The sequence below is a fragment of the Salipiger sp. genome (genome assembly GCF_059781815.1).
In genome coordinates this window covers 1-54,784 of the sequence record NZ_JBYNAH010000003.1, presented here as the reverse complement: position 1 = coordinate 54,784, position 54,784 = coordinate 1, and the positions used below count along the sequence as shown (strand labels likewise).

Annotated in this window: 42 protein-coding genes; 19 read left to right on the top strand and 23 right to left on the bottom strand. The window is 67.2% G+C overall.

Annotated elements, in window-relative coordinates; translation table 11 throughout:
* A partial coding sequence (locus AC6RA4_RS00770) for an Ig-like domain-containing protein (protein WP_500156426.1) occupies positions 1–829 on the bottom strand: 829 nt, incomplete at its 3' end.
* Between the two features lie 594 nt (positions 830–1,423).
* On the bottom strand, positions 1,424–3,925 hold the full coding sequence (locus AC6RA4_RS00765) for an acyltransferase family protein (RefSeq protein ID WP_500156424.1): 2,502 nt from the start codon (positions 3,923–3,925) through the stop codon (positions 1,424–1,426).
* A gap of 348 nt (positions 3,926–4,273) precedes the next feature.
* On the opposite strand from AC6RA4_RS00765, the gene AC6RA4_RS00760 reads away from it, so the two are divergent.
* From AC6RA4_RS00760 to AC6RA4_RS00740, 5 genes are all read left to right on the top strand, one after another.
* Complete coding sequence (locus tag AC6RA4_RS00760; RefSeq protein WP_500156422.1) at positions 4,274–5,569, top strand: extracellular solute-binding protein; 1,296 nt, start codon at positions 4,274–4,276, stop codon at positions 5,567–5,569.
* Between the two features lie 118 nt (positions 5,570–5,687).
* Positions 5,688–6,659, top strand: a complete 972-nt coding sequence (locus AC6RA4_RS00755) for an ABC transporter permease subunit (RefSeq protein ID WP_500156420.1) — start codon at positions 5,688–5,690, stop codon at positions 6,657–6,659.
* A 4-nt stretch (positions 6,660–6,663) separates the two neighbouring features.
* Positions 6,664–7,506, top strand: coding sequence for a sn-glycerol-3-phosphate ABC transporter permease UgpE (ugpE, locus tag AC6RA4_RS00750; RefSeq protein WP_500156418.1), 843 nt, complete (start codon positions 6,664–6,666; stop codon positions 7,504–7,506).
* Complete coding sequence (gene ugpC / locus AC6RA4_RS00745; RefSeq protein ID WP_500156416.1) at positions 7,506–8,576, top strand: sn-glycerol-3-phosphate ABC transporter ATP-binding protein UgpC; 1,071 nt, start codon at positions 7,506–7,508, stop codon at positions 8,574–8,576. The genes ugpE and ugpC overlap by 1 nt, the downstream gene beginning before the upstream one ends.
* Positions 8,576–9,568, top strand: coding sequence for an endonuclease/exonuclease/phosphatase family protein (locus AC6RA4_RS00740; RefSeq protein ID WP_500156414.1), 993 nt, complete (start codon positions 8,576–8,578; stop codon positions 9,566–9,568). The genes ugpC and AC6RA4_RS00740 overlap by 1 nt, the downstream gene beginning before the upstream one ends.
* 163 nt (positions 9,569–9,731) lie before the next feature.
* Here the strand turns inward: AC6RA4_RS00740 and AC6RA4_RS00735 are convergent, their stop codons facing one another.
* The 7 genes from AC6RA4_RS00735 to AC6RA4_RS00705 all read right to left on the bottom strand — a co-directional run bounded on the left by AC6RA4_RS00735 (position 9,732) and on the right by AC6RA4_RS00705 (position 19,947).
* Positions 9,732–13,130 (bottom strand): calcium-binding protein, encoded by a 3,399-nt coding sequence (locus tag AC6RA4_RS00735; protein WP_500156431.1) that lies wholly within the window; start codon positions 13,128–13,130, stop codon positions 9,732–9,734.
* Between the two features lie 331 nt (positions 13,131–13,461).
* On the bottom strand, positions 13,462–14,802 hold the full coding sequence (locus tag AC6RA4_RS00730) for an aspartate aminotransferase family protein (protein ID WP_500156412.1): 1,341 nt from the start codon (positions 14,800–14,802) through the stop codon (positions 13,462–13,464).
* 4 nt (positions 14,803–14,806) lie between these two features.
* Positions 14,807–15,790, bottom strand: coding sequence for a phosphotransferase enzyme family protein (locus AC6RA4_RS00725; RefSeq protein WP_500156410.1), 984 nt, complete (start codon positions 15,788–15,790; stop codon positions 14,807–14,809).
* A gap of 3 nt (positions 15,791–15,793) precedes the next feature.
* The gene (locus AC6RA4_RS00720; protein ID WP_500156408.1) at positions 15,794–16,906 is read right to left on the bottom strand and encodes an ABC transporter ATP-binding protein; all 1,113 of its coding nucleotides are present in this window, start codon (positions 16,904–16,906) and stop codon (positions 15,794–15,796) included.
* Positions 16,907–16,912: 6 nt separating this feature from the next.
* Positions 16,913–17,800, bottom strand: coding sequence for a carbohydrate ABC transporter permease (locus tag AC6RA4_RS00715; RefSeq protein ID WP_500156406.1), 888 nt, complete (start codon positions 17,798–17,800; stop codon positions 16,913–16,915).
* A 9-nt stretch (positions 17,801–17,809) separates the two neighbouring features.
* The gene (locus AC6RA4_RS00710) at positions 17,810–19,087 is read right to left on the bottom strand and encodes an ABC transporter substrate-binding protein (RefSeq protein WP_500156404.1); all 1,278 of its coding nucleotides are present in this window, start codon (positions 19,085–19,087) and stop codon (positions 17,810–17,812) included.
* 44 nt (positions 19,088–19,131) lie between these two features.
* Entirely contained in the window at positions 19,132–19,947 is an 816-nt protein-coding gene (locus tag AC6RA4_RS00705; RefSeq protein ID WP_500156402.1) for a carbohydrate ABC transporter permease, read from the bottom strand.
* Positions 19,948–20,202: 255 nt separating this feature from the next.
* Between AC6RA4_RS00705 and AC6RA4_RS00700 the strand changes: the two genes are divergently transcribed.
* From AC6RA4_RS00700 to AC6RA4_RS00690, 3 genes are all read left to right on the top strand, one after another.
* Positions 20,203–21,000 carry a BtpA/SgcQ family protein gene (locus AC6RA4_RS00700; protein WP_500156400.1) on the top strand — a complete coding sequence of 266 codons (798 nt, stop codon included), beginning with the start codon at positions 20,203–20,205 and terminating at the stop codon, positions 20,998–21,000.
* Between the two features lie 10 nt (positions 21,001–21,010).
* On the top strand, positions 21,011–22,513 hold the full coding sequence (locus AC6RA4_RS00695; protein ID WP_500156398.1) for an FGGY-family carbohydrate kinase: 1,503 nt from the start codon (positions 21,011–21,013) through the stop codon (positions 22,511–22,513).
* Positions 22,514–22,724: 211 nt separating this feature from the next.
* A complete protein-coding gene (locus AC6RA4_RS00690) occupies positions 22,725–23,525 on the top strand; it encodes a DeoR/GlpR family DNA-binding transcription regulator (RefSeq protein WP_500156396.1) in 801 nt (266 codons plus the stop codon).
* 19 nt (positions 23,526–23,544) lie between these two features.
* Here the strand turns inward: AC6RA4_RS00690 and AC6RA4_RS00685 are convergent, their stop codons facing one another.
* The 3 genes from AC6RA4_RS00685 to AC6RA4_RS00675 form a co-directional block, all read right to left on the bottom strand.
* Positions 23,545–24,324 (bottom strand): SDR family NAD(P)-dependent oxidoreductase, encoded by a 780-nt coding sequence (locus tag AC6RA4_RS00685; protein WP_500156394.1) that lies wholly within the window; start codon positions 24,322–24,324, stop codon positions 23,545–23,547.
* A 38-nt stretch (positions 24,325–24,362) separates the two neighbouring features.
* On the bottom strand, positions 24,363–25,016 hold the full coding sequence (locus AC6RA4_RS00680) for an HAD family hydrolase (RefSeq protein ID WP_500156392.1): 654 nt from the start codon (positions 25,014–25,016) through the stop codon (positions 24,363–24,365).
* A gap of 197 nt (positions 25,017–25,213) precedes the next feature.
* Positions 25,214–26,683, bottom strand: coding sequence for a DUF2252 domain-containing protein (locus AC6RA4_RS00675; RefSeq protein WP_500156390.1), 1,470 nt, complete (start codon positions 26,681–26,683; stop codon positions 25,214–25,216).
* A 294-nt stretch (positions 26,684–26,977) separates the two neighbouring features.
* On the opposite strand from AC6RA4_RS00675, the gene AC6RA4_RS00670 reads away from it, so the two are divergent.
* From AC6RA4_RS00670 to AC6RA4_RS00655, 4 genes are all read left to right on the top strand, one after another.
* A complete protein-coding gene (locus AC6RA4_RS00670; protein ID WP_500156388.1) occupies positions 26,978–28,012 on the top strand; it encodes a TRAP transporter substrate-binding protein in 1,035 nt (344 codons plus the stop codon).
* 77 nt (positions 28,013–28,089) lie between these two features.
* Positions 28,090–28,587 (top strand): TRAP transporter small permease, encoded by a 498-nt coding sequence (locus tag AC6RA4_RS00665; protein ID WP_500156386.1) that lies wholly within the window; start codon positions 28,090–28,092, stop codon positions 28,585–28,587.
* Positions 28,580–29,971 carry a TRAP transporter large permease gene (locus AC6RA4_RS00660; protein ID WP_500156384.1) on the top strand — a complete coding sequence of 464 codons (1,392 nt, stop codon included), beginning with the start codon at positions 28,580–28,582 and terminating at the stop codon, positions 29,969–29,971. The genes AC6RA4_RS00665 and AC6RA4_RS00660 overlap by 8 nt, the downstream gene beginning before the upstream one ends.
* Before the next feature lie 182 nt (positions 29,972–30,153).
* Complete coding sequence (locus tag AC6RA4_RS00655) at positions 30,154–30,456, top strand: SH3 domain-containing protein (RefSeq protein WP_500156382.1); 303 nt, start codon at positions 30,154–30,156, stop codon at positions 30,454–30,456.
* Positions 30,457–30,463: 7 nt separating this feature from the next.
* On the opposite strand, the gene AC6RA4_RS00650 is transcribed toward AC6RA4_RS00655, so the two are convergent.
* Entirely contained in the window at positions 30,464–33,613 is a 3,150-nt protein-coding gene (locus AC6RA4_RS00650; RefSeq protein ID WP_500156380.1) for an efflux RND transporter permease subunit, read from the bottom strand.
* Entirely contained in the window at positions 33,610–34,962 is a 1,353-nt protein-coding gene (locus AC6RA4_RS00645) for an efflux RND transporter periplasmic adaptor subunit (protein WP_500156378.1), read from the bottom strand. Before AC6RA4_RS00645 ends, AC6RA4_RS00650 begins: the two co-directional genes overlap by 4 nt.
* A gap of 505 nt (positions 34,963–35,467) precedes the next feature.
* On the opposite strand from AC6RA4_RS00645, the gene AC6RA4_RS00640 reads away from it, so the two are divergent.
* Positions 35,468–36,436: an efflux RND transporter periplasmic adaptor subunit gene (locus tag AC6RA4_RS00640; protein WP_500156376.1), complete on the top strand. Its 969-nt coding sequence runs from the start codon at positions 35,468–35,470 to the stop codon at positions 36,434–36,436.
* On the top strand, positions 36,429–39,662 hold the full coding sequence (locus tag AC6RA4_RS00635) for an efflux RND transporter permease subunit (protein WP_500156375.1): 3,234 nt from the start codon (positions 36,429–36,431) through the stop codon (positions 39,660–39,662). The genes AC6RA4_RS00640 and AC6RA4_RS00635 overlap by 8 nt, the downstream gene beginning before the upstream one ends.
* A gap of 142 nt (positions 39,663–39,804) precedes the next feature.
* Here AC6RA4_RS00635 and AC6RA4_RS00630 read toward each other — a convergent pair whose 3' ends face one another.
* The 6 genes from AC6RA4_RS00630 to AC6RA4_RS00605 all read right to left on the bottom strand — a co-directional run bounded on the left by AC6RA4_RS00630 (position 39,805) and on the right by AC6RA4_RS00605 (position 46,151).
* Complete coding sequence (locus AC6RA4_RS00630) at positions 39,805–40,713, bottom strand: N-carbamoyl-D-amino-acid hydrolase (RefSeq protein WP_500156373.1); 909 nt, start codon at positions 40,711–40,713, stop codon at positions 39,805–39,807.
* Positions 40,710–41,939 carry a Zn-dependent hydrolase gene (locus AC6RA4_RS00625; protein WP_500156371.1) on the bottom strand — a complete coding sequence of 410 codons (1,230 nt, stop codon included), beginning with the start codon at positions 41,937–41,939 and terminating at the stop codon, positions 40,710–40,712. The genes AC6RA4_RS00630 and AC6RA4_RS00625 overlap by 4 nt, the downstream gene beginning before the upstream one ends.
* Positions 41,936–43,177 (bottom strand): diaminopropionate ammonia-lyase, encoded by a 1,242-nt coding sequence (locus AC6RA4_RS00620; RefSeq protein WP_500156369.1) that lies wholly within the window; start codon positions 43,175–43,177, stop codon positions 41,936–41,938. Before AC6RA4_RS00620 ends, AC6RA4_RS00625 begins: the two co-directional genes overlap by 4 nt.
* A gap of 90 nt (positions 43,178–43,267) precedes the next feature.
* Positions 43,268–44,296, bottom strand: a complete 1,029-nt coding sequence (locus AC6RA4_RS00615; RefSeq protein ID WP_500156367.1) for a TRAP transporter substrate-binding protein — start codon at positions 44,294–44,296, stop codon at positions 43,268–43,270.
* Between the two features lie 33 nt (positions 44,297–44,329).
* Positions 44,330–45,613, bottom strand: a complete 1,284-nt coding sequence (locus AC6RA4_RS00610) for a TRAP transporter large permease (protein ID WP_261395638.1) — start codon at positions 45,611–45,613, stop codon at positions 44,330–44,332.
* Position 45,614: 1 nt separating this feature from the next.
* On the bottom strand, positions 45,615–46,151 hold the full coding sequence (locus tag AC6RA4_RS00605; protein WP_500156364.1) for a TRAP transporter small permease: 537 nt from the start codon (positions 46,149–46,151) through the stop codon (positions 45,615–45,617).
* A 106-nt stretch (positions 46,152–46,257) separates the two neighbouring features.
* On the opposite strand from AC6RA4_RS00605, the gene AC6RA4_RS00600 reads away from it, so the two are divergent.
* Together AC6RA4_RS00600 and AC6RA4_RS00595 are read left to right on the top strand one after the other, a co-directional pair.
* Positions 46,258–47,109: a MurR/RpiR family transcriptional regulator gene (locus AC6RA4_RS00600; protein ID WP_500156363.1), complete on the top strand. Its 852-nt coding sequence runs from the start codon at positions 46,258–46,260 to the stop codon at positions 47,107–47,109.
* A gap of 79 nt (positions 47,110–47,188) precedes the next feature.
* Positions 47,189–48,100, top strand: coding sequence for an AEC family transporter (locus tag AC6RA4_RS00595; RefSeq protein ID WP_500156361.1), 912 nt, complete (start codon positions 47,189–47,191; stop codon positions 48,098–48,100).
* A 7-nt stretch (positions 48,101–48,107) separates the two neighbouring features.
* Here AC6RA4_RS00595 and AC6RA4_RS00590 read toward each other — a convergent pair whose 3' ends face one another.
* Positions 48,108–49,277 carry an ROK family transcriptional regulator gene (locus tag AC6RA4_RS00590; RefSeq protein WP_500156359.1) on the bottom strand — a complete coding sequence of 390 codons (1,170 nt, stop codon included), beginning with the start codon at positions 49,275–49,277 and terminating at the stop codon, positions 48,108–48,110.
* A 173-nt stretch (positions 49,278–49,450) separates the two neighbouring features.
* Here AC6RA4_RS00590 and AC6RA4_RS00585 point away from each other — a divergent pair, with 173 nt between their 5' ends.
* From AC6RA4_RS00585 to AC6RA4_RS00575, 3 genes are all read left to right on the top strand, one after another.
* The gene (locus tag AC6RA4_RS00585; protein WP_500156357.1) at positions 49,451–50,473 is read left to right on the top strand and encodes a sugar ABC transporter substrate-binding protein; all 1,023 of its coding nucleotides are present in this window, start codon (positions 49,451–49,453) and stop codon (positions 50,471–50,473) included.
* Between the two features lie 105 nt (positions 50,474–50,578).
* A complete protein-coding gene (locus AC6RA4_RS00580; protein ID WP_222604276.1) occupies positions 50,579–51,649 on the top strand; it encodes an ABC transporter permease in 1,071 nt (356 codons plus the stop codon).
* Positions 51,646–52,425 (top strand): ATP-binding cassette domain-containing protein, encoded by a 780-nt coding sequence (locus AC6RA4_RS00575; RefSeq protein ID WP_500156355.1) that lies wholly within the window; start codon positions 51,646–51,648, stop codon positions 52,423–52,425. Before AC6RA4_RS00580 ends, AC6RA4_RS00575 begins: the two co-directional genes overlap by 4 nt.
* Before the next feature lie 86 nt (positions 52,426–52,511).
* Here the strand turns inward: AC6RA4_RS00575 and AC6RA4_RS00570 are convergent, their stop codons facing one another.
* Positions 52,512–53,750 (bottom strand): aminopeptidase, encoded by a 1,239-nt coding sequence (locus AC6RA4_RS00570; protein ID WP_500156353.1) that lies wholly within the window; start codon positions 53,748–53,750, stop codon positions 52,512–52,514.
* Between the two features lie 102 nt (positions 53,751–53,852).
* The gene (locus AC6RA4_RS00565; protein ID WP_500156351.1) at positions 53,853–54,716 is read right to left on the bottom strand and encodes a glycoside hydrolase family 25 protein; all 864 of its coding nucleotides are present in this window, start codon (positions 54,714–54,716) and stop codon (positions 53,853–53,855) included.
* Positions 54,717–54,784 lie beyond the last annotated feature (68 nt).

Here is a 54,784-nt window from a genome sequence, read left to right as displayed (position 1 = left end):
TCGTGACCGGGGTGTCCTCGTCGGTGGTCTCGGCATCGTCCTCCGCCACCGGCGGGTCGTTCACCGGAGCCACCGTCACCGTCACCGTCGCCGTGTCGGTGCCGCCATTGCCGTCCGAGATCTCGTAGCTGAAGCTGTCGGTGCCGCTCCAGTCGGCATCGGGCGTGTAGGTGATGGTGCCGTCGCCATTCACCGTGGTGGTGCCGTTGGCGCCGTTGCCCGCACTGGTGACGGTCAGCGGATCGCCCTCGGGGTCGCTGTCATTGCCGAGCACCGCGATCGTGACCGGGGTGTCCTCGTCGGTGGTCTCGGCATCGTCCTCCGCCACCGGCGGATCGTTCACCGGGGCCGGATCGAACACCCCGCCAATCTTTTCGGATCCGTTTCGGGTGCCACCGTCTTCCCCCACACTCGTGTAGCGCAGTGCGAGGCGTTGCTCGGACAGCAGGTCCAGCGTCAGATCGACACTGTCGTGGGACAGAACGAACGTCGTCGTCCGGATATCATCCTTGCCGATGCCCGACGTCCCGAATTTGACACCGCCGTCGAAGTCACCCTGACGCACCAGCTGGCCCTTGACGTTCACGCCGCCGCCGAGATTGGAAACATCATCTTCCTTGAACTGCCCGCCGGTCACGTCGTCGCCGGTCACACTGAGCCCGTCGATCAGAGAGGCATCCGCGATATCGAAAAAAATCCCGCCAAGATCACCGATGCTCGCCCCGGTATCGAGGACCTCCATCGTGACGACCAGATCTCCGTTCACCTCGGTGACCGTGATCAGCGTATCGACCACACCTTCGACAACAAAAGAAATAGAATCCGACATGGCTTACCCTCCCTGCCGTGGAGACGCTGTCATCGCAGCGGGTCCACACGCCATCCGAGCGCAAGCGGGGCCAAACGAGAGATGGTCGGGCGAGATGACGCCAGGCAATACGAAGCCATGCGCCGGAATCGCGCCTCCCGGGGAAATTGTCCGACTAACCATTTTCTCGCGAAGATTTTGCCTAAAACTTGCGCGAAAATGACTTAAATGCTCCGCCATCCCGGCTTGGTGTCAATATTCAATTGCGTGTCACCCATTCGCAACACCGCCTCAAACAAGAGAGGATCGCGACCAACAACCTATTGGAATTAAATCCATTTCCGCAGGCTCCGAACACTCGGCCCTCCGTCGTATCGCTGCTCTCAAATTGAGAACGGACCGCCGGAAGGCAACCGGAGCCTGTCAGGCGCAACACATCATGGCTGCATTATGTGTAATGCGCCTCCTCTTCCGGCTGAGAATCACCACGCCTGCACCAGCCGTCTTCCAGCGGGATTGAAGTCGCTACGAAAGGCTGGCGCCGCCCATGCGGGTCTGGCGACCTGCGCCCTGGAAGCCGGGCCGCCCTCAGCACTCCCCACCGGGGGCGCGATCTCATTGCGGCGACATCCGCCTTTCGATGAATTTCGCGGGGCTGAGTTTCCGAACCGCGAGTGCGATGCACACTGGCACCACGACCCCCACCAGCGTTCCGACCACCAGATGAACGGTCAGATCCTCTTCGCCCAGTCGTTCCAAAGCCCTCCTGGCGCCGGAGGTTCCGAAGACGTGGAACAGGAAGATATAGAACGTGAACGGGGCCAAAGGCTTGAGAAGTTTCAGATGCGTCGACAGAAGCAGCACCGCGATGATCAGCGGCAGGCCGATCAGAAACGCCCCCCAGTGAGGCATGTAGAGAAAGACATGCCCTGACGCGTACAGGGCCACGGCTGCGGTCGCCGCGGCCAGAGAGGCGACGGCGACCAGGATCACCTCGGTCCGGCTCAGGGCGAGATAGGATCTCTGCCCGAAGACCAGCCCAAAGGCAAAGAACGGCGCCAGCACCGCAACCCCGTCCAATGCGAAGAACGGCGTCATGAAGACCCCGGTGAAGATCATCGGGGACAGCAAAACGGCGAGCAACGGCCAGCGCGCGGCATCGCCCAAGAGGTAGAGCAAGGCGTATGAAACCAGCAGGATCACGATCAGGCTCTGGATGAACCAGAAATGCGCGTAGGAGCTCAGGAAGAAGAGCCCGGGGCCGCCCCCGCTATTCGAATAGCTGCCGCCAAGCGAATTGGTCGCGATTGCGAACAAGACCATCGCCACGATGGAGGGCAGGACAATCGTCTTCGCCAGAGAGCCGAAGAAAGCCCTTGGCGGCGCCTCGGCAGAGCCGATGGTCTGGAAGGTCAGGCCCGACAGAAACGCGAACAGGGGCATCTTGAAGTAGCCCATGAATTCGTTGAGCGTGTGAAGCCAATGGTCCATGGGCAGGCTCAGTCCGGCCTGCGGGTTATCCCCGACGACATGGGCGAAGACCACCAGGATACAGCACAGGGCGCGCGCGCCGAGCTGATCGAGCTTGTAGGTCTTTGCGGCCTTGCCTCCGGAGCTATCGAGAGCGTCTTGATCCGAGAGCGCCGCAAGCTGCGCCAAGGTCATCTGGTTCCAGTCCCCTGGCGCCGAGCCGAGGATGGTTTCGAGCTCCAGATCGACCTCGATGAAATCCATCGAGGTCCCGCCCAGAGCATCGAACGTGTCCTCCGGCGAAATGTCGTCGCCGGGGAACTGGGCTTCGAACACCTGAACGATCTGAGCCAGCACGCCCGAAGACGGATCGTCTGCCGCTTTCGTCCGCGGCGTTGCCGCCCCGGTCGCCTCGAGACGGGCGATCACCTCCTTTTGCAGCGCCTTGCGTTTGACCTTGTTGGTGTGGGTCCTGGGAAGCGCGTCGACCTCGCCGACCGAGACCGCTCCCGCGATCGAGGCGTCGATCTTTGCCAGCGTTCCTTCCGCCAGCTCCCTGACCCGGTCCAGAGGCATCTCTTCGCCGCGCTCGACGGCCACAAAGACCCGCTCTCCGCGCATCGGATCGGGAATGCCCACGACGGCGATCGGCAGGTTTTCACCGGCCTCCTTGAGAATCTTCTGTTCCAGAACCTCGCTGGAAATCTTCTTGCCGGCGCAATTGATGATGTCATCGGCCCGGCCGCGATAGTACAGCCGCTCGTCAACGATCTCGCCCACGTCGCCGGTGACAAACCAGCCGTCGTCATCCGTGAGGGGGCGCTGCTCGCCATCCACCAGCAGATAGGACGCAAGGTTCGGTCCCCGGATCTTGATGCGCCCGGTGTCCGTCAGCGCGACTTCGATGTCGCCTTCGGCCCGGCCCACCGAGTCGAGCGCCGCGCCCGTGTCCTCCGAGACGATTTGCAACGTGGATCGAGACGCCTCGGTCAGGCCGTAATTGAGCAGGATCACCGCATTCGGAAAAATCCGTTTCAGCGCCTCCTTCTCGTCCCGGCTGATGTACTGACTGCCGATCTCGAGCCATTTCAGGCGCTTACCCGCCTCGGCGAAGCGGCGTTCGTTCTTGATCACCAGCCGCAGCAGGGTTGGAACCGCAGAAAGCGCATTGACCTCGCCGCGCTCCAGAAGGGCGAGAAACTCCGTCAGCTTGAACCCGTTCGAGGGGATATAGGCTGCGCCGCCTGCCTGACAGACCGCGCGACACCGCGCGAGCCCGAACGAGAAATAGACCGGGATTCCGATGTACTCCCGGATGGTATCGTCCACGCGCATGTACGTGTTCAGACGTTCGACCACATCCAGCAGGGCACGGTGCGAGATCGCGATCCCTTTCGGAGCACCTTCCGTACCCGATGAAAAGGAGATCTGCGCAATATCGGTCGACGGGTTTCCCCGAACATCCTCCTGCAACCAGTTGCCATCGGCATTTGGCGTCACAACGCGAGAAATCTGGATCTGCTCGGGAAGCTTGATGTCGCCGCCAAAAAGCGGAACCACAATCTCGCCCTTGCGATAGGATTCAGCCACTTTCAAAAAATAGTCCGGCGAATTGACCGCCTGGATACCGACATAGGTTACCGACATTGCTTCTTCCGTTCGAGCGATGGCCACCCGGGGCCACGAGCAGGCTAGCGGCTCACCGTTGAGATTGCCAGTTGGCGGTGGCACCGCCGCGCGATCAGGGAAAGGGCCGCACGCGCATCCTAACACACCTTACCGACCTGCCCGGTCGTCGCTCAGCGGCCGTGATCCACCGGGTGGCATCCCGGCTGTTGCGGTCACGTTCGCCGTTGCCTTCCGACGATCCCGCAACGCCGCCAAACAAGCGCAGCGTGTCCGGCGCGACGTGAAAGTTTCACATTCCTTAAGCTTGGCTGTCACATAGCCCGCATAGCGGTCCCTCAAAGACAACCTCCTGAAAGGACAAGGGACATGTTCAAGACGGCATCGACCGCCATCGCCCTCGCTCTCACTTCCTCCACCGCCTTCGCCGCCACCGACATCAGCTGGTGGCACGGCATGGGTGGCCGCAACGGCGAAGTGATCAACGAGATCGCCCAGCAGTTCAACGCAGCCCAGGACCAGTGTAACCTGACCCCGGTCTCGCGCGGCACCTATGAAGAGGCGCTGTCCTCGGGCATCGCGGCCTTCCGCTCGGGCGAGCAGCCCAACATCCTGCAGGTGTTCGATGCCGGCGCCGCCACCATCATCGCCGCCAAGGGCGCGACCGTTCCCGCCGAAGACCTGATCCTCGGCGCAGGCGAAGCCTTCGACCGCGATGCCTTCATCGCTGGCGTGCGCAACTTCTACGCCGATGCCGACGGCAAGTTCATCGGCATGCCGTTCAACTCCTCGGCGCCGATCCTGTATTACAACATCGAAGCCTTCGAGAAGGCCGGTGTCGCGCCGCCGAAGACCTGGGAAGAGTTCGAAACGGTCGCACCGAAGCTGAAAGAGGCCGGCTACATCCCGATGACCGCCTCGCAGCTGACCTGGATGATGGTTGAGAACTTCAAGTCGCGGAACAACCAGCAATTCGCCACCAACAACAACGGTTACGACGGCGTCGACGGCACCGAGATCCTCGTCAGTGACGACAACCAGAAAATGATGTTCGAGAAGCTCAAGGCCTGGGCCGACGAGGATCTCTACGGCTTCTACGGCGCCGGCTGGGCCGACAACCTCAAGCCCTTCGAGGAAGGCCAGGCGGCCATGTGGATCGGCTCCTCGGGCAGCTTCGGCGGCCTGCAGCAATCGGCCGAGTTCGAGTTTGACGCCGTCTACATGCCCTATTGGGACGCCATCGAAGGCGCCGGCACCCAAAGCTTCATCGGCGGCGCGGCGCTTTTCGCCATGGCCGGCAAGCCCGAGGAAGAAAACGCCTGCACCGCGCAGTTCTTCACCTTCCTGACCTCGCCCGAGACCCAGTTCTTCTGGCACCGCAGCACCGGCTACGTGCCGATCACCGAAGCGGCCTACGAGCTGGCCAAGTCGGAAGGCTACTACGACGACCAGCCGGTGGCCGAGGTCGGCATCCAGCAGCTGATGCTGCCGGGCGGCGAGTGGTCCAAGGGCTACCGCATGGGCTTCTATCCGCAGATCCGCTCGGTGATGGAGCGCGAGTTCAACCGCATCTTCTCGGACGAGGTGTCGGTGGATGAGGCCTTCTCGATCATCGAGGAAGAGGGCAACGCCCTGCTCGCCCGGTTCGCCAAGACCGCGAACTGAGCCGACATCGACCGAAATTGGGGGTCGGGCCATGCGCCCGGCCCCCCGTTCCATTGCCGCGCCCGGCCCAAGCTCCACTGCCATGCCCGAGCGCCCCGCCCCCGACCAGGACACGCCCGTGACCGATACGCCTTTTACCATCGCCGAGGCCGAGACCACGCTCTTTGCCCGGCTCCGCCGCTGGTGGTCCGGTGAGACCGCCACCCCCGTCAAGCGCGTCCAGTTCGACCGCCCGCTGACGCCGTGGATGTTCCTGCTGCCGCAGCTCGCAGTGGTGGCGATCTTCTTCTACTGGCCCTCGGTGCAGGCGGTGACCTCGTCCTTCTACCTCGAAGACCCGTTCGGCTTCGGCGCGACCTTCGTGGGCCTCGACAACTACACCGACGCGCTGACCAGCCGCGGCTATCTCTCGACCGCCGCCTTCACCGCCTTTTTCTGTGTCGTGGTCACGGCGCTGTCACTCGGGCTTGGGCTGCTGCTGGCGGTCAAGGCCGACAAGGTGATCCGCGGCGCCGAGACCTACAAGACTCTGCTGATCTCGGTCTACGCCATCGCGCCCCCGGTGGCGGGCCTCATCGGCATGATGTTCTTCGACATGCATATGGGCCCGTTCACCCAGATGGCGGCATGGTTCGGCTATGATCTGAAGGTCGGCATCGACTACTGGGACACCGCCAGCGCGCTGATCGTGATCTCGGTCTGGAAGCAGATCCCCTACAACTTCATCTTCTTCCTGTCGGGGCTGCAATCGGTCCCGGTCTCGGTGCGCGAGGCGGCGCTGATCGACGCGCGATCCGGCTGGCGCCGGTTCTGCGACATCACCCTGCCGCTGCTCGCGCCCACCGCCTTCTTCCTGCTGGTCATCAACATCACCTACACGATGTTCGACACCTTCCCGATCATCGACGTGATCGTGAAGGACAAGCCCGCCAACAACCCGATGACGCTGGTCTACAAGGTCTATCTCGACGGGTTCAAAGGCAACGACATCGGCGGCTCCTCGGCCCAGTCGGTGATCCTCATGGTGGTGGTGGCGCTGCTCACGGTGCTGCAGTTCCGCTTCCTCGAACGCCGCGTGCATTACGGGTAGGCCCATGCAGAAGATCAAACCCCTCGACCACCTGATCCTGATCCTCGGCGCGCTGTTCCTCTGCACGCCCGTGGTGATGGCGCTGATGTCCTCGACCCATGCGGCGATCGACATTCACTCCAACGGCCTCGCCCTCACCCCCGGCCGCCACGGCGCCGAGACCTACACCAAGGTCCTGACCAGCCGCGGCGGCTTTACCGGGGACGTGACCGGGCTCTTGATGCTGACCAACTCGATGATCATGGGGCTGGGCTTTGCCGTCGGGAAGATCGTGCTTTCGATGATGGCGGCCTATGCGCTGGTCTATTTCCGCTTCCGCTTTGCCACGCTGATCTTCTGGGCCATCTTCGCGACGCTGCTTCTGCCGCTCGAGGTGCGCATCATGCCGTCCTATCAGGTGATGTCGGAGCTGCACCTCCTGAACACCTATACCGGCCTGATCGTGCCGCTGCTGGCCTCGGCCACCGGCACCTTCTTCTTCCGGCAGTTCTTCCGCTCGGTGCCCGACGAGCTGCTCGAGGCGGCGCGCATCGACGGCGCCGGGCCGGTGAAGTTCTTCATCGACGTGCTGGTGCCGCTGTCGAAGACGATGATGTCGGCGATCTTCATCATCATGTTCATCTATGGCTGGAACCAGTATCTCTGGCCGCTGCTGATGACCACGGATGAGAGCTTCTTCACGCTCATGCGCGGCATCAAGTCGATCCTGCAGGTCTGGGTCGGCAGCCAGATCCCCGATTACAACGAAGCCTTTGCCCTTGCGGTGCTGGCGATGGTCCCCCCGGTTGCGGTGGTGGTGATCTTCCAGCGCATGTTCATCAAGGGCCTGACGGAAAGCGACAAGTAATGGCACATCTCTCCCTGACCAATGTCGGCAAGACCTATGGCGGCAGCGCCCAGCCCGCGGTGGTCGACGTCAATATCGAGATCCGCGATGGCGAGTTCATCGTTCTGGTCGGCCCCTCGGGCTGCGGCAAGTCCACGCTTTTGCGCATGGTGGCCGGTCTCGAGACCATCTCCCAGGGCGAGATCCGCATCGGCGAGCGGCTGGTCAACCAGCTCGATCCCGCCGAGCGCGACATCGCCATGGTGTTCCAGAACTACGCCCTCTACCCCCACATGAGCGTGCGCGACAACATGGCCTACGGGCTGAAGAACCGCGGCGAGAGCAAAACGGTGATCGAGGAGCGCGTCGCCGAGGCCGCGCGCATGCTCGAGCTGCGCCCCTATCTCGACCGCAAGCCGCGCGCGCTTTCGGGTGGCCAGCGCCAGCGTGTCGCCATGGGCCGCGCCATCGTGCGCCAGCCCTCGGCTTTCCTGTTCGACGAGCCGCTGTCGAACCTCGACGCCAAGCTGCGCGTGTCGATGCGGATGGAGATCCGCAAGCTGCAGCGGCGGCTCGGCACCACCTCGCTCTACGTCACCCACGACCAGCTCGAGGCGATGACGCTGGCCGACCGGCTGGTGGTGCTCAATGGCGGCCGGGTCGAGCAGATCGGCGCGCCGCTCGAGGTCTACCGCGCGCCGGCCTCGACCTTCGTGGCCTCCTTCATCGGCGCGCCCGCGATGTGCCTGCTCGATGCCCATGTGGAGAACGGGCAGGTTCGGCTCGAAGGCCACGCGCTGGCGCCGGTGGCGCAGGCGGCCGGGCCGGTGACGCTGGGCCTGCGCGCCGAGGACCTGCGCCTGACGCCCGGCGGCGTGCCGATGCGGGTCGATTATGTCGAGGAGCTGGGCGCGCAGCGCATCGTGCATGGCTACGTGGGCGATCAGGCTCTGGCGATGATCGACACCAGCGAAGCGCCCCTGCCCGAGACCGTGCATCTGGGCGTCGCGCCCGCGCGCGTGCATCTCTTCGACGCCCAGAGCGGCCGCCGCATCGAGACCGCGGCGCAGCCCGTCGCGGTGCCGGCGTGATGATCCGCGAGACCGTCTCGGAGCTGCCGGTCCCCACTGCGGCCGATCTGGCCCTGCGCGCCCTGCCCCGGACCATCGCCGCGCATGACGCGCATATCGCGACGGTTCCAGGCATGAACGTCATCGAGACCGGCGGCGCGGCGGCCCCCGCGCCGCTGGCGCTGCCGCTGACCGTGGGCGCGTGGAACCTCGAGCGCTGCCTCTTCCCCGAGGCCTCGGCGCAGAAACTGGCCGATTGTCAGCTGCTTCTGCTGTCGGAGATGGATCACGGCATGGCCCGCACCGGCCAGCGCAACACCACGCGCGACATCGCAGGTGAGCTCGGCATGTCCTACGCCTACGCGGTGGAATTCCTCGAACTCGGGCTCGGCTCGCCCATCGAGCACGAGTTCTGCGAGGACGCCTTCAACGCGCGCGGCTATCACGGCAACGCACTGGCGGCGAAGACCGCGCTGCGCGATCCCTTCGCGCTGCGGCTCTGTGGCGAGCGGCAATGGTTTTCGGATGAAGAACAGCCGCGACTGGGCGAGCGCATCGCCGTGGGCGCCACCGTCACGACGACCGCCGGGCCCTTCGTTGCCGTCTCCACCCATCTCGAAAGCGCCTGCGGTGCCGTGCATCGCGAGCGACAGATGCGCGGGTTGATCGACGCGCTGAGTGCGGCTTTCCCCGGCCTGCCGGTGCTGATCGGCGGCGATCTCAACACCGGCAACCATGCCGGCGGAGACTGGCGCGCCGAAGGGCTCTTCGACGCCGCCCGCGAGGCGGGCTTCACTGTCCATGGCGGCCCCGAGGACCAGCCCACCACCCGGCCCAGCCTGATCACCCGCTGGCCCGAGCGTCAGATGAAGCTCGACTGGTTCCTCGCCCGCGGCCTGACGCTTGGCCCGACAGAGATCCGCTCCTCGCTCGACGAAACAGGCCGGCCACTCTCGGATCACGACGCCATCGTGACACGGATTGTCGAGCTCGCCCCGACCCCCGGCGGGTGAGATGCTGACAAGAGCCGCCCGATGAGGGACGTTCCGCAGGGACCGCCGAATAAGGATGCGTCACGCGCTGCCTATTAGGGGCGCTCGCTGCCCGCCCAGACGCAAGCCGGCCTGCCCGGGCCCGCCATCTCCGGCAGGCCCCCCCAGCCCCGGATTACCGCCTCTAAAGGAACACAAAGTTCCGTGCCGCGTTGACATCGGCGATGCGCAAATCGCCCTGCAGGAGCAGGCTGCCCTGCGAGCCGAAGCGCAGCGTGATGCCGTCGTCGCCGGCCACGAAACTCACGTCGGAGAGGCCGCTGATCCCCGGCAGGTCGATCTCGATCACGTCCTCGCCCGGGGTGAAATCGGTCACCACGTCGCCGCCCGTGAGATCGCCCTCCCCGAGCGCGAAGATGTCGCTGCCGGCCCAGCCGGTCATCGTGTCGGCGCCGCTGCCGCCCACGAGCCTGTCGTCACCGACCATGCCATTGAGCGCGTCATCGTCCTCGGCCCCGTTCAGCGTGTCGTTTCCGAGGCTGCCGACCAGCGTGTCATCGCCCTGGTTGCCGGAGATCTGGTCGTCGCCATCGGCGCCCTTCAGCGAGTCGTCGCCGCCCCAGCCCTGCAGCCGGTCGTTGCCCTCGCCGCCCAGCACCCGGTCGTCGCCCTTGCCGCCCACGAGCTTGTCGTCGCCGCCGAGCCCGTCGAGCGTGTCGTCACCATCGCCCCCGGTCAGCGTGTCGGCCCCGGTCGTGCCGGTGACGGTCAGCCCTTCCGGCGCCTCGGCCTCGGCCTCGGCATCGTCAGGCGGCTCGATGCCGGTGGTGTCGAAGGTGATCTCGATCACCTCGAAGGGCCGCAGCGTGACCGGCACGGTGGTGCCGTCGATCTCGAGATCGGTGAGCTCGGCGCGCACGTCGTTCTCGTTGATGTAGTAGCGCTGGCCGTCGATCAGGATGCTGCGCGCTTCCTGGAAGCCTTCGCCCGGCACGAAATGCACGCCATCGCTGGAATTGCTCGAGAAGTCGGCGCTGATCCTGGTCGCCGAGGCCTCGACGTAGTCGGGCACCAGCTCCGACAGGTCGAGCTCGAGATCCATCGTCGTGAGGGCGCGCGAGGCCACGTAGACAACCGTGCTGTCCTCGTTCTGCCAGGCGTGAAAGGTGAAGCTGCCATCCTCGAGCGAGAGCTCGGTGTCGAGCGCCTCGAGCCCCACGAGGCTCGACGACATCAGGTCGAACGCCGCGCCGTTGACCGTGTTGATCACCCGGCCCTCGGCATCGGTGATCACGTCTTCCTGCTGCTTGCCGGCAAGATCGGTGGGGGTGTTGTGCTGCACCGGCCAGACATGCGCCGCATCGACGCCGAGATCGCTCATGTTCGAGGTCATCTCGAGCATCACCGAGGCCGAGCGCAGCCCGGTCTCGGAGGTCGTCGAGGTGCGCACGTTCCACTCGGTGATGTAGAGGTCGAGCTCCTTGTCGAAGGCCTCGTCCCAGGTCGAGAAATCGCGGTTGATGAAGTTGAGCTCGCCGGTGGTGCCCTGGAAGTCCAGCACCTGCTTGTCGAAATAGTAGTGCTCCACCACGCCGTCGATGGCGTCGCGCGCCTCTTCGCCGAGCTGGTCGATGATGGTCTGGTTGGCCAGGTCGACCCGTTGCGCGAAGGGCCGGTCATCGACCGAGACGTGGTACTCCGAGCCCGCGAAGGGCGAGGCCATCTGCACGATGATCGCCGGCTGATCGTCTTCCCCGAGCCCCGCCGCCTCCATGCCGCGGGCCAGCGCGCCGGCGGCGACATCGGCCTTCGAGCCATAGGCGGTCTCGCCCATGCTCCAGTACTCGTTGCCGATCTCGAAGGCCTCGACCACGTCGGCGTAATCCCGCATCACCGCCTCGGCGAAGCGCTCGATGTCATCGTCGAGCTCTTCGTATTCGGCCACGGTGTAGTTCTTGGTGGGCAGCACCAGCGTGAGCTGGGCATCGTTCTCGCGCGCCCAGTCGAGCGCCGCGACCACCTCGTCGCGCAGGTCCCACTCACCGTCGGCGCCCTGCTCCATGACAAGGATGTTGAGGAAGCCCTCGCCATCCACCTCGAGATCGCCGGCGTCGCCCTGCCCGGCCGGAAAGCGCAGATGCGAGATGTCGAGCGCCTCGGCCGCCGGCCCGAAGGTCTCTTTCGGCACGCCGTCGATGGTGTTCACGCTGAACACCATGTTGCCGCCGAAATAGGCCTCGTCCATGACCTCGCCGGTGCCGGAGGACGACAGCACCGTGACCTCGGTGGCGTCGGAGAGCGGCAGCGCGGTGACGACCGGCGTGACCGACCCGAGATTGCCGAGCCAGTTCCTCGGGTCGCCGAGATCTTCGGCATCGAAGCCCTCGACCACCGCGATCACCGTGCCGTTGAACACCAGCGCCGCGCCGCTGCCGTCTTCGGCCTCGGTGACCGAGCCGCCGGCAAGCGCCTCGACGGCCGTCAGCGGCGTGCCGTCCGCGCGTACCAGGGTGATCGTCTCGCGGCCGCCATCGTTGCCTTGCAGATCGTAGGTGTAGATGCGCATCGGCTCGAAATCGCCCTCGCCGTCCGGCACCACCAGCTCGTAGCTGTCGTTGCCCACACCACCGGCCAGCGCGTCGCCCTCATCGCCGCGCAGCGTGTCGTCGCCTGCGTTGCCGACCAGCGAGTCGCCCACCGCCTCGGCCCCCGGCCCGTCGACACCGATGATCAGGTCGTCGCCCGCCTGACCGTCGAGATAGTCGCCACCGCCGAGGCCGGTGATCGTGTCGGTGCCGTCGCCCGCGAAAATCTGATCGCCCGCCTCGGTGCCGGTCAGATCGTCGTCGCCGTCGAAGAAGCCCGTCAGCTCCGGGGCGAAGTTGCCGACCCAGATCGTGTCGTAGAGCAGCTCCTCGGCGGTGTAGCCTTCGACATTCAGCACCGCCTGACCGTCGATGAGCACGCTCGCTCCTTCTCCGTCCGGAAGATCCACCACCTCCGGGACATAGGTGCCATCGAAGAAGGCAGTGCGCGGGATGATCTCGCCTTCGGGCGTGACGAAGACCACCCGGTCCGGCACCTCCTGATCGGTGAAGCGGGTGAAATCGAGATCGGTGATGGTGACCGGCTCCGCCCCCTCCTGCCCGACCGGCACGATGAACAGATCGGCATTGGCGCCGCCGGTCAGGGTATCGCCATCGTCGCCCCAGAGCGCATCGATGCCATCACCGCCATCGACGACATCCGGCGCTCCGAGCTCCTCGTCGGTGAACCGCATCAGATCGATGCCAGCGCCGCCCGACGCGGTATCGGAGCCCTGATTGTCCGCGATCCTGTCGTTGCCGTCGCCGCCATCGTAGAGATCGTCCCCGGCCCCGCCGGTCAGCACATCGGCACCCGCGCCACCGCTGAGCGTGTCGTTTCCGGCACCGCCCTCGAAGGTGTCGTCACCGTCCGCTCCGAGCAGCTCCTGCCCGTCCTCTTCCTCGGTGTCGATCTCCGGTTCCAGATCCACGCCGTCGGCGCTGCCGTCGCTTCCGGAAGAGCCCGCGCTGGCAAGCAGCCCGCCAAACAGAAGCATGAAAAGCACAAATGGCGTCATCGAGGCCCCCAAAGATCGAAATCGGCCTCGGTTCGCGAGCGAGAGGCACATAATCCTTAAAGGGACATTAACGCCACATTCTCGCCAAATTTGAAGAGATTACTGAGAACAGTCTGTTTCTCAATGGCCGGTGTCGCCCTTTGGAACGCCTGTCGCAGACGCGAAATCGGATCTCCCTCCCGATGTGTCGGCAGTCGGCGCCGCGCCACTTCGCCGCCGATCAGAGGCAAGCGCGCCTCGCCTCCCGCCACGCAAGGCGACGGCTGGCTGCGCGGCGCAGCAGCCGTCGCTTTGACGTATCGGCGGCGCGTCAGCCGGGCGCAAGCGCCGTACAGGTTTCTTCGAGCGCACCAAGGAACACTGCGGCGTCGTCCGGGCCGAAGCAGAGCGGCGGGCGCACCTTGAGCACGTTCCCGAACGGCCCGGTCGCGCCCACCATGACGCCGCGATCCCGCAGCCCGTTGATCAGCGCGCGGGCCGCGGCGGCATCGGGCGTGCGCGTGCCCGGGATGCTGATCTCGACGCCAAGGAACAGGCCCGCCCCGCGCACATCGCCGATGATCGAGCCCTCGCCCTGAAGCGCGCGGATCCCGGCCCGAAGCTGCTCTCCCATCACGCGGGCGTTTTCCAGCAGGCCCTCGTCGCGCAGGATGTCGAGCACCGCGAGCCCGGCGACCGCTGCAACAGGATTGCCTCCGAAGGTGTTGAAATAGCCGGCATTCCGGCGACAGAACTCGGTCAGGATCTCGGGCCGCGTCACCGCGCCCGACATCGGAAAGCCGTTGCCCATCGGTTTGCCCATGGTGACGATGTCGGGCACGACGCCATGCGCCCCGAAGCCCCACATCGACGTGCCGGTGCGCCCGAAACCGGGCTGCACCTCGTCGGCGATGAACAGCCCGCCCGCCGCCTGCACCGCCGCGACGGCGGGCGCGATCAGCCCCTCGGGGGCGGCATAGACGCCGTCGCTGGAAAAGATCGTGTCGAAGATCAGCGCCGAGAGCCCGTGGCCCGTCGCCTCGAGATCGTCGATGGCCCCCTGCACGGCGGCGGCAAAACTGGCGCCGGGATCGGCATCGCCGCTGCGGAAGGCCTCGGGCGGCGGCACGGTGCGCACGTGGTCGGGCACCGAGCGGTCCGAGCGCGAGCCCGGCGAGATCGCCGTCGTGGTCGAGGAATTGCCGTGATAGGCGAGCTCGGTGACGATCACCCCGCGCTTGCCGGTAAAGCTCTCGGCCATGCGCAGCGCGAGGTCGTTGCTCTCCGAGCCGGTGCAGGTCAGCACGACATTGTCGAGCCCGGCGGGAAACTCCGCCAGCAGGCGCTCGGCATAGTCGTGCACGATCTCGACGAGGTAGCGCGTGTTGGTGTTGAGCACCGCAGCCTGCCGCCCGATCGCCTCGGCCACGCGCGGGTGCGAATGCCCGACGCAGGGCACGTTGTTGTAGAGGTCGAGATAGCCGCGGCCCTCCTCGTCATACATCCAGGCGCCGCGCGCCCGGGCCATGCGGATCGGCTTTTCGTAGAACAGCACCGAGGACGCGCCGAAGGTGGCCTTGCGCCGCGCCAGCGCCGCGGCGAGCGCCGGGTCGTCGACCGGGGCGGTCTCGTCGAAGCGGTTCAGTTCGATGACTTCGCTGATCTCTGGCATGTCTCTATCCGTGATCTGTGAGAAAGCGCTCGGCGAGCGCGACGGTGCCCGCGGTGAAGCCGGCGCCGGCGCGCTGCGCTGACGGGGTCTCGGAATGGCCGGCCACCCAGGCGGTCAGCTGGATGCGGCGCAGCATCACCAGCGCGGGAAGAATGGCCTCGTCCTCGGGGGTGACGCGACCGACCCGGCGGTACCCCTCAAGCCAGGCCGCGCGCAGCGCGTCGAGGCGCGGGTCGGCTTCGTAGAGGCTGACCGAGGCGGCGAAATCGAACATGTACCAGCCCATGCCGCAATCGTCGAAATCGATCACCCCGAGCCGGTCGCCCTCGGCCATCAGGTTGGACGGTTTCATGTCGGCATGGATGAGCCCCCAGCGCTCCGGCCCGGTGCCGTAGGCATCGGTGAGCGCGCGCAGCCGCGTCACGGTGCGCTCGAGCACCGCGATGCCCTCGGGCTCGAGCCCGATCGCGCCCCGCCAGTCGCCCCAGTCGGCGTCCGGGCCGATACAGCTCTGCCAGTTCCAGACCCGCCGCACGAAGCCCTCTGGGCGCGGCCAGCGGCGCGCGTGGTCGTGCAGCCGCGCGGTGATCTCGCCGAGATCGTCGAACCAGCGCACGAGGTCTCCGACCTCGTCAGGCGGATGGCCAGGCATGAAGGCGAAGGCGCCGATGAGGATCGGCAGGCCGTCGACCTCGCAGCGCACCAGCGGCGTGCCGTCGGTCAGCGGGATCGGAGCCGGTGTCGGCACCACCCGCTCGGCCCGCAGCGCTGCGAGCCAGGCCAGTTCCGAGCGGATCTCGGCCTCGGAGTTGTAGCCCGGACGCTGGACCCGCAGCACGATGCGCGCGACCGGCGGTTCGGCGAGGAACGTGGCGTTCTCGGAGACCGTCAGCAGCCGCAGCGGCGTGTCCGGCGCCAGCCCCCAGCGCGGCAGCGCGGCGCGCAGCGTGGTCTCGAGCGCGGACAGGAATGCAGCGTCGTAAAGCATCGGTCAGCGCGGGATCTTCCGGGTGGTTTCGGGATCGAAAAGGTGCATCCGCGTGGTGTCGGCATAAAGCCGCACCGGCCTTGCGACCTCCCAGTCGCCCTCGGCCGGAAGCCGGGCCGCCAGCTCGACGCCGCCCTGCCCGAGGCGGACGTTCAGAATGGTCTCGGGGCCCAGCGACTCGACCGTCTCGACGGTGGTGTCGATGGCCGCCGGTGCGGCGCCCTCGGGGGATTCGAACAGATCCTCGGGGCGAATACCGCAGATCACCTCGCGCCCGGCATAGGGGGCATAGGCGGCGCGGTAGACCTCGGGCACCGGCACAGACAGCCCCGGCGCGGTGACCACCAGCGCCTCGCCCGACGCCTCGAGCCGCGCCGGGATCAGGTTCATCGGCGGGGTCGCAAGGAAGCCCGCAACGAAGGTGTCGGCCGGGTCGCGATAAACATCCTGCGGCTTGCCGACCTGCACGATCTCGCCGCCGCGCATGATGCAGATGCGGGTGCCCATGGTCATCGCCTCGACCTGATCGTGGGTGACGTGGATCATCGTGGTCCCGAGCGTGCGGTGCAGCTTGATCAGCTCGGTGCGCATCACCGAGCGCAGCTTGGCGTCGAGGTTCGACAGCGGCTCGTCGAGCAGGAAGGCGCGCGGCTCGCGCACCAGCGCCCGGCCCAGCGCCACCCGCTGGCGCTGACCACCCGAGAGCTGCGAGGGCTTGCGGTCGAGCAGCGGGCGGATGCCCAGCGTCTCGGCCACGCCGGAGATGCGGGTGTCGATCTCGGGTGCCGGGGTGCCGCGCAGCTTCAGCCCGAAGGCCATGTTCTGCCGCACCGACATGTGCGGATAAAGCGCGTAGTTCTGGAACACGATGGCAAGGTCGCGCTCGGCCGGGTCGACATCGTTGACGCGCTGGCCGTCGATCAGCAGATCCCCCTGCGAGATCGGCTCGAGCCCGGCGATCATCCGCAGCGTCGTGGACTTGCCACAGCCCGAGGGGCCGAGGAAGATCATGAACTCGCCGTCCTCGATCTCGAGGTCGATGCCCTTGACCGCGTGGACCGCCGAGGCCCCCTGCCCGTAGATGCGCGAAACGGAGTTGAGTTGGATGGATGCCATTACGTCTTAGTCCTGAACCTGACGCATCGAGCGCCACAGCACGGCGGTCATGCCCGCGATCACGATGAGAAGCATCGCCGCCATGGCGCAGGCTTCGCCCAGATCGAGGCTCACGAAGGCGCGCCGATAGATGAAATAGGAGATGAGGTCGGTGGCCACGCCGGGGCCGCCGCGGGTCATGATGTAGATGATGTCATAGGTCTTGATGGCAAAGATCATGCGAATGAGCAGCGTCACCACGATGACCGGCTTCATCATCGGCAGCGTGATGTGCCAGAAGCGCTGGAACGCCGTCGCCCCGTCCATCCGTGCCGCCTCGTAGGGCTCGGGCGGGAGCGAGCTGAGCCCGGCCAGAAGCAGCACCACCATGAACGAGACCTGGTGCCAGATATCGACAAGCACCACCGTCCAGAACGCCATGTCCGGCGCCCCGAGCCAGTTGACCGGCTCGATCCCGATTGTGCCCAGAAGCCAGTTCACGATGCCCAGCGTCGGGTGCAGGATCATCCGCCACATCAGGCCCACCACCACCGGGTTGATCAGCAGCGGGCAGAGCAGGATCAGGTAATAGACCGTCTTGCCGCGCCTTGCGTCGTTCAGCATCAGCGCCACGAGGAAGCCCGCGACGAACTGGATGCCGACCACCGCCACGACGAAAAGCAGCGTGATCCAGGCCGAGTGCAGGAACTCGCCGTCATTGGCCGCCTTGGCATAGTTCCCCAGCCCGGCAAAATCGTCGTAGCCGGGGAAGATCAGGGAGTAATTGTAGAAAGAGGTGATCCCAGCCCAGACGATCGGGAACAGGACCACCGCCGCAAGAAGGAGGAGACCCGGCGCTGTCAGCAGCCAGCCGAAGCGCCGGTTCTCTCGTTCCATGGTCGTCGCATGCGCCATGAGGCGGGGTTACTCCTGACGGCCGTCTTTGATGGCGAGCTCGTCGAACTCGGCCGCCGCGGTATCGAGCGCTTCCTGCGCGGTCTTCTCTCCCGAAACGGCGAGCGACAGCTCACGCCCCAGCACCTCGACGAATTGCGGGGTGTAGGTGAAGGTCGGGAAGTTGTGCGATCCCAGCAGCAGCTCCTTCAGGTCGGCGGTCTGCGGGTATTTGGCGACCACCTCGGCGTCGTCGAACACGTCGAGCCGGGTCGGCGAGCCGCCGAGCAGCGCGCGCTTCTTGGCGATCTCCGGGCTTTCGACCCATTTCAGGAATTCCCAAGCCGCATCGGCATTGGGCGAGGATTTCGGGATCGCCCAGCCCCATGCGCCGTTGAGCGAACCACCCTCTTCCGGCGTCTGGCCCGGCACGCCCATGATCTCGCCCTTGCCGACGATAGCCGAGCCCGAGGGATCGTCCACGGCGGCGCGGAAGAAGTTGTAGGTGATGTAGCTGTAGGCCTGCCCCTGGCTGAAGACGTTGAACGCCTCGTCGAAGGAGAAGCTGGCCGCGCCCACCGGGCCGTACTCGTTGAGGTTGGTGATGTAGTCGTCAAGCGCCGCCACACCCTCGGGCGAGTTGAACACCGCGTGCCAGCCATCGTCGATGAAGGCGCCGCCCTTGGCGAAGAGGTAGTTCGACCATTCCATCGCGATGGGATCGGGGCGCAGGCCCTGGTTCACCACGCCGTAAGAGCCATCCTTGGTGAAGAACTTCACCTGCTGGAGATACTCGTCCCAGGTCTCGGGCTTTTTCAGTTCGGTGCCGAACGCGTCCATGTAGGCGGCCTTGTTGGCCTCGTCCTCGAGCAGGTCGGTGCGGTAGAGCAGCCCCATGGCGTAGTTGTAGAAGGGCAGCATGTAGGTGGTGCCCTCGACCTGCCCCACGAGATCCATCATCGCGGGCACGTAGACCGAGGTGTCGAAGCCGTCTGCGGCGATGCGCTCGTCGAGCGGCTGCATCCAGCCCGCCTTGAAGAACTCGCCGACCCAGTAGAAATCCACCACGATGGCCGAGTAGCTGCCGGAATTGGCGACAAGCTGCGGCACCAGCTTGGTGTGCATCTCGGCGTAGTTCACCACCTCGAGGTTCACGTCGATGCCGGTGGCCTCTTCGAACTCGGGCAGAAGCTCCTGGATATAGGTGGTGTCCGGCACCGCCTCCATCAGGATGTTGACCGTCTCGGCCTGCGCCGCGGCGGCGGTCAGCGCCAGCGCGCTGAGCGAGGTAAGCATGGTAGTCTTCATCTCGTGTCTCCTTGTTGAACGGGGCTCCCGGTCTTGCTGCCGGGTCATTTCAGGGCGCCGAGCGACAACCCCTTGATCAGGTATTTCTGTAGGAACGGCAGGAAGATCAGCACCGGCGCCAGCGCCAGAAGCGTGGCCGCGGCGAGCGGCGCGATATTGACCCCTGCATGGGTCTCGAGCGAGGCGAGCCCGACCGCAAGCGTCTGGCTCGAGTGGTTGCCGAGGATCAGCGCGTAGAGGAACTCGTTCCAGCTCATGATGAAGCCGAGCAGACCCGCGGCGATGATGCCGGGCATTGCCACCGGAATCGTCACCCTGGTGAAGGCCTGCCAGCGCGTGGCGCCGTCGCAGCGCGCCGCCTCTTCCAGCGAGCGGCTGTCCTCGTCGAAGAAGGAAATCATGATCCACGCCATGAACGGCAGGTTGATCGCCACATGCGCGATGGTGATCGCGATGATGCCGGGCACCGGCATCAGGGTGGTGAAGACGAGGAACATCGGCAGCACCAGCACGATCGGCGGGATCATCTGGCTCGCCAGAACCATCATCATCAGCGGCCAGCCCCCGGTGCGGAAGCGCGCAGTGGCATAGGCCATCATCGCGGCGGCGGGCAGCGAGATCGCCGTCGCCAGCACCGCGACAAAGACCGAATTGCCGAACCAGCGGGTGAAATCGTACTGCGTGAGCACCTCGACGAAGTTGTGCAGACCCACCTGCCCGATCTCGGGCGGCAGCTTGTAGGCGGTGAGCTTGTCGGTGAGGCTCACCCGCAGCACCCACAGAAGCGGCAGCGCGATGCTCGCCGAGAAGCCGGCAAGGATCAGGTGCCGGATCGCCACGCTTGCGCGCCGGCCCTTCATGTCGCCCCCGAAATCTGGCGGTTCACCCTGTGCGTCATTGTTCGTCGTCCCGAATTTTCATCAAGGTTTCCACGGCACAGCGCATCGCGCAACAAAAATGATCGAATTTTCTTGCGTTTTTGTTTGTTTTTGTGAGAACCGTTTCAACACGATGCTTTTGCAAGCAAACCGCACCGCGCCTCTGGGCGGCGGGCGGGACAGGACAGCACCGCCGGGCCAGAACGCGCCCGGCCCACAGGGAAAAGGCAGTGAGTCATGACACTTGAATTCTTCGGGGCCAACAAGAAGGGCGTCATCGCCATGGCCCATATCGGCGCGCTGCCCGGGTCGCCGCTCTATGATTCCGATGGCGGCATGGCGAAGCTGATCGACGAGGTCGCCGAGGACATCGAGAAGCTGCAGGCCGGTGGCGTGCATTGCATCATGTTCGGAAATGAAAACGACCGCCCCTACCAGCTCAAGGCCTGCCCGCAATCGCTGGCCGCGATGACCGCAGTGGTGATGGCGGTGAAGCCGATGCTGAAAGTGCCGTTCGGGGTCAACTACCTGTGGGATCCGGTGGGCACCGTGGCGATGGCCAACGCCACCGGCGCCAGCTTTGCGCGCGAGATCTTCACCGGGCTCTTCGCCTCTGACATGGGCCTCTGGGAGCCCAATGCCGGCGAGGCGCTGCGCCTGCGCCGCAACCTCGGCTGCGACGATCTCAAGCTGTTGTTCAACATCAACGCCGAGTTCGCCTCCTCCATCGACAGCCGCCCGATCGAGCTGCGCGCCAAGAGCGCGGTGTTCTCGTCGCTGGCCGACGCGATCCTCGTCTCCGGCCCGCTGACCGGCCAGTCGGCGGAAACCTCGGACCTGCGCAAGGTGCGCGAGGCGGTGCCCGACACCCCGCTTCTCGCCAATACCGGCGTCAAGATCGACAACGTGCGCGAGGTCATGTCGATCGCCGACGGCTGCGTCATCGGCACTCATTTCAAGGTCGATGGCGACACCTGGAACAAGGTTGACGCCGACCGGGTGAAGCGCTTCATGGACGTGGTCGACAGCCTGTAAGAGGCCTTCAATGCCAAACGATTACGTCATCGGGCTCGATATCGGGACCACCAGCACCATCGCCGCGCTGGTGGCCGTGCCGACGCAGGTCGTGGCCACCGCGAGCCGCCCGGTGACGCTGTCGTCGCCGCATTACGGCTGGGCCGAGGAAGACCCCGAAGAGTGGTGGTCCAACGCCTGCGCCGTGCTGGCCGAGATCATGACCGCCCTGCCCGAAGGCGCCACGCTGCGCGGCCTCTGCGTCACCGGCATGTTGCCGGCGGTGGTGCTGCTCGATGCCGACGGCGCGCTTCTGCGCCCGTCGATCCAGCAAAGCGACGGGCGCTGCGGCGCCGAGGTGCAGGACCTGGCCGCCGAGATCCCCGAGGCGGGCTTTCTCGACCGCACCGGCAACGGCATCAACCAACAGCTCGTGGCGACCAAGCTGCGCTGGATCGAGCGGCACGAGCCGCAGGTCTTCGCCCGGATCGCCACGGTGTTCGGCTCCTACGATTTCATCAACTGGCGCCTGACCGGCCATCGCGGGGTCGAGCACAACTGGGCGCTCGAGGCCGGCTTCATCGACCTCGAGGATCATGCGGTCGCCGATGATCTCGTGGCGCTCGCCCACCTGCCCCCCGAGGCGATCCCGCCGAAACATGCCTCGCATGACGTGATCGGCAGCGTGACGCAGGCGGCAGCCGCGGCCACCGGGCTGCCCGCCGGCCTGCCGGTCTTTGGCGGTGCCGCCGATCACATCGCCTCGGCGCTGGCTGCAGGGCTGACCGCGCCCGGCGACGTGCTGCTGAAATTCGGCGGCGCCGGCGACATCATCGTGATCTCCGACGCCGTGCGCCCCGACCCACGGCTGTTCCTCGACTACCACCTCGTGCCCGGGCTCTACGCCCCCAATGGCTGCATGGCGGCGACGGGATCGGCGCTGAACTGGTTCTCCGCGTTGCTAATCCCCGAACCGGGGGCCGAGAAGCCCCACGTGACCCTCGACCGGCTGGCCGCCGAGGTGCCTCCGGGCAGCGACGGCGTGCTGTGCCTGCCCTATTTCCTCGGGGAAAAGACCCCGATCCACGACCCGCTGGCGCGCGGCACCTTCACCGGGCTCGGGCTCAACCACAGTCGTGGCCATCTCTGGCGCGCGCTGCTCGAGGCGGTGGCCTATGCCTTCCGCCACCATCTCGAGGTGCTCGAGGAGATCGGACACCGCCCGCGCACGCTCTATGCCTCCGACGGCGGCAGCGCGAGCCGGGTCTGGATGCAGATCATGGCCGACGTGGCCGGGCGCCCGGTGCAGGTGCTGGGCAACGCATACGGCTCCTGCGCGGGCGCGGCCTGGGTGGCCGCGGTTGCCTCCGGCGCGGCACAGTGGCAGGACATCTCGAACCTCGTGGAATATGGCGAGGTCTACCAGCCCGACCCGGACGCCGCCGCGCTGCACGCCGCGGGCTACGAGGATTTCCGCGCCCTCTACGAGACGCTGAAGCCGTTCTTCCACCGCAAGCGCGCGGCAGAGGTTTGACACGCCGGGCGAGGCTGCTAGACGCGTCGCCCAAAAGCATCAGGAAGGCACATCTCCCGTCACTCCGCGTTGAAAGCCGAACGTTTTCCAACAAGGATGAGCAAGGGGGAGCGCAAGAGGCGCGGTTCAGCGCCAGTCGCGCGCCGGGCAGTGCCGACCGAAGCGCCCGGCCAGGCGGGGCGGGCGGGCCAGCAGGAGGAGCAGGCAGACGATGACGACCGAGACGTCCAGACCGCGCGGCAAGCTGATCGGCCATGTCCGCAAGGACCGCATCTCTCAGATGGTGCGGGAGAACGGTTTCATGTCCTGCGCCGATCTCGCCGAGGCGTTCGGCGTCTCCGAGATGACCGTGCGCCGCGATCTGGTGGAGCTGGAAGAGCGTGGCGACCTGCGGCGCAAGCATGGCGGCGCCATCGCCACTGCCGACAGCGAGGCGCCGGCGGTGAACGAGCCGTTCTTCGACGAACGCCTGCAGCGCCACACCGATGCCAAGACGCGGATCGCGCGGGCGGCCTCGGCGCTGGTGCAGCCGGGCCAGATCACCGCGCTCGATGTCGGCACCACGACCTATGAGCTGGGCCGGCTGCTGGTCGCCAACCCGCAGCACCGCCTGTTCACCAACAACCTGCGCATTGCGGCGCTCGACGCGCAGGCCGAGGTCTACCTGCTGGGGGGGCGGCTGCGCCCGAACGAGAAATCCATGGTCGGCCCGATCGCGCTGGAGCAGGCCAACAAGCTCTGGTTCGACATTGCCTTTATCGGGATCTCGTCGATCTCGACAAGCGGCGTGTTCGACTATTCGATCGAGGATACCGAGATCAAACGCGCCTACATGGCGCGCGCCACAAGGCGCGTGGTGCTCGCGGATTCCTCGAAATTCGACGAGATGGCGCTGGTGCAGATCGCAGCGCTCGACCAGTTCGACGCGCTGGTGACCGACCGCGCGCCCGGGGGCAAGCTCGCCGACGGGCTCCGCGCCGCCGAGGTCGAGGTGATCGTGGCGGAGGCCTGAGCCCCCGCCCGGCCCGCACTCAGGTCGTGTAGACCCCGCCGGTGACGTTGATCCCCTGCCCCGTCATGAAGCCCGCGGCCTCCGAGGCGAGGAAGGCCACCAGCGTGGCGATGTCCTCGGGTTCCTCGAGCCGGCCGAGCGGCGTCTGCCCTACATAATCGGCGACCACCGCTTCGGGGGTGATGCCGCGCAGCTCGGCCTCCCACGCGACCTCGCGCTCCTGCATCCCGGTGCGCACGAAGCCCGGGCAGACCGCGTTGACGCGGATGCCGTTCGGCGCCAGCTCTCGCGCCAGCGCCTGCGTCCAGCCCAGCACTGCGAATTTCGAGGCCGAGTAATGCGCCAGCAGCGGCGCGCCGATCTTGGCGGCGAGCGAGGCGGTGTTGACGATCACGCCAGAGCCCTGAGCGAGAAACTGGCGCGCGGCGATCTGGTTGGTGAGAAAGACGCCCCGGGTGTTGACGTCGAGGTTGAAGTCCCATTCCTCGTCGGTGAGGTCGATGGCGCGGTTCATCGTCGAGACACCGGCATTTGCGCAAAGGATGTCGTAGCCGCCCAGCGCCTCGGCGGCCTCGGCAAAGGCGGCCTCGACGCTGTCGCGCTTGCGCACATCGATGCCGAGGCCCACATGCTGCGTGCCCAGCCCCGCGGCCGTCTCGCAAGCGGCCTCCTTGTCGAGATCCGCGATCGCCACCGTGACGCCATGCTCGGCCAGCGTCGCGCAGATCGCCGCGCCGATGCCCTTGGCCCCGCCGGTTACGATGGCGCGTTTCCCCGCGAGGTCGGTTCCGATCTTCATTGCTAGTCGCTCCTTCTGCCGGCCCCGCCGGCGGTTTCTTACTGGGGGTGACGGTCGCCGAGCAGCGGCCCGATCAGCCGGTCGAGCGTGGTCACGGTGAGCTCGGCACCGGGCACCTGCGGCATCTCCGTGGCGATCCCGAGCACCCGCAGCCCCGCCTCGCGGGCCGAGCGTGCGCCGGTCGGGCTGTCCTCGATGGCAGCGAGCTGCGCCGGGGCGAGGCCGAGCCGCTGCGCGGCGCTGGCGTAGGGTTCGGGATGCGGCTTGCCGTTGGTCACGTCGTCGAAGCTGATGGTGAACTCCATCCGCCCGGCGATGCCCAGAGCCGCGATATTGGCATCGACCACCCGCCGCCCGGAATTCGAGACGCAGACCATCCGCAGCCCCGTCGCTTCGAGCGCGTCGAGCAGCGCCTCCATCCCCGCAAGCGGCGCGAGTTCATGTGCCCGTGCGCAATAGACGTCGATGATCCGCGCGGTCCAGCTTGCGTGGGTCAGCGTCGACGGGCGGCGCGGTGCCAGCCCGTGCCAGACATCGTCGAGATGCACGCCGTGGAAATGGTCGTCGGCCAGCCCAGCCAGATCGACGCCGGTCTCGGAGCAGACCTGTTTCAACACGTCCAGATGCAACGGCTCGCTGTCGACCAGCGTGCCGTCGATGTCGAAGGCCACCGCCTCGATCCGCGCCGTCATGCGCGTGCCACCGCGCGCCCGGCGCCGCCGAAGGCCGGTTTCAGAGGGGTCTGCCACGCCACTATGTCCAGTCCAGTCTTTCGCATGCAAGAGCGATACACCAGATTCGAACATATACAAACATTATTACACGCTTTCGCGCGAAATCAGTGCATCTGACCACGCGACGCCCTCGCGCGGAGGCAGCTCTTGCAGCGTCAGCGGTAGCGCTTCTGCGACATGTTGAAGGCGCCAAGCTTGAGGTCGCGCCTGTAAAAGGCGTGATCGCTCTTGATCCGCTTCACCGCAGCGCGCGCGAAACAGAGGATATCGTCGATGAAGAGGTCGTTGGGCTCCATCGCCTCGAGGATGCGCGGCTCGATGCGGTAATCGAGCTCGCCGGCATCGTCCGAGCGCGCATGCGCCTGCGCCAGCGCCAGCCCACAGGCATGGGCGTATTGCTTCCAGCTCTTGTCCGACAGGTCGTCCAGGTCGATGTCATCGCGGAACGGCGCGCGCTCGCGCGACATGAAGCTCATGCCGTCGGTCTCGACGCTGCCATAGAACACGTCGCCATTGGCAAGGTGCACCGCCTGCCCGTGCGCGATCCGCTCGCCCTCGCGCCCGGCGAAGAAGTCGTTCTCCGGCACCAGCCCTTCGAGCGCCGAGCGGCGGGCGCGCTTGAACTCGACGATGAGGTCGTCGGTGGCATCCTTGCTCGGCCCCTCGATGAGACAGTAGTAGCGCGGCAATCCAAGCGATGCGGTGCCCTGCCCGTGGCGGATACACACATCCTTGACCTTCAGTTCCCCGGCGCGGCCCGACGGCTCGATACCGTTCTGCTTGGCCACCTCGTTCACATAGCCCTGGAACTCGGGGATCCGCGTCGAGATCGGGGTCAACTCCTCGTTGGCCGGAAAGCCGCGGCCGTTCTCGTTGAGGTAGCGGTCCCAAAGCCATTTCTTGCGGCTCTTGGCGGCTTTCCTGAACATCCGCTTTACAACGTCCGGGCTGTTGTCGGCGCGCATCTGCTGGCTCGCCTCTTTGTCGTGGCGGGCGTAGAAGGCGATGCCCTCGCGGTAGCCCTCAAGGAACTTGCGGGTGATTTTCTTGCGCAGCTTCTTCTTGTGGCCGCCGACCTCTTCCGAGGCGATGAGGAAGCCCGTCGCGCCGCGCTTCAGATCCCAGGTGAAGGGGGCGTAGAGCACGTCGTCGAAATCGTTCACGCCGAAGATCGGTACGTTGTCCGCGTTCGGCATGATGCCGAAATTCTCGGGATGGACATCGCCCAGCGCCAGCACCGTCGGCATGCGCTCGTCTTCGCCCAGCATGTCGCGGTGGAACAGCAACGAGGTGCCCCGGAAAAACGAAAACAACGAGTCCGCCAGTTCCTCGAACTTCTCCTTGGCGCCCTCCGCCTTCTCGTCGATGCGCACCGCGTGGTCCTCGACGATCGTGTCGCGCACATGCAGACGCCGCTCGAAGCCCTGCAGCGCCGAGGGCCGCATCACGCAGGGGTATTTGACGAAGGCACGGCACAGCTCTCGGTAGGACTCGACCCGGCTTTCGAGATTGCTGACCGGAGCGATGGCCTCGTCGCGCTCGGCCTTGCGCGAGGCGCTCTTGCCCGATTTGGTCGATTTGCGTGCCGAAGGCTTTCGTGCGGTCGACTGGTTCGTCTTGCTCATGCGTCTTCTCCCGTCGGTTTGCAGACCAACGAGATCGGTCGCGGCCGGGTTCCTCCGCCTCCCCGCGCGCCGCTGTTTCGCGCAGTCCCCGCCCTTGGCTGATTCCGCCGCCATGCGCGAACAAATCTGCGGCAAATCCGCCGGTTTCAGCAGGAAACCCAATACATTCATTGCACTAGATACATGTAATAAGTATGCAAATTTCCGGTTGACCCAACCATCCCCCTGCACGTTATAATAAGCCTACATACTATTTGCCTCAGAGGGGCAAACACCATCCAGATGGAGGAATGGATGACCAGATTCACGCAAATCATCAGTGCCGCTGCGCTTGCCGCCGCGATGGGCACCGCCGCGACCGCGCAGGAGGTGACGCTGATCCTGCATCACTTCCTGCCGCCGGTCTCCAGCGCCCACAAGAACATGCTCGAACCCTGGGCCGAGAAGATCGAGGCCGAAAGTGACGGTCGCATCGCTGTCGAGATCGCCCCGTCCATGGCCATGGGCGGAAAGCCCAACGAGCTTTACGGCCAGGTCCGCGACGGCGCCGCAGACATCGTCTGGAGCCTTCTGGGCTATACCCCGGGCGTGTTCCCGCGCAGCGAGGTCTTCGAGCTTCCGCTGGTCCATGCCGGCTCTGCCTCGGACACGACCGTCGCCCTGAACGCCTCGATCGACATGCTTGCCGAGGATTTCAAGGATGTGAAGGTGCTGTTCCTGCACAGCCATGACGGCAACCTGATCCACACCTCGAGCAAGCCGGTCCGCAGCTTCGAGGACGTGGCGGGGATGAAGCTCCGCACCCCGGGCCGCACCGGCGCGTGGGAGATCACCGGCATGGGCGCCGAGCCGGTCGGCATGCCGGTCCCGTCCCTGCCCGAGGCGATGGCCAAGGGCGTGGTCGACGGCGCTCTGACCACCTACGAGATCGTTCCCGCGCTCAACCTTCAGGAACTCGACAAGTACACCACCGAGCTTCCCGACGGCGACCGCTTCGGCACCTCGGTGTTCATGCTCGCGATGAATAAGGACATCTACGAGGACATGCCCGAAGACCTGCGCGCGATCATCGACGCCAACTCCGGCATGAACGTCGCGCGCGAGATCGGCGAGCTCTGGGAAGGCTTCGAAGAGCCGGGCATCGCGGCGCTCGAAGCCGCCGGTGTCGAGCGCATCATCCTCTCCGAGGACGAGGCCGCGAAGTTCGATGCGGTCAGCGAACAGGTCGTGCAGCAGTGGATCGACGAGGTGACCGCCAAGGGCATCGACGGTGCGGCTCTGGTCGAAGGCGCCCGCGCCGCCGTGGCCGCGGCCCACGCCGAGCGCTAAGCCGTCCTGCGGCTGAACACCGCGCGGGAGGGGCCGGCTGCCCCTCCCGTCTCCAGTGATTTCCGAGGGAGGCACTCATGAATGCCATTCTCTGGCGTGCAGCCGACGTGTTCGCGCTGCTCGGAGGCGTCATCCTCCTGATCATCGTCCTTGTGACCACCACCAACACCAGCGCCTTCATCCTCGACCGCATCGCGCGGCTGATGGGCTCGGGCGTCTCGGGCCTTCCGGGCTACGAGGATTTCGTGCAGCTCTCGATCAGCTGCGTGGCGCTGATGTTCTTCCCGTTCTGCCAGGCCAATCGCGGCCACGTCTCGGTCGAGCTGTTCATGGAGCGGCTGCCGGCGGTGGTGCAGCGCATGATCGACCGGGTCTGGCTGCTGCTGACCGCCGGCATGGCGCTGTTTCTCGCCTACTGGATGGTCTTCGGCATGGTCGAGGCGCGCGATGATGCCGCTGTGACCTCGGTGCTCAACTGGCCGGTCTGGCCGTTCTACATTCCCGGCATCGCGTCGATGGTCCTCTGGGCCCTTGTCGCGCTGGCCCAGATCCGCGGCGAGGTGCGCCATGCTTGATCCCATCACCATCGGCATCCTCGGCCTTGCCGTCCTGTTCCTGCTGCTGCTCCTGCGCATGCCCGTGGGCATCGCGATGATCGTGGTGGGCATCGGCGGCACCTGGGTGCTGAGCCTTGTCGTGCCCTTCGTGCGCTTCGTGCCCTATATCCGGCAGTTCAAGTCGCTGCTCTGGGAGAACGTCGCCAATTACGATCTCTCGGTGGTGCCGCTCTTCGTCCTGATGGGCTACATCGCCGCCGAAGCGCGGCTCTCGTCGGACCTGTTCAAGGGGCTCGAGGCGCTTCTATCGCGGCTGCGCGGCGGCGTGGCGATGGCCGCGGTCGCCGCCTGCGGCGGCTTCGGCGCGGTCTGCGGCTCGTCGCTGGCCACCGCCGCCACCATGGGCAAGGTCGCCCTGCCCGAGCTGCGCAAGCTCGGCTACGATCCCCGCCTCGCCTCGGGCGCGCTTGCCGCCGGCGGCACGCTGGGCATCCTGATCCCGCCCTCGGTGGCGCTGGTGATCTATGCCATCATCGTCGAGGGCTCGATCCTCAAGATGTTCCAGGCGGCGGTGATCCCCGGCCTTCTGGCAGTCGTGGGCTTCATCCTGGTGATCGCGGTCTCGGTGAAGCTGAACCCCTCGCTCGCCCCTGAGCCCAAGCCGATGGAGCGCGAGGAGCGCCGCGTCGCCCTGCGCCGGCTGATCCCGGTCATCGCGATCTTCGGCTCGATCATCCTCGGCCTTGGCTTCGGCCTCTTCACCCCCACCCCCGCCGCATCGATCGGCGTCTTCGCGATCACCGTCTACGGGTTGATCCTGCGCTGGATCACCGGCGAGGGGCTCGGGCTCGCGGGGCTGGTGCGCGCGGTGCGCGCCACCGCGATCACCGCCGGCATGATCTACCTGATCCTGTTCGGCGCCGAGGTGCTGAAGGGCTTCTTCACCCGCACCGGCCTGCCGCAGGCGCTCAGCGAATGGGCCGCCACCAGCGGGCTCGACCCGATGCTGGTGCTGGTGATCATGCTGGTGATCTTCGTCATCCTCGGCTGTTTCATGGAGAGCCTCGCGATGATCCTTGTGGTGGTGCCGTTCTTCTGGCCGACGCTGATCGCGCTCAACGGCGGCGATTTCGTCACCGCCGACACCGCCGCCTTCGGCATGGACAATGACAGCCTGAAGATCTGGTTCGGCATATTGGCCCTGATCGTGGTGGAGCTGGGGCTGATCACCCCGCCGGTGGGGCTCAACGTGTTCATCATCGCCTCGCTGGCGCAGAACACCAGGATGGCCACGGTGTTCCGCGGCGTCATGCCCTTCCTCGGGGCCGAGGTGATCCGGGTCGCGATCCTGCTGATGATCCCGGCGCTGACGCTCTTCGTCCCGCGTCTGCTGGGCGGCTAGGGGCGCTTCCGGACACCATTCACGAAGGGGGCGTTCGCGCCCCCTTCGTTTTTTTGGCTTGAGGCAGCGGTGCGCGCCCTGTCGCCCCTCGGCCCGGACAGGCGCATCAATCCGTTTCGTTTTGCCCCCCGAAAGGGTAGACTGCCGCAAAAGGCAACAAGAGCAGACAACAGGAGACAGCCATGCGCAGATCATGGTTCAGGGCGCTTGCGGCAGGCGTGACAGCCGCTCTTCTCATCACCCAGCCAGCCGGCGCGGGCCTGCGCGACCGCTACGAGGTCTACGGGGTCGAAGAGGGCGACATGCTGAAGATGCGTGGCGGGCCGGGCACCGGGTACGATGTGATCCTCGGCCTGCCGAACGGCACCGTGGTGCGCGTCCACGACTGTACCCAGACCGGCAGCACGCGCTGGTGCGAGATCTCGCTCGACAAGGCGCGCGCGGTGCGCGGCTTTGCCTCCTGGGCCTACCTGCGCGAGCTTTGAGCGGCGCTCAGGCGCCGGGGGCGAGATCCCGCGGCGCCTCTTCCGACGCTGGCGCATCGTCTTCGGCCTCCCCCGGCGCGAGGCGCAGGCCGAAATCCTCGAGGATTGCCAGCAGCGCCGGGGTCACGAACAGCGCCAGCAGCGTCGCCGAACTCAACCCGAAGGCGAGGCTCGCCACGATCGGACGCAGGAACTGCGCCTGCGTGCTCTGCTCGAAGAGCAGCGGCCCCAGCCCCGCGACGGTGGTCAGCGAGGTGAGGAAGATGGCGCGGAAGCGGTCGCGCACCGCCTCCTGTCCCGCCTCGAGCATCTCCGCCCCGGCGGCGCGGCGTTCGCCGATGAAGGCGTCGAGCAGGATGGCGTTGTTGACCACCACCCCCGCCAGCGTCGCCAGCCCCATCAGGCTCGGCAGCGAGATCTGCAGCCCCAGCGCCATGTGGCCCCAGATCACCCCGACAAGGCTCAGCGGGATCGCCGCGATCACCGCCACCGGGCGCAGGAAGCTGCCCATGAAGAAGGCCAGCAGCAGGTAGACCCCGACCAGCCCCGCCGCGAGGTTGCGCGACAGCGAGGCGCCGGTGGTGGCGGTGTCCTCGGCCTCGCCCAGCACCAGCACCGACACGCCGGGGCGCGTTTCGGCGAGCCCCGGCAGATAGTCGGCGCGCATCGCCGCCATCAGCTCCTGCGCGTTGGCGACGGCGGTGTTGATCGAGCCCTGCACCGAGACCGCGCGCTGCCCGTTTACATGGGTGATGGTGTTGTAGCCGCGGGTCTCGGTGACCTCGGCCACGGTCGAGAGCGGCACCCGCGCGCCGTTCGTGCCCGGCACCTTCAGCGCCAGGATGTCGTCGAGCGTTTGCCGATCCGGGGCGTTGAGCCGCGCCACCACGTCGACCTGCCCCCAGGGATCGGCGAAGCTCACCGCGCTGTCGCCGCGGAAGGCGGCGCGCAGCTCGGTGGCGAGCGCCTGCGGCGTCACCCCGAGCAGGGCGGCGATGCCGGGGCGGATGCGGATGACAATCTCGGGCTTGCCGGCGCGCAGGTCGAAGGTGACATCGCGCACCCCGTCGAAATCGCGGAAGAAGCGGCGCAGCTCGCGGGCGGTGAGCGCCAGCGCGTCTAGATCCTCACCCACCAGCCGCAGGTCGATGGGCTTGCCGCCGGCGCCGCGTTCCTTGTCGGTGAAGCGGAGCGCCGCCATGTCGGGCATCGGCCCGGTGAGCTTCTTCCAGCGGTCGACGATGGCGGTAACCTCGGTGCTGCGCACCCCCGCGGCCAGCAGCGCGGCGCTCACGGTGGCCATGTTGGGCCCGGTGCTGGGCGCGTCGGCATTGACGCCATAGGTCACCGTGTAGCCGCTCACCAGCGGCTGGCCGTCGGGCTGGTCGGGGCTCCACTCGGCGTTCATCTGCTCGAGCGCCTTCACCACCCTGGCGACCCGCGCCTCGGTGCGGGCCAGCGGTGCGCCCTCGGCGAGCAGCAGCCGCGCCTCGACCGTGTCGCTCTCGAGGCTGGGAAAGCTCTGGTACTTGATGAACCCGCCGGTGAAGGGCGCCACCGACAGCCCCACCAGCAGCACCGCGAGGCCGAGCGTCAGGTAGCGGAAGCGCAGCGCCAGCCCCGCCAGCGGCACCACCACGCCGTCGCGCAGCCGGTCGAAGGCGCCGTTGACGGCGCGCTGCACCGGGCCTTGGGTGATCTCGTGTCGCAGCGAGTGGCGCATGTGCGACGGCAGGATCAGGAAGGCCTCGATCAGGCTGACGGTGAGGGTGATCAGCAGCACGATGGGGATGTATTTCAGGATCGCGCCGATAGTACCGGTGAGAAAGCCCAGCGGCCCGACGATCATCGCCGTGGTGAGGAACGACGCAAAGACCCCGGGCCCGACCTGCATCACGCCGCGCACCGCCGCCTCGCGGGCGCTCGCCCCGGCCTGCCGGTGGCGCACGATGTTCTCCGAGATCACGATGGCGTCGTCCATCAGCAGGCCGGTGGCGACCAGCAGCGCCACCATGGTCATCATGTTGATGGTGTAGCCCAGCAGCTGCATGGCGAAGATCGCGCCGAGGAACGACACCGGCAGCCCCATGGCCACCCAAAAGGACAGGCGGAAGCCGAAGAACAGCCACATCACCGCCAGCACCAGCAACAGGCCCTGCAGGCCGTTCTCGCCGATGATGCGCAGCCGGTCGCGGATGTTCGAAGTCGAATCCTGCGACACGCTGAGGGTGATGTCGCCCGGCGCCTCGGCACGGGCCGCCGCGATCTGGCGGTCGAGCGCCGCCTTGACCCGCAGCGCATCCTGCGAGGCGGTTTTCGAGACCGCGACGATGGCGGCGCGGTCATGGCCGTAAAAGCTCGCCTGCGCCGGATCGTCAAAGCGCTCGCGGAGGGTGGCCACGTCGCCCAGCCGGATCTCGCCGCCGGTGGCGCTGCCCGCGACCGGGATCTGCGCCAGCTCGCCGGGGCGGCGCTGTTCGCCGAGGAACCGGATCGCCGCGTCCCCTGCCGGACCCTCGAGCGTGCCCGCGGGCATGTCGAGGCTGTGGCGCGCCAGCGCGGCGCCGATGTCGGAGACCTCGAGCCCGAAGCGCTCGAGCGTGGCCTGGTCGAGCTCGACCGCGACCTCGCGGTCGGAAAAGCCCTCGACGCTGACCTGCGAGATGCCGGGATCGGCGCGCAACCGCTCGGCCAGCCCCTGCGCATAGGCGAAAAGCACCGCCGGATCGTCGGGGCCGGTGACCGCGACCGACGACACCGAGGCGATGCGCTCGACGATCTGGGTCAGCGGCGCCTCGGCCTTGTCGGGGAAATCCGAAATGCCGTCCACCGCGTCTTTCACGTCGTTGTAAAAGCGCGCCATGTCGGCGCCCTCGACGATCTCGGCCGTGATCTGGGCAGCGTTCTCGCGGGCGAGGCAGGTGAGCTCGGCGAGGTTCTCGACCCGCATCAAGGGGATCTCGGCGACGGTGCAGATGCCGCGCTCGACCTCGGACGGCGTGGCACCGGGATAGGTGATGCGCACCGAGACCTGAGAGGGCGGGGTCAGCGGGAAGGTATCGCGCTGCAGGCTCGGCAGCGCCAGCAGGCCGAGGCCCAGAAGCGCGATCATCAGGATGTTCGCGGCGGTGCGGTGGCCCGCGAAGAGCCGGATCATTTCGAGGCCTCCCCGCCCTGACCACCCTGTCCGCCCTTGCCGCCGCCGGTCTTCGCCGGGGCGGCGCTCTGGCCGCTGGCCAGTGCCGCGATCTCGGCCTTGCGCGCCGCGTCCTCAACTGGTTTTACCATCATGCCGGGCACCGCCACCGAGGGGTCGGTGATCACCAGTATGTCGCCATCGGCAAGGCCCTTTGCCGGCACCGCGATCTCGCCCGCGAGCAGCGCGATCTCGACCGGGCGCTTCTCGAGCCTGCCCTCGGACGAGACCACCAGCGCGCTGCCGCTGCGCACCGCCTCGGCGGGCACCACAAGCGCCGCTTGCTTCGGCGCCGAGAGCTGCACCTCGACCACCATGTTGCGGCGCAGCGGCGGGCGCTTGCCGGCGGCGCTTTTCGACAGCGGATCGGTCACCCGCACCACCACGCCGACGCTCTGGGTCTGGGCGTCGATCGCATCGCCCACCCGCTCGATCGTGGCGGGCCAGCTCACCGAATGGCCGGGAGCGGGCAGCGTAACGCGGGCGCTGAGGTCGGTCACCGCCGCGTCCTCGCCCATCAGGCGCAGGAGCGGCCCGATGCGGCCGATGGGGAACTGCGCCGCGATGTCCACTGCCTCGGTGCCCTCGGCGCTCAGCAGGGTCTGGCCGCTGCCGACATATTGGCCGAGGTCCGCGGCAAGATCGGTGATGCGCAGATCGTAGGGCGCGCGGATTTCGGCGAAGCCGAGCGCGCGCTCGAGCGTGGCGCGCTGGGTGCCCAGCACCTCGCGCTCGGCGGCATTGAGCAGGAGCTGGTTCTCGAGATCCTTGACCTTGGTGCGGGCCGAGACCTCCTGCCGCTTGGCGGTGTCGAGCGCCGCCTGCGTCGCCGCGCCCTGACGGCTGAGCTGCTCCTGCCGCCCGAGATCGCCGCGGGCCAGCTCGAGATCAGCTTCCGCCAGCGTCAGGCTCGCTCGGATGGTGTCATCCTTGACCTGCGAGGCGGCGATCTGCGCGTCGACGCCCGCAAGATCGAGCCGCAAGTCGCTGTCGTCGATGCGGAAAAGCAGCGTCCCGGCGGGGACGATTTCTCCCGCGGCGAGGCCATCGGCCATCTCGACCACCTCGCCGGCGACCCGCGCCACCGCGCGCCATTCGCGCACCGGCTCGACCGCGCCATAGCCTCTGACCGAGGGCACAAGCTCGACCGGTGCGACGGTGATCACCCGCACCGGGGTCGGCGGGCGTTGCGCGCTCGAAGCTTCGGGCAAGCTGCGGAAGGCCCCCGCATAAAGCACCGCGGCCACCCCGAGGGTAGCGGGAACCGCAAAGGCCAGCGCCCGCCCGATCACTGTTGCTGCGTTTGCCATGCGTGACTCCGTCTTTGCCTCGATCGCCCCCAGGTGGCGTCCGGCGGTACTATGAGCGAAGGGCGACGCAGGCGCGACTGAAAATATATGATAAGCTGAATATTTCTTTCTCGGAGGCGATTTACCGCCCGCTTTGCCAGCCACGCGGTCACGCGCTGCGCGGCAAAATGGCGCCCGAACGGGCGTTTATGCCGCGAACTGAGTCCGGCTTTTCCGGTGCGGATGGTCGCGCGGAGCCATGCAATGGCTGCCAAGCCGGGCTGCCAACGCGACGGGGCTTGCTGCAAGACGCGCAAAAATGCTGGCCTGTCAGTTGGTTGCCGCCACCTCTTCGAGTGGCGAAAGGCGAGCATGGGGGCCGGGCTTCGCGCGATCCGCCGTTGCGTCTGCGGCCATAAACATTCATAATGAGGAATATCACCGCCGGTTGCATTGTGTCCGGCGCATTGTTCGCGTTGCGACGCGGGGCTGCAGCCCGGTCGCGCGCCAGAAAGACGAGGTCCGGATGCGCGCCCTGATCGCCCTGTGTGCCCTGCTCGCCGCCTCGCCCCTGCACGCCGAGGGGCTCGAGGTCACCCTGCAACCCATGACTGTGTGGAAGTCCGTTTTCGGGCAGGTCGAGGCGCGGGTCGAAATCCCCGCCCGGGCGCGGATCGGCGGCACGATCATGGCGCTCGACGTGACCGAGGGCGACCGGGTCGAGGCGGGCCAGCAGCTGGCACTGGTCGAGGACGACAAGCTGCAGTTCCAGCTCGATGCGCTCGACGCGCAGCTCGAGGCGGCGCAGGCGCAGTTGGCCACCGCGCAATCCGAGCTCGACCGCGGCAACGCGCTGATCGAGCGGGGTGTGATCACGACGCAGGCGCTGGAACAGCTGCAGACCAATGTCGAGGTGATCACCTCGAACATCTCCAACCTCGGGGCCCAGCGGCTGGTGATCGAGCAGCAGATCTCGGAAGGCGCCGTGCTGGCGCCCGAGGCGGGCATCGTGCTCTCGGTGCCGGTATCGCGCGGCTCGGTCGTGACCATGGGCGAGACGCTGGCGCAGATCGGCGGCGGCGGCACCTTCCTGCGGCTGAGCGTGCCCGAGCGCCACGCCAACGACCTCGCCGAGGGCGACGAGATCGTCATCGCCGCCGCAGATGGCGAGCAGACCGGAACGCTGGTCAAGCTCTACCCGCTGATCGAGGGCGGCCGACTGCAAGCGGATGTCGAGGTCGAGGGGCTGGACGCCCGTTTCGTCGGGCGCCGGGTGCCGGTACGTCTGCCAGTGGGAAGCCGCGAGGCGATCCTCGTGCCCGAGACCGCGCTGAGCCGCTCCGGCGGGCTCGATTTCGTCACCGTCGAAGGTCCCGACGGCCCGCAGCAGCGTGTCGTGGTCCCGGCTCAGGCAGTGGCGCGCGACGGGGCGCAATGGCGCGAGATCCTCACCGGCCTGCGCCCCGGAGACGTGGTGGTGACCGGCGATGAGTGAACATGACGACACACCGGAAGGCAGGCTCGGTCTCGCCGGCTGGCTGACCAAGGCCTTCATACGCTCGCCCCTGACGCCGCTTTTCCTGCTGGCGGCGCTGGCGGTGGGGCTCATCGCGCTGGTCTCGCTGCCGCGCGAGGAGGAGCCGCAAATCTCGGTGCCGCTGGTCGACATCCACGTGCAGGCCGCCGGCCTGCGCGCCGAGGACGCGGTCAAGCTGGTGACCGAGCCGCTCGAGACCATCGTCAAGGGCATCGACGAGGTCGAGCATGTCTATTCCGAGACCCGCGACGATCAGGTGATGGTCACCGCGCGCTTCGACGTGGGCGTCTCCGCCGACACCGCCATCCTGAGGGTGCGCGACAAGATCATGGCCAATCTCGACCGCATCCCGGTCGGCATTCCCGAGCCGCTGGTGGTCGGGCGCGGCATCAACGACGTGGCCATCGTCACGCTGACCTTCTCGCCCGAACCGGGCGCCGACACGGTGAGTGCCGCCGACCTGACCCGCATCGCCCGCGAGGTCGAGGTGCGTCTGGCGCGGATCGAGGACGTGGGGCTGACCTATGTCATCGGCGCCACCGAGGAGGCGCTGCGGATCGCGCCCGATCCCGAGCGGCTGGCGCTCTACGGCGTGACGCTGCAGCAGCTCGCGGGCAAGATCGAGGGCGCCAACACCGCCTCCCCGGCGGGCTCGGTGCGCGACGGCGGCCAGCAGGTCGGGCTGGTGATCGGCGAGACCCTCACCACGCCCGAAGAGATCGGCAATCTCGAGCTGACGGCGCGCGACGGGCGCACCGTCTATGTCCGCGATGTCGCAACGGTCGCGCTGGTGAGCGATCTCGACGAGCATCACGTCGCCACGCTGACCCGCGAGGGAGACGAGATCCTGCGCATGCCCGCGGTGACGCTGGCGGTGGCCAAGCGCGCCGGCTCGAACGCGGTGATCGTGGCCGAGAAGATCCTGCATCAGGTCGAGGAGATGGAGGGCCGGGTGATCCCCGACAGCGTCCATGTCGAGATCACCCGCGACTATGGCGAGACCGCCGACGAGAAGGCCAACGAGCTGCTCTTCCACCTTGCGCTCGCCACCGTCTCCATCGTGGCGCTGGTGCTGCTGACCATCGGCTGGCGCGAGGCGGTGGTGGTGGCCATCGTGATCCCGGTGACCATCCTGCTGACGCTCTTTGCCGCCTATTTCATGGGTTACACGCTGAACCGGGTGTCGCTCTTCGCGCTGATCTTCTCGATCGGGATCCTCGTCGACGACGCCATCGTGGTGATCGAGAACATCGCCCGGCACTGGGCCATGCACCCGGCCAAGCCGCGCGCCACCGCGGCGATCGAGGCGGTGGCCGAGGTCGGCAACCCGACCATCGTCGCCACGCTCACGGTGGTGGTGGCGCTGTTGCCGATGCTCTTCGTGTCGGGGCTGATGGGGCCCTACATGTCGCCGATCCCGGCCAACGCCTCCTCGGCGATGATCTTCTCGTTCTTCGTCGCGGTGATCATCACGCCGTGGCTGATGCTCAAGGTGGCGGGCCGCAGCGAGATGGCGTCGCATGGCGACGAGGACACCTATGGCGAACACAAGCACTTCAGCCCGATGGGCCGGTTCTACGCCGCCTTCGCGCGCCCGATCCTGGCGCGAAAATCGGTGTCGTGGATCTTTCTGATCGTGGTGATCGTGCTGTCCTTCGGCTCGCTCGGGGCGCTCTACACCAAGGACGTGACGGTCAAGCTGCTGCCCTTCGACAACAAGTCCGAGCTGTCGGTGGTGATCGACCTGCCCGAGGGCGCCTCGGTCGAGGCGACCGACGCGGTGGCGCAGCAGGCGGCGCGCATCGCGATGGAGCTGCCCGAGGTGATCTCGGCCCAGACCCATGCAGGCGCGGCCTCGGCCTTCAACTTCAACGGGCTGGTGCGGCATTACTACCTGCGCCAGATGCCCGAGATGGGCGACGTGCAGCTCAACCTCCTGCCCAAGGGCGACCGCGACCGCGACCGCACCAGCCACGACATCGCGCTCGAGCTGCGCGACCGGCTGGCGGCGCTCGATCTGCCTCAGGGCAGCGTGCTCAAGGTGGTCGAGCCGCCGCCGGGCCCGCCGGTGATCGCGACCCTGCTGGCCGAGGTCTACGGCCCCGACGCCGAGACCCGCCGCGCCGCCGCCGAGCGCATCCGCGAGGCCTTCGAAAGCGTGCCTTACGTGGTCGACGTGGATGACAGCTATGGCCAGCAGCCGCCGCGCCTGCGCGCCGTGCTGAGCGCCTCCGAGCTCGATTTCTTCCAAGTGCAGGAGAGCGACGCGCTGCAGACCCTGCAGCTGCTCAACGGCAGCGCGGCGGTGGGCTATTCCCATCGCGGCGACGGCCGCCGCCCGATCCCCATCGTCATCGCCCGCGACAAGTCCGAGCGGGTGCTCGACGGTGCGGCGCTCTCGACCCCGGTGCCGGCCAACGCGCTGCCCGGCGGGCGCGGCGTGGTCGAGCTGGGCGACGTGGTCGAGGTGCTGCGCGAGGAGGCGTCCTTCCCGGTGTTCCGGCACAACGGTTATGACGTGATCATGGTGATGGGCGAGCTTGCCGGCGAGTACGAGGCGCCGCTCTACGGCATGCTCGCGGTGGCCGACGCACTCGAGGCGATGGACTGGCCCGAGGGCGTCAAGCCGGTGATCTCGCTGCACGGCCAGCCCGAGAGCACCGAGCAGGTCACGCTGCTCTGGGATGGCGAGTGGGAGGTGACCTGGGTCACCTTCCGCGACATGGGCGCGGCCTTCGGCGTGGCGCTTCTGGGGATCTATATCCTCGTGGTGGCGCAGTTCGGCTCGTTCCGGCTGCCGCTGGTGATCCTGACGCCGGTGCCGCTGACCTTCCTCGGCATCATGGTCGGACACTGGCTGTTCGGGGCGCCGTTCTCGGCCACCTCGATGATCGGCTTCATCGCGCTTGCGGGGATCATCGTGCGTAACTCGATCCTGCTGGTGGATTTCATCCGTCACGCCGATCCCGAGGGCAAGGTGACGCTCGACGTGCTGATCGAGGCCGGGGCGACGCGTTTCAAGCCGATCCTGCTCACTGCTATCGCGGCGATGATCGGCGCGGTGGTGATCCTCGCCGATCCGATCTTCCAGGGGCTCGCAATCTCGCTGCTGTTCGGGTTGCTGTCCTCGACGGCACTGACGGTGCTGGTGATCCCCGCGATCTATCGGATCTTCAAGACGTAAGCTCTGGCACCCGCGATCACGAGACCGGGGTCCGGGGGGGCGATCCGCCTTTGCCCTCCCGAGCCTCACGCCCCCTGCCCGGACGCCGTGCGCTGACGCCGTCGGAGGCATTCTCCTGCCGCCGCGCTGTGGTCGAATGCCGCTATTTCGGCGCGGTGATCAGCGCGTAATCCTGCGGCTCGCGGTGCAGGGCGAAGTTGAACACGTTGGCGCGGATCTCGGTGCAGCGGTCGAGGTCGATCTCGGCGGTGATCACCTCGTCGCCCGAGGTCACGCAGCGCGCCACGATCTCGCCGGTGGGCGCGACGATGACGCTGCCGCCGATCAGCTCGCTGCCCTCTTCCATGCCGGCCTTGGCCACCGCCACCGCCCAGAGCCCGTTCTGGTAGCAGCCCGCCTGCACCGACAGCTCGTTGTGGAAATATTGCAGGTGATCGTGCTCGGGCGCCGGCGGATAATGCAGCGGCGTGTTGTAGCCCAGCACCACCAGCTCGGCCCCGCCCAGCCCCAGCATCCGCCAGGTCTCGGGCCAGCGGCGATCGTTGCAGATGCACATGCCGAGCTTGCCGCCGAACGCCTCATAGACCGGGAAGCCCATGTCGCCCTTCTCGAAATAGCGCTTCTCGAGATGCTGGAACGGGCGCCACTCCTCGTTCTCGAAATGGCCCGGCAGGTGGATCTTGCGATACTTGCCGACGATCTCGCCCTGCCCCGAGACGAGGATCGCGGTGTTGAAATGGCGCCCCTCTGGCGTCAGCTCGGCATAGCCGAGGTGAAAGCCGATACCCAGCTTCCGGGCCAGATCGAAGAGCGGTTTGACCTCGCCGCTCGGCATCTCGGTCTCGAACCACTGGTCGATCTCGGCCGCGTCCTGCATGTACCAGCGCGGAAAGAAGGTGGTCAGCGCCAGCTCGGGGAAGACCACCAGCGTGGCGCCGCGCGCGTGGGCGCTGCGCATCATCTCGCACATCCGCGCCACCGCCGAGGCGCGCGGCTCGTCCTTCGCGATCGGTCCCATCTGCGCTGCCGCGACGACAAATTTCCGGCTCATGCTCTTGCTCCTGCCAGCGTGCAGACGAGATCGAGCAGGAGCTGGGCTCCCGCCGCGAGATCGTCGGGATCGCTGTGTTCCTTGATATTGTGGCTCAGCCCGTTCTCGGAGGGCACGAAGATCATCCCCGTCGGGCAGAGCGGCGCGAACATCTGCGCGTCGTGCCCGGCGCCCGAGGGCATGCGTTTCACGCTCATCTGCCGCGCCTGTGCGGCCGCCTCAACCTTGTCGACGAGCCCCTCGTCGAAGACCACCGGCGCAAAGCGCGCCATCTCGCGGATCGCCAGCTCGCAGCCTGCCTCCGTCGCGGCCTGTTGCGCAAAGCCCGTCAGCCGCGCGGTGGCGGCTTCGAGCAGTGCGCCGTCGGTGTTGCGCAGATCGACGGTGAGGCGCGCGGTCTCGGGCACCACGTTGACAAGCCCCGGAGACAGCTCGAACACGCCCACGGTGGCCACCTGCGGCGGGCCGTTCTCGGCGGCGATGGCATCGGCCTCGCGGGCGATGCGCATGGCAACCTGCCCGGCGTCGCGGCGCAGCGCCATCGGCGTGGTGCCGGCGTGGTTGGTCTGTCCGCTGACGGTGAACTCGGTCCAGTGGATGCCCTGCACCCCGGTGACTGCACCGATGCGCAGCCCCTCCTGCTCGAGCACCGGCCCCTGCTCGATATGCAGCTCGAGATAGGCCGCCGGGATCACCGGGGCGTCGCTGCCCCGATAGCCGATGCGGTCGAGCTCCTCACCGACAACGCCCTGACCGTCGGTCGCAGTGACGGCGAGCATCTCGGCCTGATCCAGCGCGCCGCAATAGGCGCCCGAGCCCATCATGTCGGGGGCGAAGCGGGCGCCCTCCTCGTTGGTGAATGCGGCAACGGCAATCGGAGCCTCGGTGGCAATGCCGTGATCGTTCAGCGTCTCGACCAGCTCGAGCCCGGCCAGCACGCCGAGCGCGCCGTCATAGAGCCCGCCGGTGGCGACCGAGTCGATATGCGAGCCGACCATCACCGGGGCACCCGCGCTCTCCCCGGCGCGGATGCCCCAGATATTGCCGATGGCATCGATCTGCACGGCCATCCCCAGCCGCTCCATCTCTGCCACCAGCCAATCGCGCCCGCCCTTGTCGGCATCGGTGAGCGCAAGCCGGCAGACCCCGCCGCCCTCGAGCGCCCCGATCTGTCCGAGCGTGGTCAGCCTCTTGAGAAGCCGCGCGCCGTCGATATCGGGTGTCATGCGGCCTCCCCGCGGACCTCGGCGGCGCTCATGCCGACAAGTTCCTCGTAGAGCGCCGCGTCGGTGTCGCCCTCGGTGCCGAAGACCAGCACCCGCGAGGAGGCGTCGAGCCCCAGCGCCGTGCGCGCTTCCTCGTCGCTCATCGCGGCGGCGAGCCCGGCAATGCCCGCGACGGCGGATTCCCCGGCGACAATTGCCGGATCTCCGCCCTCGGGCTTGGCCAGCCGCTTCATCTCGGCCACTGCCGAGGCATCGGTCAGGGCCATCACCGCGTCGCCGTGATCGCGCAGGATCTCCCAGGCCAGCGCCGAGACCTCGCCGCAGGCCAACCCCGCCATCAGCGTGTCGAGATCGCCCTCGACCGCGGTGGGCGTGCCCGCCCGCATGGTCTCGAGCCAGCAGGCCGACTGGTCGGGATCGCAGAGCACGATGGTGGGCCGCGCCGCGCCCCAGCGCCGCACCGCCTGCGCCGCGACCGCCGCCGCCATGCCGCCGACGCCGGTCTGCAGGAACACGTGGGTCGGCGGCTCGGAGAGCGCGTCATAGGCCTCGGCGGCCATCACCTCGTAGCCCTGCATCACGTCCTTGGGGATCTCCATATAGCCCTCGTAGGAGGTGTCGGAGACCACGAACCAGCCCTCACGGGTGGCGGTTTCCTGCGCCTCGCGCACGCTATCGTCGTAATTGCCCGCACAGCGGCGCACCTCGGCGCCATAGGCCTCGATGGCGGCCTTGCGGCCCTCGGAGACGGTGGCATGGATGAAGATCACGCAATTGCAGCCGAAATTCTGCGCCCCCCACGCGACCGAGCGGCCATGGTTGCCGTCGGTGGCGCAGCAGACGGTGATCTTCGTGGCTTCCTCGGGAAAGGCGACCTGCGTCACCTCGGCCATCGAGACCTCGCGCCCCAGCGACTCGCCGATCTTGCGCGCCAGCAGCCGGGCCACCGCATAGGCCCCGCCCAGCGCCTTGAAGCTGCCGAGGCCGAAGCGGCTGCCCTCGTCCTTGTAGCGCAGCTCTGCCACGCCGAGCTTTGCCGCCAGCGCGGGCAACGCGCGCAGCGTGGTCTCGGCGTAGCCGGGCCATCCCGAGATTGTCTCACGCGCCAGCGCGAGCCCCGCGTCGGAGAGGATCGCATCCTGCTCCGGCGTCCAGGGTTTGTCATGCTCCGCGAGTGGGTTAAGGCACAAAGTGAAAGCCGCGTCGGTGCCCGCGTTGCGCGTGAGATCGGTGGTCATCGGAAGTCCTTCAGGTCTTGTATGGCATCCAGGGATGCACGGGTCTGCCGGGGCGCGAAAGGGACAGCGCGCCCCGGCAGGGTTGGTCGATCAGAAGTCGGTCTTCTCCTCCTCGATCGACGACAGCATGGCCTCGAGCATCGCGGTGCCCTCGGCGCCGTAGTTCTCCTCGATCAGCGCGCGCACGGCGGGCTGGGCGGCCTCGGCGAACTTGGCCTGTTCCTCGGGGGTGACGACGTTCACCTCCATCTTTGCGGCCAGCGCCGGCAGGCCCTTCTCGGAGGCCTCGATCACCCGGCTCATCGAGCGGCCGGCGTCGGTGGCGACATCGGCGGCCCATTTCACCAGGTACTGATCCTCTTCCGACAGCGAGGCGAGGAACTCGGCGTTCATCGTCCAGATGTAGGGGGTGATCAGGTGGTTGGTGATCGAGAGATATTTCTGCACCTCGTCGAACTTGGCGAAGGCGATGATCGGCACCGGGTTCATCTGGCCGTCGGCGACGCCGGTCTGCAGCGCGGTATAGACCTCGGCCCAGGGCAGCGGGGTCGGCTGGCCGCCCAGCGACGAGATCATCGCCTCGTGGGTCGGCAGGGTCATGGTGCGGATCTTGAGCCCGTCCATATCCTCGACCGAGGCGATCGGGCGCACGCTGTCGGTGAAGGCGAAGAAGCCGCCGCTGTCGAGCAGACCCAGCACCTCGAGCCCGGTCTTCTCTTCAAGGTCGGCGACGAAGGCCTCGCCGAAGCTGCTGTCGGTGTCGATCACCTTGGAGGCGACGCCGATATTCGGGAAGGCGAAGGGAATGTCGAACACGCCGACCAGCGGGTAGTGCTGGGCCATGCCGCCCGACGACGAGATGGTCGATTCCACGAGGCCCGAGCGCACCTGCTCGATCACTTCGTTGTCCTTGCCGAGCTGGCCGTTGGGGAAGAGCTGCACCTCGATGCGGCCGTTCGAGTTCGACTCGACGAGGCTCTTGAACACCGCGCCCATGGCGCCGGAATGCGAGGCAAACGGATCCTCGGGGTTCAGGTGCGCAAGGCGGATGGTGATGTCCTGCGCCATGGCGCCGGTCGCCATGAGGGCCGCGATTGCGGTGGTTGCGAGAAATTTCATGTCTTGGCTCCCTTGGTTGGAAATCGCACGGGTTCAGAGCCCGAGCAGTCTTGGTATGAAAAGCGTGAGGTCGGACCAGTAGGCGACGATCAGCAGGATGGTCACTTCGGCGAGGATGAAGGGCCAGAGCTCCTTGGTGATCGCCTCGACCTTCTCTCCGGTGACCGAGGCCAGCACGAAGAGACAGGCGCCCACAGGTGGCGTCATCAGCGAGATGTTGAGCGCGAGGATGATCATGATGCCCGCGTGCACCGGCTCCATTCCGATCTGGACGGTCAGCGGCGCGAGCACCGGGGCGAGGATGATCAGCGTGGCGTTGATGTCCATCACCAGGCCGATGACCAGCAGCAGCAGCAGGATCAGGCCGATGATCACCATCGGGTTGTCGGAGATGCTGAGCATGCCCTCGGCGATGGCCTGCGGGATGCGGTTGAAGGTCATCCACCAGCCGAGGATCGAGGCCGAGGCGATGATCAGGAAAATCACCCCGGTGATCCGCGTGGTGCGCACCGCGACCTCGTAGAGATCGCGCCAGCTCAGCGCCCGGTAGACCAGCCCGCCGACCACCAGCGCGTAGGCCACGGCAATGGCCGCCGCCTCGGTCGGGGTGGCGAAGCCGCCGAGGATGGCGCCGAGGATGAAGACCGGCAGCAGCGCCGCAAGAAAGCCCTCCTTGAGCGCCGCGCCGACAAGGCGCAGGCTCGGACGGCCCTCGCCTTTCGGCAGGCCCTTGCGACGGGCGGTGAGCGCGATCACGGTCATGCAGATGGCGCAGATCAGCAGCCCCGGCAGGATGCCGGCGGCGAACAGCCCGGCGATCGAGACGCCCATGATCGAGCCGTAGATGATCGCCAGCGTCGAGGGCGGGATGGTCGGGCCGATGATCGAGCCGGCGGCGGTCACCGCGCAGGCATAGGGGCGCGAGTAGCCGCCCTTGACCATCGCCGGCACCAGCGTGTTGCCGAAGGCGGCGCTGTCGGCGGTGGCCGAGCCGGTGAGGCCCGCGAACATCACCGAGGCCACCATGTTGGAATGGGCCATGCCGCCGCGCATCCAGCCGACCAGCGCATCGGCCAGCCGCACCAGCCCCATGGTGATGCCCGAGCGGTTCATGATCTCGCCGGCGAGGATGAAGAACGGCATGGCGAGGAAGGGAAACAGGTCGAGCCCGGCAAACATCCGGTCCGGCACCATCTGCATGAAGCGCGGCCCCATGTCGATGATGCCAACCACCCCGGCGACGCCGATGGCAAAGCCCACCGGCAGGCCGAAGGCGAGAAGCCCGAAAAACGCGACCGCGACCATCAGCGCACCCATCTCAGATCTCCTCGTCCATCGGGGGAAGGCTGGCGCCGGTGCTTTTCGGCGCGCGTTCGGCAAAGGCGTCGTGGATGCCGACCAGAAGCAGTTGCAGGCAGGCCATGAAGGCGGCCAGAGGCACCCCCATGAAGGGCCAGCCCTTGGGGATCTGGTAGATCATCGTGAGCCGCGAAAAGCCCTTCACCGCAAAGCCGATACCGTAGAAGAACAGCGCCGCGAAGAAGGCGAAGGCGATCAGGTCAAAGGCGATGGCGAGCCAGCGCCGCACCGGCCCGGGCAGGCGCGAGAAGATGAACTCGACGCCGATATGTTCGCGGTGGGCGATGCCCGAGGACACCGCAAGGAGCGCCATCCAGATCATCAGGTAGCGCGCCAGCTCTTCGGTGAAGGTCAGCGGCAGCGGGATCACGTAGCGCACCAGCACGCCGAGCCAGACATCGAGCACCAGCAGCACCAGCAGCGCCACGCAGACACGCTCGACGAGCCAGTTCACCCGCAGGCTCAGATCCCTCGCCTTGGCTGAAATTTCCGACACGCTGCCCCCGACTCGTTTGCGTTGCGACCTGTTTATCGAAAAACTTCTTTCGCTCACCTGGCAATAGTGAAAAACTATTTTCATCACAGGAATGCACGAGATGCCCATGAAGACAGCAGACGCCCCCTCGATTCCGATCTCCCGGCGCGTTCACGAGGCCTATGGCAGCCTGCCCGAGGGCGAGCGGCGCATCGCCGATTCCCTGCTCGGCAATCCCGGCGAGCTCGCGGTGCTGACCGCGACCGAGCTGGCGGCGGCGGCGGGCGTCTCGAACGCCACCGTCAGCCGGTTCTTCCGGCGGCTGGGCTACGAGAGCTTCGAGCAGGCCAAACGGCAGGCCCGACGCCTGCGCGAGACCGGCTCGCCGCTCTATACCGGCAGCGTGACGCCGGCGAGCAAGCGCATCTCGGACCTGCTCCAGAGCGAGGTGGCGGTGCTGGAAAGCACGCTCACCCGGCTCAACCCCGTCACTCTGCGCGCGATCGTCGAGGCCATGGCCACGGCACCGCGCATCCGCACGCTGGGCTATCGCAACAGCCACTTCCTCGCGCAGTACGTCACCGCCCAGCTCGGCCAGATCCGCCGCGCGGTATCGCCGCTGCTCTTGCCGGGCCAGACCCAGGCCGAGGGCATCGCGCTTCTCGACAAGGGCGATCTTGCGGTGGTCATCGGCCTGCGCCGCCGCCCGGCGGGATTCACCTCGGTGGTGGAAGAGATCGCCCGGCGCGGTGCGCGCATCCTGCTGATCACCGACAAGACCATCCGCGAGGCCCCGGCCTACGCCACATGGACCATCGATTGCCAGGTCGAGACGGCGCAGTATTCCGATGCCTATTCCGGCGCGCTGGCGGTGCTGCGGCTGCTCGCCGTCGAGACCCGGCGCACGCTCGGCGAGGCCGGTCAGGCCTATCTCGAGGAGGTCGAGGCGCTGCGCGAGCGGCTGCAGGAGCTGGAGTAGCCCGCGCCCACTGGCTTCGCGTCGGCGGCTCCTGTAGAGCCGGAGGGCGACACGCCTCAACCGCGACGGGATTTCCGCCTTGCTCCTCCTGACGATCTGGCCGCTCTTCGCGCTGATCTGCCTCGGCTTCCTGCTGGCCCGGGCAGGCTTTCCCGATCGGCAGTTCTGGCCGGCGGCGGAGCGGATGAATTATTTTGTCCTGTTCCCGTCGCTTCTCGTGGCAAATCTCGTCTATGCCCCGGTGCGCGACCCGGCGATCCTGCGACTTGGCGGCGCGATGGTGGCGACGACCTGCATCGCGGCGCTGGGGATGAGCCTCGTGCGCGCCATGCTGTTCAAGGCCCCCGCCGCCCGCTTCGGCCCCGCTTTGCAGGGCGTGGTGCGGTTCAACACCTATCTTGGCCTCGCCATCACCGCGAGCCTTGCGGGCAGCGAGGGGCTCGAGCGCGCGGCGGTACTGCTCGCCGTCGGAGTGCCGCTGGTCAACGTGCTGTCGATCATCGCGCTCTCTGAGGCCAGCGTGCTGCGCCACCCGCTGCCGCTCCTGAAGACCATGGCGCGCAACCCGCTGATCCTCGGCTGCATCATCGGCATCGCGCTGGCGCTGGCGGGCACCGGCCTGCCGTTCGGGTCGAAGCGGGTGCTGGAGTTTCTCGCGCAGGCCAGCCTGCCGCTGGGCCTGCTCTGCGTCGGCGCGGCGCTGCAGCCGAGCGCGATCCGGCGCGACGTGGCGGCGCTGGCCGGCACCTCGGCGCTGCGGCTCATGGCGATGCCGGCGCTTGGCGCGGGGGTTGCGCTGGCCTTCGGGCTCGACGGGGTCGAGGCACTGGCGCTGGTGGTGTTCATGGCGATCCCCACCGCGCCAACGGCCTATGTGCTGACGCGCCAGCTTGGCGGCGACGGCACCCTGATGGCAGGGCTCGTGACGTTGCAGACGCTGGCGGCGGTGCTCACCATCCCTCTGATGCTCTGGCTGCTCGGGATCGCCTGAGCGCGCTCTACTGGAAGAAGTACTGCGCGTAGATCGGCGCGCATCCGGCGCCGAGCGCGCGGGCGTTGGCGCCGACCAGCGCCGCCTCGGGGCGCGGTGGCACCATGCCCCGCGTGTCGAGCTTTTCGAGCTCCTCGCGGGTGCGCTCCACCAGCCGGTGGCGCACCTCCGCCGGGAAGGCGCCGTCGATCAGGATGGCCTCGAAATCCATCACCGACCCGATCGAGCGCGTGGCATGGGCCAGCGCCGCGCCGGTGGCGTCGATCCACGCGCCCAGCATCGGCTCGTAATCGCGCCAGTCCTGCGGCATCACCCACATCGCCGCCGCATCGCCGCCGGCCTGCACGATGGCTGCCTCGAGCAGGTAGAGCGAGGCCGCATCGATCAGCTGCACCTCGCCGCCCTCCCCCGGCACCCGCAGCGAGCCGAAGGCCCCGGCATTGTGATGCGCGCCCACCGCCACGCCGGAATTCAGCACCACCCCGCCGCCGATGAACGAGCCGATGAAGACATGGGCGTAATCGGTGAACTCGCGCCCGCGCCCGAAGATGTGCTCGGCGCGGCAGGCGGCGGTGCCGTCATTTTCGACGAACAGCGGCAGCGGGCTGATCCGCGCGACCTCCTCGACGAAATCGATGTCACGCCAGACGTTGAAGTCCTGCGGCGCGCCGAGCACCTCGGTCCAGCTCCAAATCTCGGTCGGGGCCGCGATGCCGATGCCGCAGAGGCGCTCGCGCTGGTAGGGCGTCAGCCCGGCGCCAAGGCGCTGCATCTCGCGGTCGAGATAGCCGAAGATCAGGTCGGGCATCGGGTAACGATAGGTGGTCTGCGAGGCGTCGAGCACTTCGCCCATGATGTTCATCACCACCAGATCCGCCGAGCGCCGCCCGATCTTGAGCCCGAAACTCAACGCCGCGTCGGGATCGAGCGCCATCGGCACCGAGGGCTTGCCCACCCTGCCCCTCTGCGGCTCTCCGCGCAGCAGGAAGCCGTCGGATTCGAGCTTGCGCAGGATATTCGAGACGGTCTGCGCCGAGAGCCCGGTATGCTTGGCAAGATCGCTGCCGGGCAGCGCGCCATTGCGCTGGATCATCGACAGGATCAGCCGTTCGTTATGCGCGCGCACGCCGGTCAGATTGGCGCCAGCGCTCAGCTTGCGGATCTCGCTTCCATCCATCTCCGGTCCTCCAGCCATGCCGAAATCTACGCCCGGCAGGTTAATAAATCAATTCGAATTATTTATTGACCGGATCCCGGAATCGCTGTTATCCCTAACGCAATCCGTTGGAGGACGGAGAGTTCGGCGGCACACCGGAAGACCGGGCCGCCACGGGAGGAGGACCTACCTAGATGAAGACCACCATGAAACTGCTGTCGATCAGCGCCCTCGCGCTTGCTGCATCCACCGTTGGCGCCGCCGCGCAGGATGTTGGCGCCTGCCTGATCACCAAGACCGACACCAACCCGTTCTTCGTGAAGATGCGCGAAGGCGCCGAGGCCAAGGCGGCCGAGCTCGGCATCTCGCTCAACAGCTATGCCGGCAAGGTCGATGGCGACAACGAGACCCAGGTCGCTGCAGTCGAGACCTGTATCGCCAACGGTGCCAAGGGCATCCTGATCACGCCGTCGAGCACCTCGGCCATCGTGCCGGTGATCGAGCAGGCCCGTGACGCCGGCATCCTGGTGATCGCGCTCGACACCCCGCTCGATCCCATCGAGGCCGCCGACATGACCTTTGCCACCGACAACTACAAGGCCGGCGTGCTGATCGGCCAGTGGGCCGCGGCCAAGCTCGGTGACGGCGCGGCGGACGCCAAGGTCGGCTTCCTCGATCTCGACGTGTCGCAGCCCACAGTGGGCGTGCTGCGGGACCAGGGGTTCATGGAAGGCTTCGGCATCGACATCAAGGATCCCAACCAGTGGGGCGACGAGGACGATCCGCGCATCGCGGGCCATGACGTGACCCAGGGCAACGAGGAAGGCGGCCGCAAGGCGATGGAGAACCTGCTCGCCTCCGATCCGATGATCAACGTGGTCTACACCATCAACGAGCCAGCCGCCGCCGGGGCCTACGAGGCGCTCAAGGCCATCGGGCGCGAGAATGACGTGCTCATCGTCTCGGTCGATGGCGGCTGCCCCGGCGTGCAGAACATCGCCGATGGCGTGATCGGCGCGACCTCGCAGCAATACCCGCTGCTGATGGCGTCCAAGGGCATCGAGGCGATCGCCGCCTTCGCCAAGGACGGCACCAAGCCCGAGGCGACCGAGGGCAAGGACTTCTTCGACACCGGCGTGGCGCTGGTGACCGACCAGCCCGTCGAGGGCGTGGAGTCGATCTCGGTCGAAGAGGGCCTCAAGCTCTGCTGGGGCTAACACGCCCCGAACGGCCGGCCCCCTGCCCCGCCTGAGGGCCGGCCCCCTTTCCCTTCACTTGCCAGACGCGGGCGCGAGATGCGCCCGCCACCGGAGGATGGCACGATGGCGAATACCGACAGTTACGAAGACGTGGTGAAGACCAGAGGCGAAGAGAAGTTCGCCGAGTTCGAGCCCAGCCACAAAGGTCTCATGGGCCGCTTCCACGACGCCCTGCACAGCACGCCGGCGCTGGTGCCGCTGATCGTGCTGCTCTCGGCGCTGGTGGTCTTCGGCATCGTGCTGGGCTCGAAATTCTTCTCGCCCTTCGCGCTGACGCTGATCCTGCAGCAGGTGCAGATCGTCGGCGTGCTGGCCGCGGCGCAGGCGCTGATCATCCTGACCGCCGGCATCGACCTTTCGGTCGGCGCCGTCGCCGTGCTGTGCTCGGTGATCATGGGCCAGGTGACCTTCCGCTACGGCGTTCCCGCGCCGCTCGCCATCCCCATCGGCCTTGCCTGCGGCACCGCCATCGGCGCAATGAACGGCTGGCTGGTCAGCAAGGTCAAGCTGCCGCCCTTCATCGTGACGCTCGGCATGTGGCAGATCGTGCTGGCGGTGAACTACCTCTATTCCCGCAACGAGACCCTGCGCTCGCAGGAGATCGAAGAGCTCGCCCCCGCCCTGCAATTCCTCGGCAACAAGTTCACCATCGGCGGCGCGGTGATCACGCTCGGCGTGGTGGTGATGCTCGGCACCGTGCTGATCCTCGCCTACGCGCTGCGCTCCACCGCCTGGGGCCGCCACGTCTATGCCGTGGGCGACGACCCCGAGGCGGCGCAGCTCGCCGGTGTCGACCGCCACAAGACGCTGATGTCGGTCTACATGCTGGTGGGCTTCATCTGCGGCCTCGCCGGCTGGGTGATGATCGGCCGCTTCGGCTCGGTCTCGCCGTCGGCCACCACCGGCGTCATCGGCAACATCCAGGCGATCACCGCCGTGGTGATCGGGGGCATCTCGCTCTTCGGCGGGCGCGGCTCGATCCTCGGCGCCTTCTTCGGCGCGCTGATCGTGGGCGTGTTCGAGCTGGGCCTGCGCATGGCCGGGGCCGACCCGCAATGGACCTACCTTCTCATCGGTGTGCTGATCATCGCCGCCGTGACCGTCGACCAGTGGATCAGAAAGGTGACCGCATGACCCAGCCTGTTCTCCAAGCCCGCGGACTCGTGAAGCGCTATGGCCGCGTGACCGCCCTCGACCACTGCGATTTCGACCTGATGCCGGGAGAGATCCTCGCCGTGATCGGCGACAACGGCGCCGGCAAGTCAACCCTGATCAAGGCGCTGTCGGGGGCCATCACCCCCGACGCCGGCGAGATCGAGCTCGACGGCAAGCCGGTCCAGTTCCAGAGCCCCAACGATGCCCGCGGCTACGGCATCGAGACGGTCTACCAGACGCTCGCCATGTCGCCTGCCCTGTCGATCGCCGACAACATGTTCATGGGGCGCGAGATCCGCATGGAAGGCTTCATGGGCAAGGTGCTGCGCAAGCTCGACAAGAAGGCGATGGAAGACTTCTCACGCCAGAAGCTTGCCGAGCTGGGCCTGATGACGATCCAGAACATCCACCAGCCGGTCGAGACGCTCTCGGGCGGCCAGCGCCAAGGCGTCGCCGTGGCCCGCGCCGCCGCCTTCGGCTCCAAGGTGGTGATCCTCGACGAGCCCACCGCGGCGCTCGGCGTGAAGGAGAGCCGCCGGGTGCTCGACCTCATCCAGGAAGTGCGTTCGCGCGGGATCCCGATCATCCTGATTTCGCACAACATGCCGCATGTGTTCGAGGTCGCCGACCGGGTCCACATCCACAGGCTCGGCAAGCGGCTTTGCGTCATCGACCCGAAGAACCACACCATGTCCGACGCGGTGGCCTACATGACCGGCGCCGCCGTGCCCGAAGACGCGCTGGAGCCGGCCTGAGGCCTCCCGGACGCCGGCTCCGGCACGGGGCGGCCCCGGTGCTTCCCAGCACCGGGGCCGTTTTGCTTTTGCTCAGAGAATGGGGCTCAGGCCCACTCGCCGCCGCGGAACACCGGCACGCGGGTGCCATCGGGCTTGATGCCGTCGATATCGGTGTCGGCGGCGCCGATCATCCAATCGACATGGATCAGGCTGGCATTGCCACCCTTCTCGGCCACCTCTTCCGCCGACAGGCTGGCGCCGTCGAGGAAACACTTGGAATAGCACTGGCCCAGCGCGATGTGGCAGGCGGCGTTCTCGTCGAAGAGCGTGTTGTAGAACAGCAGGCCCGATTGCGAGATCGGCGAGCTGTGCGGCACCAGCGCCACCTCGCCCAGCCGCGCCGCGCCCTCGTCGGTGGCAATGAGCTCGCGCAGGATGTCGCCGCCCGTCTCGGCCTTGGCCTCGATGATGCGGCCGTCCTTGAAGGTCACCTCGATGCCGTCGATCAGGCTGCCCTGATGCGAAAGCGGCTTGGTCGAGCGCACCGTACCATCGACGCGATGCGAATGCGGCGTGGTAAACACCTCTTCGGTCGGGATGTTGGGGTTGCAGACCACGCCGTTCTGCGCCTCGGACGCGCCGCCGTGCCACTCGTGGTCATCGGCGAGGCCCACGGTCAGGTCGGTGCCCGGGCTGGTGAAGTGCAGCGCCGAGAAGCGCTGCGCGTTGAGCCATTCGGTGCGGGTGCGCAGGGTGGCGTTGTGCTCGGCCCAGGCGGCCACCGGATCGTCGCGGTCGACGCGCGAGGCGGCGAAGATCGCCTCGGCCAGCTTGGCCTGCGCCTCCGAAGGCGCGAGATCGGGGAACATGCGCTGCGCCCAAGCCTGCCCCGGCCAGGCGCAGATCGACCAGTTGATCTCGAAATTGGCGATCTTCTCGAGCGCCGGCTTGTAGGCGGCGGAATTGGCCTTGCCCGCGCGCGAGACCTTGGTGGCGTCCTGCTCGGCCAGCAGCATCGGGTCTTCGCCGACGATGGCCATGCGCGCGGCGCCGCGCTCGAAGGCCTCGGCCATGCCGGAATAGAGCCAGCCGGCAGCGGTGTCGAAGCTCTCGTCAGCCGCCTTGCCATAGCGCGCCAGCGCGACGCCGGGATCGGCGAAGATCGGCGTCACGAGGCTGGCGCCGGCCTCGTAGGCCGCGGCGGCCACGGCGCGCACCAGCGGCGCCGCCTCGATCGGCGCGGTCAGGACGAGCTCTTGGCCCGGCTGCAGGTTGAGGCCGGTGCGCACCGCCACATCCGCAAGACGCTGCACTAGGGTCGGGTCGATGGGGCTGTCGGTCATGGGGCGTCCTTGCTCTGTCAGTGGATTGCCGACAGAGGTAACACCTGCATCACCGCGGGCAAGCGGGAAGCGCCTGACGTGGCGCCGCGCCCTACCCCTGCCCTATCCCTGACTGCGCCGGGCGAGCCATTGCTGCCAGGCCTGCCGGCTGCCGCCGAAGGCGTTGAGATCGACCGGGCCGCCCACCCCGGGCACCAGCCCGGTGCCGGAATACTGCCAGAAGCTCCAGCGCTCATCGGGGTAGCGCTCGTTGGGATGCGCCTTGACCGAGCGCAGCCAGAATTCCACCCCGCTGAGCGATCCAAGCTCGTTGCGCTCGTAGAAATCCGGCGTCGTGTAGATCAGCGGCGCGGTGCCGTAATGGCGCTCCACGATGCGCGAGAAGGTGCGGATCGAGGCCCGCACCTCGGCCGGTGGCGGGCGCAGCTTGCAGGTCGGCGAAAGGTGGTTCCACTCCATGTCGAGGATCGGCGGCAGATCGCCCCGCACCTTCGGCACGTTCTCGATGAACCACGCCGCCTGCTCATGCGCGGGGCGGCAGAAATAGTAGAAATGATAGGCCCCAACCGGGACGCCCGCGCGGCGCGCGCCGGCGGCGTTGTCGGCAAAGGCCGGGTCGATCATGTCGCCGCCCTCGGTGGCCTTGAGCCAGGCGAAGCTGATGCCGGCCTGCCGCGCCTCGCGGAAATCGATGAGCCCCTGATAGCGCGCCGCGTCGAGCCCGTGCACCGGGTAGCTCGCCGGGCTGCGCGCGCCCCAGGCGTGCGGCTTGGTATCGCCGAAGCGCACCGGGATGCCCTCGGCGCGGTTGGCCCGGATCGACAGCTGGCTGACGCCGGAGGTGGCGAAATCCTGCACCCGTGCCTGCGATTTCGGGGGGGCGCTGCCGCAGGCGGCCAGCGCCGCTGCTGCTGCGAGGAAGAGGGCCGCGGCGGTGACGCGACCCGCGAAGGGTTTGTCTTTCATGATGCCTGTATCCTGCCTGCACTGTCCTGCTCGTTATGCGGGAAGCTTAGCGCGGAACCGGCTTTCAC

Coding starts and splice junctions, on each gene's coding strand:
- AC6RA4_RS00700 (WP_500156400.1), top strand. CDS start 20,203: ATGACACTTGAATTCTTCGGGGCCAACAAGAAGGGCGTCATCGCCATG.
- AC6RA4_RS00740 (WP_500156414.1), top strand. CDS start 8,576: ATGATCCGCGAGACCGTCTCGGAGCTGCCGGTCCCCACTGCGGCCGAT.
- AC6RA4_RS00590 (WP_500156359.1), bottom strand. CDS start 49,277: ATGGATGGAAGCGAGATCCGCAAGCTGAGCGCTGGCGCCAATCTGACC.
- AC6RA4_RS00660 (WP_500156384.1), top strand. CDS start 28,580: ATGCTTGATCCCATCACCATCGGCATCCTCGGCCTTGCCGTCCTGTTC.
- AC6RA4_RS00580 (WP_222604276.1), top strand. CDS start 50,579: ATGGCGAATACCGACAGTTACGAAGACGTGGTGAAGACCAGAGGCGAA.
- AC6RA4_RS00710 (WP_500156404.1), bottom strand. CDS start 19,087: ATGAAGACTACCATGCTTACCTCGCTCAGCGCGCTGGCGCTGACCGCC.
- AC6RA4_RS00620 (WP_500156369.1), bottom strand. CDS start 43,177: ATGACCACCGATCTCACGCGCAACGCGGGCACCGACGCGGCTTTCACT.
- AC6RA4_RS00600 (WP_500156363.1), top strand. CDS start 46,258: ATGAAGACAGCAGACGCCCCCTCGATTCCGATCTCCCGGCGCGTTCAC.
- ugpE (WP_500156418.1), top strand. CDS start 6,664: ATGCAGAAGATCAAACCCCTCGACCACCTGATCCTGATCCTCGGCGCG.
- AC6RA4_RS00675 (WP_500156390.1), bottom strand. CDS start 26,683: ATGAGCAAGACGAACCAGTCGACCGCACGAAAGCCTTCGGCACGCAAA.
- AC6RA4_RS00585 (WP_500156357.1), top strand. CDS start 49,451: ATGAAGACCACCATGAAACTGCTGTCGATCAGCGCCCTCGCGCTTGCT.
- AC6RA4_RS00610 (WP_261395638.1), bottom strand. CDS start 45,613: ATGGGTGCGCTGATGGTCGCGGTCGCGTTTTTCGGGCTTCTCGCCTTC.
- AC6RA4_RS00645 (WP_500156378.1), bottom strand. CDS start 34,962: ATGGCAAACGCAGCAACAGTGATCGGGCGGGCGCTGGCCTTTGCGGTT.
- AC6RA4_RS00655 (WP_500156382.1), top strand. CDS start 30,154: ATGCGCAGATCATGGTTCAGGGCGCTTGCGGCAGGCGTGACAGCCGCT.
- AC6RA4_RS00730 (WP_500156412.1), bottom strand. CDS start 14,802: ATGCCAGAGATCAGCGAAGTCATCGAACTGAACCGCTTCGACGAGACC.
- ugpC (WP_500156416.1), top strand. CDS start 7,506: ATGGCACATCTCTCCCTGACCAATGTCGGCAAGACCTATGGCGGCAGC.
- AC6RA4_RS00630 (WP_500156373.1), bottom strand. CDS start 40,713: ATGAGCCGGAAATTTGTCGTCGCGGCAGCGCAGATGGGACCGATCGCG.
- AC6RA4_RS00565 (WP_500156351.1), bottom strand. CDS start 54,716: ATGAAAGACAAACCCTTCGCGGGTCGCGTCACCGCCGCGGCCCTCTTC.
- AC6RA4_RS00735 (WP_500156431.1), bottom strand. CDS start 13,130: ATGCTTCTGTTTGGCGGGCTGCTTGCCAGCGCGGGCTCTTCCGGAAGC.
- AC6RA4_RS00725 (WP_500156410.1), bottom strand. CDS start 15,790: ATGCTTTACGACGCTGCATTCCTGTCCGCGCTCGAGACCACGCTGCGC.
- AC6RA4_RS00640 (WP_500156376.1), top strand. CDS start 35,468: ATGCGCGCCCTGATCGCCCTGTGTGCCCTGCTCGCCGCCTCGCCCCTG.
- AC6RA4_RS00695 (WP_500156398.1), top strand. CDS start 21,011: ATGCCAAACGATTACGTCATCGGGCTCGATATCGGGACCACCAGCACC.
- AC6RA4_RS00715 (WP_500156406.1), bottom strand. CDS start 17,800: ATGGCGCATGCGACGACCATGGAACGAGAGAACCGGCGCTTCGGCTGG.
- AC6RA4_RS00570 (WP_500156353.1), bottom strand. CDS start 53,750: ATGACCGACAGCCCCATCGACCCGACCCTAGTGCAGCGTCTTGCGGAT.
- AC6RA4_RS00685 (WP_500156394.1), bottom strand. CDS start 24,324: ATGAAGATCGGAACCGACCTCGCGGGGAAACGCGCCATCGTAACCGGC.
- AC6RA4_RS00625 (WP_500156371.1), bottom strand. CDS start 41,939: ATGACACCCGATATCGACGGCGCGCGGCTTCTCAAGAGGCTGACCACG.
- AC6RA4_RS00690 (WP_500156396.1), top strand. CDS start 22,725: ATGACGACCGAGACGTCCAGACCGCGCGGCAAGCTGATCGGCCATGTC.
- AC6RA4_RS00650 (WP_500156380.1), bottom strand. CDS start 33,613: ATGATCCGGCTCTTCGCGGGCCACCGCACCGCCGCGAACATCCTGATG.
- AC6RA4_RS00720 (WP_500156408.1), bottom strand. CDS start 16,906: ATGGCATCCATCCAACTCAACTCCGTTTCGCGCATCTACGGGCAGGGG.
- AC6RA4_RS00635 (WP_500156375.1), top strand. CDS start 36,429: ATGAGTGAACATGACGACACACCGGAAGGCAGGCTCGGTCTCGCCGGC.
- AC6RA4_RS00575 (WP_500156355.1), top strand. CDS start 51,646: ATGACCCAGCCTGTTCTCCAAGCCCGCGGACTCGTGAAGCGCTATGGC.
- AC6RA4_RS00760 (WP_500156422.1), top strand. CDS start 4,274: ATGTTCAAGACGGCATCGACCGCCATCGCCCTCGCTCTCACTTCCTCC.
- AC6RA4_RS00665 (WP_500156386.1), top strand. CDS start 28,090: ATGAATGCCATTCTCTGGCGTGCAGCCGACGTGTTCGCGCTGCTCGGA.
- AC6RA4_RS00765 (WP_500156424.1), bottom strand. CDS start 3,925: ATGTCGGTAACCTATGTCGGTATCCAGGCGGTCAATTCGCCGGACTAT.
- AC6RA4_RS00705 (WP_500156402.1), bottom strand. CDS start 19,947: ATGAAGGGCCGGCGCGCAAGCGTGGCGATCCGGCACCTGATCCTTGCC.
- AC6RA4_RS00680 (WP_500156392.1), bottom strand. CDS start 25,016: ATGACGGCGCGGATCGAGGCGGTGGCCTTCGACATCGACGGCACGCTG.
- AC6RA4_RS00615 (WP_500156367.1), bottom strand. CDS start 44,296: ATGAAATTTCTCGCAACCACCGCAATCGCGGCCCTCATGGCGACCGGC.
- AC6RA4_RS00670 (WP_500156388.1), top strand. CDS start 26,978: ATGACCAGATTCACGCAAATCATCAGTGCCGCTGCGCTTGCCGCCGCG.